This window comes from Pseudomonas macauensis (genome assembly GCF_047902425.1).
In the GTDB taxonomy this organism is placed as follows: Bacteria; Pseudomonadota; Gammaproteobacteria; order Pseudomonadales; family Pseudomonadaceae; genus Pseudomonas.
In genome coordinates, this window is sequence record NZ_CP138377.1 from 5,027,501 (window position 1) to 5,085,040 (window position 57,540).

Annotated in this window: 51 protein-coding genes, 2 tRNA genes and 1 rRNA gene (2 of these 54 only partly in view); 24 read left to right on the forward strand and 30 right to left on the reverse strand. The window is 63.7% G+C overall.

Annotated elements, in window-relative coordinates; genetic code table 11:
- From SD196_RS23075 to SD196_RS23105, 7 genes are all read right to left on the reverse strand, one after another.
- Window positions 1-723 (reverse strand): 16S ribosomal RNA (locus tag SD196_RS23075) (it extends 813 nt beyond the left edge of the window).
- 545 nt (window positions 724-1,268) lie between these two features.
- Window positions 1,269-1,877 (reverse strand): protein-methionine-sulfoxide reductase heme-binding subunit MsrQ, encoded by a 609-nt coding sequence (msrQ, locus tag SD196_RS23080; protein WP_275608673.1) that lies wholly within the window; start codon window positions 1,875-1,877, stop codon window positions 1,269-1,271.
- Window positions 1,877-2,887, reverse strand: coding sequence for a protein-methionine-sulfoxide reductase catalytic subunit MsrP (gene msrP, locus SD196_RS23085; RefSeq protein WP_275608674.1), 1,011 nt, complete (start codon window positions 2,885-2,887; stop codon window positions 1,877-1,879). Before msrP ends, msrQ begins: the two co-directional genes overlap by 1 nt.
- A gap of 57 nt (window positions 2,888-2,944) precedes the next feature.
- Window positions 2,945-3,769 carry a CDP-diacylglycerol--serine O-phosphatidyltransferase gene (gene pssA, locus SD196_RS23090; protein ID WP_015478888.1) on the reverse strand — a complete coding sequence of 275 codons (825 nt, stop codon included), beginning with the start codon at window positions 3,767-3,769 and terminating at the stop codon, window positions 2,945-2,947.
- 149 nt (window positions 3,770-3,918) lie between these two features.
- Window positions 3,919-4,935 carry a ketol-acid reductoisomerase gene (gene ilvC, locus SD196_RS23095; RefSeq protein ID WP_275608675.1) on the reverse strand — a complete coding sequence of 339 codons (1,017 nt, stop codon included), beginning with the start codon at window positions 4,933-4,935 and terminating at the stop codon, window positions 3,919-3,921.
- 44 nt (window positions 4,936-4,979) lie between these two features.
- On the reverse strand, window positions 4,980-5,471 hold the full coding sequence (ilvN, locus tag SD196_RS23100; protein WP_017516326.1) for an acetolactate synthase small subunit: 492 nt from the start codon (window positions 5,469-5,471) through the stop codon (window positions 4,980-4,982).
- A 2-nt stretch (window positions 5,472-5,473) separates the two neighbouring features.
- On the reverse strand, window positions 5,474-7,204 hold the full coding sequence (locus SD196_RS23105; RefSeq protein WP_275608676.1) for an acetolactate synthase 3 large subunit: 1,731 nt from the start codon (window positions 7,202-7,204) through the stop codon (window positions 5,474-5,476).
- A gap of 403 nt (window positions 7,205-7,607) precedes the next feature.
- Here SD196_RS23105 and SD196_RS23110 point away from each other — a divergent pair, with 403 nt between their 5' ends.
- The gene (locus tag SD196_RS23110; protein ID WP_331317377.1) at window positions 7,608-8,051 is read left to right on the forward strand and encodes a DUF4124 domain-containing protein; all 444 of its coding nucleotides are present in this window, start codon (window positions 7,608-7,610) and stop codon (window positions 8,049-8,051) included.
- A 16-nt stretch (window positions 8,052-8,067) separates the two neighbouring features.
- On the opposite strand, the gene SD196_RS23115 is transcribed toward SD196_RS23110, so the two are convergent.
- From SD196_RS23115 to mrcB, 3 genes are read right to left on the reverse strand one after another with little or no spacing between them, the layout of a single operon-like run.
- Window positions 8,068-8,397: a YqcC family protein gene (locus SD196_RS23115; protein ID WP_343577219.1), complete on the reverse strand. Its 330-nt coding sequence runs from the start codon at window positions 8,395-8,397 to the stop codon at window positions 8,068-8,070.
- Window positions 8,397-9,239: a tetratricopeptide repeat protein gene (locus tag SD196_RS23120; RefSeq protein WP_331317381.1), complete on the reverse strand. Its 843-nt coding sequence runs from the start codon at window positions 9,237-9,239 to the stop codon at window positions 8,397-8,399. Before SD196_RS23120 ends, SD196_RS23115 begins: the two co-directional genes overlap by 1 nt.
- Window positions 9,240-9,255: 16 nt before the next feature.
- Window positions 9,256-11,580: a penicillin-binding protein 1B gene (gene mrcB, locus SD196_RS23125; protein ID WP_275608680.1), complete on the reverse strand. Its 2,325-nt coding sequence runs from the start codon at window positions 11,578-11,580 to the stop codon at window positions 9,256-9,258.
- 206 nt (window positions 11,581-11,786) lie between these two features.
- Here mrcB and SD196_RS23130 point away from each other — a divergent pair, with 206 nt between their 5' ends.
- From SD196_RS23130 to SD196_RS23140, 3 genes are all read left to right on the forward strand, one after another.
- Complete coding sequence (locus tag SD196_RS23130) at window positions 11,787-13,349, forward strand: AAA family ATPase (protein ID WP_343577215.1); 1,563 nt, start codon at window positions 11,787-11,789, stop codon at window positions 13,347-13,349.
- A 189-nt stretch (window positions 13,350-13,538) separates the two neighbouring features.
- Window positions 13,539-13,811 (forward strand): TfoX/Sxy family protein, encoded by a 273-nt coding sequence (locus tag SD196_RS23135; protein ID WP_207882802.1) that lies wholly within the window; start codon window positions 13,539-13,541, stop codon window positions 13,809-13,811.
- Between the two features lie 104 nt (window positions 13,812-13,915).
- The gene (locus SD196_RS23140; protein WP_275608682.1) at window positions 13,916-14,716 is read left to right on the forward strand and encodes a Crp/Fnr family transcriptional regulator; all 801 of its coding nucleotides are present in this window, start codon (window positions 13,916-13,918) and stop codon (window positions 14,714-14,716) included.
- 525 nt (window positions 14,717-15,241) lie between these two features.
- Here the strand turns inward: SD196_RS23140 and SD196_RS23145 are convergent.
- Genes SD196_RS23145 through SD196_RS23160 form a run of 4 tightly spaced genes read right to left on the reverse strand, consistent with a single transcriptional unit; the run spans window position 15,242 to window position 18,163 of the window.
- Window positions 15,242-16,129, reverse strand: coding sequence for a ChaN family lipoprotein (locus SD196_RS23145; RefSeq protein WP_343577212.1), 888 nt, complete (start codon window positions 16,127-16,129; stop codon window positions 15,242-15,244).
- An 11-nt stretch (window positions 16,130-16,140) separates the two neighbouring features.
- Window positions 16,141-16,908 (reverse strand): heme ABC transporter ATP-binding protein, encoded by a 768-nt coding sequence (locus tag SD196_RS23150; RefSeq protein WP_343577210.1) that lies wholly within the window; start codon window positions 16,906-16,908, stop codon window positions 16,141-16,143.
- Entirely contained in the window at window positions 16,908-17,891 is a 984-nt protein-coding gene (locus tag SD196_RS23155; RefSeq protein WP_275612013.1) for a FecCD family ABC transporter permease, read from the reverse strand. The genes SD196_RS23150 and SD196_RS23155 overlap by 1 nt, the downstream gene beginning before the upstream one ends.
- A gap of 50 nt (window positions 17,892-17,941) precedes the next feature.
- Window positions 17,942-18,163 carry a hypothetical protein gene (locus tag SD196_RS23160; RefSeq protein WP_416310719.1) on the reverse strand — a complete coding sequence of 74 codons (222 nt, stop codon included), beginning with the start codon at window positions 18,161-18,163 and terminating at the stop codon, window positions 17,942-17,944.
- Window positions 18,164-18,666: 503 nt separating this feature from the next.
- Here SD196_RS23160 and SD196_RS23165 point away from each other — a divergent pair.
- Window positions 18,667-18,996: a Rieske (2Fe-2S) protein gene (locus tag SD196_RS23165; RefSeq protein ID WP_416310720.1), complete on the forward strand. Its 330-nt coding sequence runs from the start codon at window positions 18,667-18,669 to the stop codon at window positions 18,994-18,996.
- Between the two features lie 115 nt (window positions 18,997-19,111).
- Here the strand turns inward: SD196_RS23165 and sfsA are convergent, their stop codons facing one another.
- Together sfsA and SD196_RS23175 are read right to left on the reverse strand one after the other, a co-directional pair.
- Window positions 19,112-19,819 carry a DNA/RNA nuclease SfsA gene (gene sfsA, locus SD196_RS23170; RefSeq protein WP_275608686.1) on the reverse strand — a complete coding sequence of 236 codons (708 nt, stop codon included), beginning with the start codon at window positions 19,817-19,819 and terminating at the stop codon, window positions 19,112-19,114.
- Window positions 19,819-20,991: a pyridoxal phosphate-dependent aminotransferase gene (locus SD196_RS23175; protein WP_343577205.1), complete on the reverse strand. Its 1,173-nt coding sequence runs from the start codon at window positions 20,989-20,991 to the stop codon at window positions 19,819-19,821. Before SD196_RS23175 ends, sfsA begins: the two co-directional genes overlap by 1 nt.
- Before the next feature lie 333 nt (window positions 20,992-21,324).
- Here SD196_RS23175 and dksA point away from each other — a divergent pair, with 333 nt between their 5' ends.
- The 11 genes from dksA to pgi all read left to right on the forward strand — a co-directional run bounded on the left by dksA (window position 21,325) and on the right by pgi (window position 34,202).
- A complete protein-coding gene (gene dksA / locus SD196_RS23180; protein WP_015478905.1) occupies window positions 21,325-21,768 on the forward strand; it encodes an RNA polymerase-binding protein DksA in 444 nt (147 codons plus the stop codon).
- Window positions 21,769-21,839: 71 nt separating this feature from the next.
- Window positions 21,840-22,727, forward strand: a complete 888-nt coding sequence (gene gluQRS, locus SD196_RS23185; protein WP_343577198.1) for a tRNA glutamyl-Q(34) synthetase GluQRS — start codon at window positions 21,840-21,842, stop codon at window positions 22,725-22,727.
- A 231-nt stretch (window positions 22,728-22,958) separates the two neighbouring features.
- Entirely contained in the window at window positions 22,959-23,135 is a 177-nt protein-coding gene (locus SD196_RS23190) for a hypothetical protein (protein ID WP_275608689.1), read from the forward strand.
- Window positions 23,119-26,070, forward strand: coding sequence for a sensor histidine kinase (locus SD196_RS23195; RefSeq protein ID WP_331317399.1), 2,952 nt, complete (start codon window positions 23,119-23,121; stop codon window positions 26,068-26,070). The genes SD196_RS23190 and SD196_RS23195 overlap by 17 nt, the downstream gene beginning before the upstream one ends.
- Window positions 26,071-26,096: 26 nt before the next feature.
- Window positions 26,097-27,533, forward strand: a complete 1,437-nt coding sequence (locus tag SD196_RS23200; RefSeq protein WP_343577193.1) for a sigma-54 dependent transcriptional regulator — start codon at window positions 26,097-26,099, stop codon at window positions 27,531-27,533.
- Between the two features lie 740 nt (window positions 27,534-28,273).
- On the forward strand, window positions 28,274-29,680 hold the full coding sequence (locus SD196_RS23205) for a polynucleotide adenylyltransferase PcnB (RefSeq protein ID WP_331317401.1): 1,407 nt from the start codon (window positions 28,274-28,276) through the stop codon (window positions 29,678-29,680).
- Complete coding sequence (folK, locus tag SD196_RS23210; protein ID WP_343577187.1) at window positions 29,677-30,162, forward strand: 2-amino-4-hydroxy-6-hydroxymethyldihydropteridine diphosphokinase; 486 nt, start codon at window positions 29,677-29,679, stop codon at window positions 30,160-30,162. Before SD196_RS23205 ends, folK begins: the two co-directional genes overlap by 4 nt.
- A 139-nt stretch (window positions 30,163-30,301) precedes the next feature.
- Window positions 30,302-31,102 carry a 3-methyl-2-oxobutanoate hydroxymethyltransferase gene (gene panB / locus SD196_RS23215; protein ID WP_331317405.1) on the forward strand — a complete coding sequence of 267 codons (801 nt, stop codon included), beginning with the start codon at window positions 30,302-30,304 and terminating at the stop codon, window positions 31,100-31,102.
- Window positions 31,099-31,950, forward strand: a complete 852-nt coding sequence (gene panC / locus SD196_RS23220; RefSeq protein WP_275608695.1) for a pantoate--beta-alanine ligase — start codon at window positions 31,099-31,101, stop codon at window positions 31,948-31,950. The genes panB and panC overlap by 4 nt, the downstream gene beginning before the upstream one ends.
- Before the next feature lie 120 nt (window positions 31,951-32,070).
- Window positions 32,071-32,451 carry an aspartate 1-decarboxylase gene (panD, locus tag SD196_RS23225; protein ID WP_045216800.1) on the forward strand — a complete coding sequence of 127 codons (381 nt, stop codon included), beginning with the start codon at window positions 32,071-32,073 and terminating at the stop codon, window positions 32,449-32,451.
- A gap of 86 nt (window positions 32,452-32,537) precedes the next feature.
- Window positions 32,538-34,202, forward strand: coding sequence for a glucose-6-phosphate isomerase (pgi, locus tag SD196_RS23230; RefSeq protein WP_416310721.1), 1,665 nt, complete (start codon window positions 32,538-32,540; stop codon window positions 34,200-34,202).
- A 40-nt stretch (window positions 34,203-34,242) separates the two neighbouring features.
- On the opposite strand, the gene SD196_RS23235 is transcribed toward pgi, so the two are convergent.
- Entirely contained in the window at window positions 34,243-35,259 is a 1,017-nt protein-coding gene (locus SD196_RS23235) for a GlxA family transcriptional regulator (protein WP_416310722.1), read from the reverse strand.
- Window positions 35,260-35,319: 60 nt separating this feature from the next.
- Here SD196_RS23235 and SD196_RS23240 point away from each other — a divergent pair, with 60 nt between their 5' ends.
- The 8 genes from SD196_RS23240 to SD196_RS23275 all read left to right on the forward strand — a co-directional run bounded on the left by SD196_RS23240 (window position 35,320) and on the right by SD196_RS23275 (window position 45,492).
- On the forward strand, window positions 35,320-36,414 hold the full coding sequence (locus tag SD196_RS23240) for a DJ-1/PfpI family protein (protein ID WP_416310723.1): 1,095 nt from the start codon (window positions 35,320-35,322) through the stop codon (window positions 36,412-36,414).
- A 63-nt stretch (window positions 36,415-36,477) separates the two neighbouring features.
- Window positions 36,478-38,415, forward strand: coding sequence for an acetate--CoA ligase (gene acs / locus SD196_RS23245; RefSeq protein ID WP_275608699.1), 1,938 nt, complete (start codon window positions 36,478-36,480; stop codon window positions 38,413-38,415).
- An 81-nt stretch (window positions 38,416-38,496) separates the two neighbouring features.
- A complete protein-coding gene (locus SD196_RS23250; protein ID WP_343577172.1) occupies window positions 38,497-39,375 on the forward strand; it encodes an oxygenase MpaB family protein in 879 nt (292 codons plus the stop codon).
- A gap of 188 nt (window positions 39,376-39,563) precedes the next feature.
- The gene (locus SD196_RS23255) at window positions 39,564-40,178 is read left to right on the forward strand and encodes a response regulator transcription factor (RefSeq protein ID WP_275608701.1); all 615 of its coding nucleotides are present in this window, start codon (window positions 39,564-39,566) and stop codon (window positions 40,176-40,178) included.
- 99 nt (window positions 40,179-40,277) lie between these two features.
- Window positions 40,278-43,361: a DUF748 domain-containing protein gene (locus SD196_RS23260; RefSeq protein WP_370600066.1), complete on the forward strand. Its 3,084-nt coding sequence runs from the start codon at window positions 40,278-40,280 to the stop codon at window positions 43,359-43,361.
- A gap of 11 nt (window positions 43,362-43,372) precedes the next feature.
- Complete coding sequence (locus tag SD196_RS23265) at window positions 43,373-43,657, forward strand: DUF2845 domain-containing protein (RefSeq protein WP_275608703.1); 285 nt, start codon at window positions 43,373-43,375, stop codon at window positions 43,655-43,657.
- A gap of 8 nt (window positions 43,658-43,665) precedes the next feature.
- The gene (locus tag SD196_RS23270) at window positions 43,666-43,971 is read left to right on the forward strand and encodes a DUF2845 domain-containing protein (protein WP_331317419.1); all 306 of its coding nucleotides are present in this window, start codon (window positions 43,666-43,668) and stop codon (window positions 43,969-43,971) included.
- Between the two features lie 57 nt (window positions 43,972-44,028).
- Complete coding sequence (locus SD196_RS23275; RefSeq protein ID WP_343577165.1) at window positions 44,029-45,492, forward strand: rhomboid family intramembrane serine protease; 1,464 nt, start codon at window positions 44,029-44,031, stop codon at window positions 45,490-45,492.
- 49 nt (window positions 45,493-45,541) lie between these two features.
- On the opposite strand, the gene SD196_RS23280 is transcribed toward SD196_RS23275, so the two are convergent.
- The 13 genes from SD196_RS23280 to tpiA all read right to left on the reverse strand — a co-directional run.
- Window positions 45,542-45,892, reverse strand: a complete 351-nt coding sequence (locus tag SD196_RS23280; RefSeq protein WP_275608706.1) for a BON domain-containing protein — start codon at window positions 45,890-45,892, stop codon at window positions 45,542-45,544.
- Between the two features lie 186 nt (window positions 45,893-46,078).
- Window positions 46,079-47,494, reverse strand: a complete 1,416-nt coding sequence (locus tag SD196_RS23285; RefSeq protein WP_275608707.1) for a hypothetical protein — start codon at window positions 47,492-47,494, stop codon at window positions 46,079-46,081.
- A 93-nt stretch (window positions 47,495-47,587) separates the two neighbouring features.
- Window positions 47,588-49,693 (reverse strand): polyribonucleotide nucleotidyltransferase, encoded by a 2,106-nt coding sequence (gene pnp, locus SD196_RS23290; protein WP_275608708.1) that lies wholly within the window; start codon window positions 49,691-49,693, stop codon window positions 47,588-47,590.
- 168 nt (window positions 49,694-49,861) lie between these two features.
- Entirely contained in the window at window positions 49,862-50,131 is a 270-nt protein-coding gene (gene rpsO, locus SD196_RS23295) for a 30S ribosomal protein S15 (RefSeq protein ID WP_017518939.1), read from the reverse strand.
- Between the two features lie 98 nt (window positions 50,132-50,229).
- Window positions 50,230-51,144: a tRNA pseudouridine(55) synthase TruB gene (truB, locus tag SD196_RS23300; RefSeq protein ID WP_275608709.1), complete on the reverse strand. Its 915-nt coding sequence runs from the start codon at window positions 51,142-51,144 to the stop codon at window positions 50,230-50,232.
- A 3-nt stretch (window positions 51,145-51,147) separates the two neighbouring features.
- Window positions 51,148-51,537, reverse strand: coding sequence for a 30S ribosome-binding factor RbfA (rbfA, locus tag SD196_RS23305; protein ID WP_275608710.1), 390 nt, complete (start codon window positions 51,535-51,537; stop codon window positions 51,148-51,150).
- Window positions 51,538-51,643: 106 nt separating this feature from the next.
- On the reverse strand, window positions 51,644-54,187 hold the full coding sequence (infB, locus tag SD196_RS23310; protein ID WP_416310724.1) for a translation initiation factor IF-2: 2,544 nt from the start codon (window positions 54,185-54,187) through the stop codon (window positions 51,644-51,646).
- A 27-nt stretch (window positions 54,188-54,214) separates the two neighbouring features.
- Complete coding sequence (gene nusA, locus SD196_RS23315) at window positions 54,215-55,696, reverse strand: transcription termination factor NusA (protein WP_015478930.1); 1,482 nt, start codon at window positions 55,694-55,696, stop codon at window positions 54,215-54,217.
- A 45-nt stretch (window positions 55,697-55,741) separates the two neighbouring features.
- The gene (gene rimP, locus SD196_RS23320) at window positions 55,742-56,200 is read right to left on the reverse strand and encodes a ribosome maturation factor RimP (RefSeq protein WP_207882729.1); all 459 of its coding nucleotides are present in this window, start codon (window positions 56,198-56,200) and stop codon (window positions 55,742-55,744) included.
- A 127-nt stretch (window positions 56,201-56,327) separates the two neighbouring features.
- Window positions 56,328-56,404: transfer RNA gene (locus tag SD196_RS23325), tRNA-Met, on the reverse strand.
- A gap of 91 nt (window positions 56,405-56,495) precedes the next feature.
- Window positions 56,496-56,581, reverse strand: a tRNA-Leu gene (locus tag SD196_RS23330).
- A 16-nt stretch (window positions 56,582-56,597) separates the two neighbouring features.
- Window positions 56,598-56,990: a preprotein translocase subunit SecG gene (secG, locus tag SD196_RS23335; RefSeq protein ID WP_416310725.1), complete on the reverse strand. Its 393-nt coding sequence runs from the start codon at window positions 56,988-56,990 to the stop codon at window positions 56,598-56,600.
- A gap of 2 nt (window positions 56,991-56,992) precedes the next feature.
- Window positions 56,993-57,540 carry the 3' portion of a triose-phosphate isomerase gene (gene tpiA, locus SD196_RS23340; RefSeq protein WP_207882725.1) on the reverse strand. 208 nt of this gene lie beyond the right edge of the window, so 548 of the gene's 756 nt are visible here — the last part of the coding sequence; its start codon lies off the right edge, out of view — the gene reads right to left on this strand; it ends in the stop codon at window positions 56,993-56,995.

Sequence of the window (57,540 nt, forward strand, 5' to 3'; positions counted from 1 at the left end):
TTCGCCACTGGTGTTCCTTCCTATATCTACGCATTTCACCGCTACACAGGAAATTCCACCACCCTCTACCGTACTCTAGTCAGGCAGTTATGGATGCAGTTCCCAGGTTGAGCCCGGGGATTTCACATCCATCTTACCAAACCACCTACGCGCGCTTTACGCCCAGTAATTCCGATTAACGCTTGCACCCTTCGTATTACCGCGGCTGCTGGCACGAAGTTAGCCGGTGCTTATTCTGTTGGTAACGTCAAAACAGCAAGGTATTAACTTACTGCCCTTCCTCCCAACTTAAAGTGCTTTACAATCCGAAGACCTTCTTCACACACGCGGCATGGCTGGATCAGGCTTTCGCCCATTGTCCAATATTCCCCACTGCTGCCTCCCGTAGGAGTCTGGACCGTGTCTCAGTTCCAGTGTGACTGATCATCCTCTCAGACCAGTTACGGATCGTCGCCTTGGTAGGCCTTTACCCCACCAACTAGCTAATCCGACCTAGGCTCATCTGATAGCGCAAGGCCCGAAGGTCCCCTGCTTTCTCCCGTAGGACGTATGCGGTATTAGCGTTCCTTTCGAAACGTTGTCCCCCACTACCAGGCAGATTCCTAGGCATTACTCACCCGTCCGCCGCTGAATCATGGAGCAAGCTCCACTCATCCGCTCGACTTGCATGTGTTAGGCCTGCCGCCAGCGTTCAATCTGAGCCATGATCAAACTCTTCAGTTCAATACTGCTTGGGTTTTGCGAAAACCCTAAACTTGGCTCAGCAATCGCATGCTCAATTTAATGAGCTAAAACTCTCGAATTCACGAGTGTTACTTGCGTTGCTGATAATCAGTCGATCATCAGTCTTACATCACAAGCACCCACACGAATTGCTTGATTCGACTTGTTAAAGAGCAGTTGGTCAAGGCTTTCGTCTCAACCGAGGCGCGCATTCTACAGCAGCGCCTCATCTTGTCAAGCGTTGTTTTCGAAAATTTTCTTTTCTACTCAACCGCTTGCGCTTCGGAGAAGGAAACCTTCTCACCAGCGGGAGGCGCATTCTACAGCGATCAAACTCACTGTCAAGCACCTCGATGATCTTCTTTTCGACTCACTGCCGGAGCAGCGAATGAACAGCGGCAAGTGATTCACCTGCCGGACCACCACCCCCAACTTCAAATCTTTGTAAGTGCTTGATTTTCAAGCTCTTTCAGCGCTTCGTCGCTGGGAGTGGTGCGCATTATAGGGACTTAAAAAGACCCGTCAACACATTTCTGTAAGAATTTTCAGCTGGGCACGAATCGACTGCGTAACAAGGGCAATTGACGCGCCACTGGCGGCAACCGCAAAAGCATCAGGAAACACCCGATAGCCGCATATATGGCCCAGCGCTCCAGATCCGAACGCACGACCCACAGCATATGCAACAACCCCATGGCGAGGATGACATATATCAGGCGATGCAGTTTCTTCCAGCCAGTCCCCAACCTGCGCATGCTGTAACGGTTGGAGGTGATCGCCATGGCCAGCAAGCCCAGGAAGGCGGTGGCGCCGACGAAGATATAAGGACGCTTGCGTAGTTCGACGCCCAACTGCGCCCAGTCCAGCCCGAGGATGAAGACGGCATAGGCACTCAGGTGCAGCACTATATAGGTGAAGCACCACAAGCCCAGTTGCCGGCGCACCTGTATCCAGCCAGTCCAGCGAGTGAGCTTCTGCAGCGGCGTCATCGCCAAGGTGATCAACAGCAGGATCAATCCGCCCTGCCCCAGCCGGTCGACCAGAGCCTTTCCCGGGTCCGGCCCAAGGGCGAAGATCCACGCCTGGTACAGCCAATAGAGCGGCGGCAACAAGGCAGCGATGAACACACCGCCACGCCACAATGGATTGCGCATCAGTATTCCTTCCTCAGGTCCATGCCCGCATAGAGCGAGGCCACCTCATCGGCATAGCCGTTGAACATGAGAGTGGGACGAACATTGGGGCTGAATAGTCCGCTGGGCAGGCGACGCTCATGCGCCTGACTCCAGCGGGGGTGGTCGACAGTCGGATTGACGTTGGCATAGAAGCCATACTCGTCGGGCGCGAGGCTCTGCCAGGTGGTCTTCGGCTGCTCCTCGACGAAGCTGATGCGCACGATGGACTTGGCACCCTTGAAGCCGTATTTCCACGGCACGATCAACCGCAACGGCGCACCGTTCTGGTTAGCCAGCACCCGGCCATACATGCCGACCGCGAGAATGGCCAGGGGATGCATGGCCTCGTCCATGCGCAGCCCCTCGACGTAGGGCCAATCGATCAGAGCAAAGTTGGACTGCACACCGGGCATGTCCTGGCGGTCCACCAGCGTCTCGAAGCGCACGAACTTGGCTTTGCCGGTCGGCTCAACCCGCTTGATCAACTCGGAGATCGGGAAGCCGATCCAGGGAATGACCATCGACCAGGCTTCGACGCAGCGCAATCTATAGATGCGCTCTTCCAGCTGATACGGCTTGATGAAGTCTTCCAGGGCGTATTTGCCGGGCTTGTTCACCTCGCCGTCGATCACCACCGACCAGGGTTCGGTTTTCAGCGCTCCGGCATTGGCAGCAGGATCGCCTTTATCCGGGCCGAACTCATAGAAGTTGTTGTAGTTCGTCGCGTCCTTGAAAGGCGTGATCGCCTCATTCTTCACCGTGACGGCATCCCAGTGCGTGGCGGCGAACTTCTCGCTCAGCCAGGCGGGAGACTGCACTGCTTCGACATCGGCGTAACGCCCTCCCTCGGCAAAGCTCAAACGAGGCAATCCGGACAGCGCGGCAGCCGCTATCGCACCAGACATGAACTGGCGACGGGAGAAGTAGAGGGATTCAGGTGTGACTTCCGATTCGTGGCAATCGGAACGGCGGGAAGACTTGATCAGCATGGCGGGCTCCGCAACGACTGGCTGTATGCGCCAGTAGACTGCGGAGCCCGCTGGAAATTACACGGCAGGCGGCTGCTTGCGACGGCGCAACTGAAGCAAGTATTGCACCGGGCCGGAGGCGGCGTATGCAAGGAACAGCAGCAACAGGATGCGCGGCGGGTCGGTGAAGACCACGGCGAACGCCAGCACCACGACCAGGATCGCCACGAACGGCACGCGGCCGCGCAGGTCGAGGTCCTTGAAGCTGTAGTACTTGATGTTGCTGACCATCAGCATACCGGCCGCGGCGACCATCAGCGCAACCAGCAGGGACACCTTGGCGCCCTGAACGTCGAAGTCGGCGAAGGCCCATACGGTACCAGCGACCAGAGCCGCGGCAGCCGGGCTGGCCAGACCGATGAAGTAGCGCTTGTCGGCCTTGCCCACCTGGGTATTGAAGCGCGCCAGACGCAGCGCGGCGCCAGCCACATAGATGAAGGCGACCATCCAGCCAACCTTGCCCAGGCTGCTCAGCGCCCATTCGAACGCCACCAGTGCCGGCGCTACGCCGAAGGCGACCATGTCGGACAGCGAGTCGTACTCGGCGCCGAAGGCGCTTTGGGTGTTGGTCAGGCGCGCAACACGACCGTCGAGACCGTCGAGCACCATGGCGACGAAGATGGCAATGGCGGCATTTGAGAAATCGCCGCTCATGGCGTTGATGATGGCGTACAGGCCGGTGAACAGCGCCGCGGTGGTGAACAAGTTCGGCAGCAGGTAAATGCCGCGATGGCGGACCTTGCGGCCTTCGGCGTCGTGACCCTCTTCGATGTGCTCATCGATGGGCAACAGACTTTCTTCGGTGTCGGAAGCCTTGTTCGGCTCCTCGTGACCTTCACTCATGGACGATTCCTTGAGAACTCGTTGAGGCTGAGATTCGCCGGGGCACGCTACTGCGCTGACTTGCCCGGCGCCCCCGCTTTATACCAGAACACCGCCCCAGAACGAAAAAACGCGGCAAGCGCCGCGTTTCTTCGTTTGTCGAAAAGACCTTAGTTCTTGGTCTTGTCGACGATCTTGTTGGCAGCGATCCACGGCATCATGGCGCGCAGCTTCTCGCCAACAACTTCGATGCCGTGGGCAGCGTTGTTGCGACGGTAGGCGGTCATCGACGGGTAGTTGGTGGCGCCTTCGGAGATGAACATCTTGGCGTATTCGCCGTTCTGGATGCGCTTCAGGGCATTGCGCATGGCAGCACGGGATTCGGCGTTGATCACTTCCGGACCCGTCACGTACTCGCCGTATTCGGCGTTGTTGGAGATCGAGTAGTTCATGTTGGCGATGCCGCCTTCGAACATGAGGTCAACGATCAGCTTCAGTTCGTGCAGGCACTCGAAGTAGGCCATTTCCGGAGCGTAACCGGCTTCGACCAGGGTTTCGAAACCAGCTTTGACCAGCTCGACGCAACCGCCGCACAGAACGGCCTGCTCGCCGAACAGGTCGGTTTCGGTCTCGTCCTTGAAGGTGGTTTCGATGATGCCGGTACGGCCGCCGCCAACGCCGCAGGCGTAGGACAGGGCGACGTTCTTGGCATTGCCCGAAGCGTCCTGGTAGATGGCGATCAGGTCAGGGATGCCGCCGCCCTTGACGAACTCGGAGCGAACGGTGTGGCCCGGGGCCTTCGGCGCGATCATGATCACGTCGAGGTCAGCGCGCGGAACGACCTGGTTGTAGTGAATGGAGAAGCCGTGAGCGAAGGCCAGGGTAGCGCCCTTCTTCAGGTTCGGCTCGATCTCGTCCTTGTACAGGCGGCCCTGGAACTCGTCCGGGGTCAGGATCATGACCAGGTCAGCAGCGGCAACGGCTTCGGCCACTTCAGCGACTTTCAGGCCGTGGTTCTGAGCCTTGGCAACGGAGGAAGAACCCGCACGCAGGCCGACGGTAACGTCGACGCCGGAATCTTTCAGGTTGCAGGCATGGGCGTGGCCCTGGGAACCGTAACCGATGATGGCAACTTTCTTGCCCTGGATGATGGAGAGGTCACAGTCTTTATCGTAGAAAACGCGCATTTGGGAATTCCCCTGTCAGTTGGCCTCGTGGGCCGTATTTCAAATCAGATGCTGAGAGTCTTGTCGCCACGGGCAATGCCGGTGACGCCACTGCGGACGACTTCGAGGATCGACGCGGTGCCGATGGCCTGGATGAAGCTGTCCAGCTTGTCGCTGGTGCCGGCCAGCTGCACGGTGTACACGCTGCTGGTGACGTCGACGATCTGCCCGCGGAAGATGTCGGTGGTGCGCTTGACCTCGGCGCGCTGGGCGCCGGTAGCCTTCACTTTCACCAGCATCAGTTCGCGCTCGATGTGTGCGCTCTCCGAGAGATTCACCAGTTTTACCACCTCGATGAGCTTGTTGAGGTTCTTGGTGATCTGCTCGATGACCTCATCCTGACCAGCGGTGGTCAGGGTCAGGCGCGACAGCGTCGGGTCCTCGGTGGGGGCGACCGTCAGGCTTTCGATGTTGTAGTTGCGCTGGGAGAACAGGCCGACGACGCGGGAGAGCGCGCCGGGTTCGTTTTCCAGCAGCAGGGAAATGATGTGTCGCATGATCAGGTACGCTCCGTCTTGCTCAGCCACATGTCGCGCATCGCACCGCCGCGGATCTGCATCGGGTAGACGTGCTCGCTGGTATCAACCTGGATGTCGAGGAAGACCAGGCGATTCTTCATCGCGAAGGCTTCTTCCATCTTCGGCTTCAGGTCCTTCAGGTCGGTGATGCGCATGCCAACGTGGCCATACGCCTCAGCCAGCTTGACGAAGTCCGGCAGCGATTCCATGTAGGAGTGCGAGTAACGGCTGTTGTACTGCATGTCCTGCCATTGGCGGACCATGCCCAGCGCACCGTTGTTCAGGTTGATAATCTTCACCGGCAGGTCGTACTGCAGGCAGGTGGACAGCTCCTGGATGTTCATCTGGATGCTGCCTTCACCGGTCACGCAGGCGACGTCGGCGTCAGGGAAGTTCAGCTTCACGCCCATGGCGGCCGGGAAGCCGAAGCCCATGGTGCCCAGGCCGCCGGAGTTGATCCAGCGATTAGGCTTGTTGAAGCGGTAGTACTGGGCCGCGAACATCTGGTGCTGGCCCACGTCGGACGCCACGTAGGCATCGCCATGGGTGACTTCGCAGAGGGTCTCGATCACGGTCTGCGGCTTGATGATGCTGCCGTCGCCCATGTTGTACGGGAACAGGCCGCGGGTACCGCGCCACTCTTCGATCTGCTTCCACCAGGCAGCCTGGGCTTCCTTGTTCGGGGTCTCGCCGATTTCCTTGAGGATCGCGACCATTTCGGTCAGGACGCTGTCCACCGGGCCGACAATCGGGATGTCGGCCTTGACGGTCTTGGAGATCGAAGCCGGGTCGATGTCGACGTGGATGATCTTGGCGTTCGGGCAGAACTTGGCAGCGGTCTCGCCATTGATCACGCGGTCGTCGAAGCGCGCGCCGACGGCGAAGATCACGTCAGCGTGGTGCATCGCGAGGTTCGCAGTGTAGCTGCCGTGCATGCCGAGCATGCCGACGAACTGGCGATCGGTACCCGGATAGCCGCCCAGGCCCATCAGGGTGTTGGTCACCGGCACATTGAGCATGCGCGCCACTTCGGTCAGCGGCTCGGCGGCATTACCCATGATCACGCCACCACCGGAATAGATGATCGGGCGCTTGGCGGCCAGCAGCATCTCGGCAGCCTTGCGGATCTGGCCGGAGTGACCACGGACCGCAGGGCTGTAGGAGCGCAGCTTGACCTTCTTCGGGTAGTTGTATTCGAACTTCTGGGTCGGATCGCCCATGTCCTTCGGAATATCGATCACCACCGGGCCGGGACGACCGGACTGGGCGATGTAGAAGGCCTTCTTGATGACCTCCGGAATTTCCGACGGGTGCTTGATGATGAAGCTGTGCTTCACGATCGGACGGGAAATACCGACCATGTCGGTTTCCTGGAACGCGTCGGTACCGACCATGTTGCTCGACACCTGGCCGGAGATCACCACCATCGGGATGGAGTCCATGTAGGCGGTGGCGATGCCGGTGACGGCGTTGGTCGCGCCGGGACCGGAGGTCACCAGCACCACGCCGGGCTTGCCGGTGGCACGCGCATAGCCGTCGGCCATGTGAGTGGCGGCCTGCTCGTGGCGAACCAGGATGTGGGTTACTTCGTTCTCTTTGAAGAGAGCGTCGTAGATATGCAGGAGGGCACCGCCCGGGTACCCGTAGATGTACTTAACGCCTTCGTCACGCAGCGAGCGGACGACCATTTCAGCGCCGGATAAAAGTTCCACGTTGTCACCTCTAGAACGCTATATACGGAAACCCCCAACGTGGGGGACCGACTTGGATGGCTGCCCGGCAGACATGGGCGAATGTAATCGCCGGCTACGTCGACTGCCGATTGAGCAGAACCTGGAGACACTCCTGTTTGTGTTACGGAGAGCCTCCACCCAGCGCGAGGTAACGCGAAACAGGGTGAAACTTTGCGGCGCGGGTAGCACCTCTTGTCTGCCGAGTAAAACCAGCTTGCGGCCGGCCCACTGCAGCGAACCTTGGATTCTTCTGAAACGAAGCGGGCAAGTCAAGCCATATATAGTTTTTGGATGAAGCCGGGATGTGAACTTCTCCGGATGAATAAGCTGGCGTTTTGGTTATAGTTATCGACAGACTCCGCACCCCAAGGATCGACAACTCATGCGACGGACGATTTTCATGGGCAGCCTGCTGCTCGCTCTGGCCCCGACCGTGATGGCCGCGCAGGTCTATAAATGGGTTGACGCCCAGGGTGTCACGCACTTCGGTGCGCAGCCGCCGGAAGGCACCAATGCCTCGGCCGTCAACACCAACACTGCCCCGCCCAAGTCGAACTTCCCGCTGCCCCCACCCAAGCCGGTGGCAACTCCCCCCGTGGATGAAAAGCAGAAAGCCGTGGATGACAAGGTGAAGCAGGACGTCGCCCAGCAGGAAGCCGCGCGCGCGCAGAATTGCAGCCAGGCGCGGGAGAATGTGGCTCAGCTGAAGAACAATCCACGCGTCCGCGTGAAGGAAGAGAACGGCGAGTACCGCCGCATCACCGAAGAAGAACGGCAGGCGCGCATCGTCGAGAACGAAAAGGCCGTCCAGGAAAACTGCAATTGAGGCAGTGCGGGAGCGCTCAGCGCCCCGCAGTGATCAGCCGGTCGAACTCGCCGAGCGCTTCCAGTAGCCGCAGCACGCGAGCCCCCTCAGTGGCGTAGGCCTCCTCGGCAATCTCGCGGATGCCGGAGGCGGCAGGCAGATCAGCCCCGCTCTCGACGATCTGCTTCATCCGCGGCAGGAAGATCCACTGCAGCCACTCCTCCAGCGCCAGCGTATCCACGCAGAACGGCTCGTGACTGGAGAGCCGCTCGGGCGACGGAGTCTCACTTCCCCACAGGCCGATGCCACGCATCTCCTGCTCGATCAGCAGTAGCTGATCCGCTATGGCTGGCAGTCGATCATCCATCACAGGGTTACCTTGGCTTTCTGCCGGGCTTCGGCGGCGCCGGCGGCGTCACCCTGCCGCTCACGACACTTGGCGATCAGATCCCACAGGCTGGCTTGCAGGGTCGGGCGACCTCCGGCCAGCGTCAGGCCGCGGCGCGCGACCTGCTCGGCCTGCGCGGCATCGCCCTGGGCCAGGCGAACCTGGGCCAGCTTGTAGAGCACCTGCGGCTCGCGCGGAGCGATGCGCTGGGCGCGCTCCAGGCTGGCGGCGGCGCCATTGAGATCACCACCGCCCTGCTGTTGCGAGGCGGTAGTCAGCAGCGCCAGTACCGGGCCATCGAGCTGCTCGTCAGCAGCCAGGCCCGTGTTGCTCGACGGAATGCCCGACGGCGCCTTGTAGGCACCGCCCTGGTTGTAGGTGCTGCCCTGGCTGGACGGTGCCGCGGGCGGGGTCTGGTACGCCGGCTGCTGGTAGGTCTGCGACTGGAAGCCACCGTTGGAGGTGATGCCACCGCTGGTGGAGATCGGCTGCTGCGAATAGGGTGCGCTGGTATTGCCCGGCGCGGTCGTCATCGGCGAAGTGCTGATCGGCGCCGCGCCAGTCTGTGCCGGGAAGGTCTGGATCGGTGCGGCACCCGCATCCTTCGGGATCATCACGGTAACGCCGGAGTCACCCTGGGGAATGCTCTGGCCGGCGCTGGCGGAAACCGGCGCCTTATAGTTGCCACCGCTGCGTCCCACGCGCTCCGAGTTGGAAACGGAGGTACCGGAGTCCTGCACCGGGATCGCCCCGTGCTGCGGGGTCGCACAACCGGACAGAAGCGCCAGTGTCGCCGACGCCGCAAACCAAGCTTTTCTCACTTCCAAACCTCTCGCATCAATTCAGCCAGCCACGCACCCAGTCCATGACTTCGTTGGCCGGCGCCTGGATTCCGCAACCGGCGCCAGCGGCCGGTTCGCTTCCTCGAATATAAGGCATCTGCACCGCGCCGGGGCAGTTGGCATCGGTGCCCTGCCCGGTGTGCGGATCGACCCAGGCCTGCACCACATTATCCGGCATCGGCATGTCCAGCGGCAGCGGATCGGCCTTGCGCATGAAGCTGGTCCAGATCTGCAGTGCACCGGTGGCGCCGGTCAGCGGCGTCTTGCCGTTGTCGTCGCGGCCGATCCAGACCACCGCCAGCAGGTCCTGACCGAAGCCGGAGAACCAGCTGTCGCGGGAATCGTTGGTGGTACCGGTCTTGCCGGCCAGGGTCAGCGAGGACGGCAGCTGGTTGTAGACCGAGCGCGCGGTGCCCTCGCGCATCACGCGCTGCATGGCGTTCTGCACCAGATAGATGGCGCCCGGATCGAAGCGCTGCTGGACCTGGAACGGATAGCGCTTGAGCGGTTGACCATCGGACGCCAGCACACTGCGAATGCTCCGCAGCGGCGTGTTGAAGCCGCCGCTGGCGATGGTCTGGTACATGGTCGCCACCTGCATCGGGCTCAGCGCACCGGCGCCCAGCAACATCGATGGGAAGGCCGGCCAGTCCGTCGTGACGCCCAGACGCTCCAGAGTCTTCAGCACGTTCGGCACGCCCAGGTCCAGGCCGAGCTTGGCCGTGGACAGGTTCAGCGAGTTGGCCAGCCCCTGGTAGAGGAAGATGGTGCCGCGCGCCTGGTGGTCATAGTTCTGCGGCTTCCAGACCTGCCCATCCTTGCCCTTCACCTGGAACGGCTCGTCCTGGATGTAGCTGGTCAGGGTGTACTGGCTCGGCTGCTCCAGCGCGGTCAGGTAGACCGCCGGCTTGACCAGCGAACCGATCGGCCGCTTCGCGTCGATGGCACGGTTGAAGCCGGCGAAGCGCGGATCGCGGCTGCCGATCAGCGCCTGGATCTCACCGGTCTCCGGGTTGGTCACGACCATCGCGGTTTCGGTCTCGGCAACACCCTTGCGCCCGTCGAGGCGCTTGAAGGTCTCGCTGACGGCGGACTCGGCCTTCATCTGCAGGATGGGGTCGAAGCTGGTGAAGATGCGCAGACCTTCTTCGGTCAGGTCTTCATCCCGATAGTCTTCGCGCAGCTGACGCTTCACCAGGTCGAGGAAGGCCGGGTAGGAGCTGTTGGCCATGCTGCCCTGACGGGTCACGCCCAACGGCGCCTGCTTGGCGGTGGCGGCCTCTTCGGGAGTGATGACACCCTGCTCGGCGAGCACGTCGAGCACCACGTTGCGGCGCTCCAGCGCGCGCTCCGGATTGCGGCGCGGGTTGTAATAGGAAGGCCCCTTCACCATGCCGACCAGCAGCGCGACCTGCGGCAGTTTCAACTCCGACAGCGGCTGACTGAAGAAGTACTGGCTGGCGAGACCGAAGCCATTCACCGAGCGCTGGCCGTCCTGGCCGAGGAACACCTCGTTCAGGTAGCTCTCGAGGATTTCGCGCTTGTCGTAATGCAGCTCCAGCAGCACCGCCATCATGGCTTCGGTGAGCTTGCGCGACAGGCTGCGTTCGTTGGTCAGGAAGAAGTTCTTCACCAACTGCTGGGTCAGGGTACTGCCGCCCTGGCGCAACTGGCCGGCGCTGGCGTTGACCCAGACGGCACGGGCGATCGACTTGATCGAAACCCCGTGATGAGTCCAGAAGTCGCGGTCTTCCACCGCCACCAGCGTGTCGATCAGGTACGGCGGCACCTGATCGAGCTTGATCAGGATGCGGTCTTCGTTGTGTGCCGGGTAGAGGCCACCGATCAACAGCGGCTCCATGCGCGCCACCGCGAGGTCGGCGCCATTGGCGGCGCTCAACCCGGTGATGGAGTTGCCGGAGAAGCGCACGCGAATCCGCTGGGCGGGCTCGGCGCCTTCATAGAACTGGAAGCCGCGGGTGTTGAGCTCGACCGAATTGCCGGAGACCGAGGCGGCACCCGGACCGTTCACCGCGTTTTCGCGGCGATAGCCCAGCGCATCCAGCTCGCGCAGGAAGTCGTCCTTGCCAAGTTTCAGGCCGACGAACAGCTCCAGCGGACGGGCATACACCTTGGCGGGAATGGTCCAGCGCTTGCCGGAGAACTTCTCCTGGACAACCGCATCGAGATACACGGCAAAACCGGCGAGCAGCACAATGCCGACCAGGCCGAGCTTGAGAGCCCAGCCCAGCCACTTGCGCATGGCAGGCGACGATTTGCCGCTTTTTTTACGGGATTTGGAAGATCGGGGACGCGTCATGGCGGCGCATTATACGTACTTTATCCACAGGGGACAGACACCGTTCCAGACGGTATCCGGGTTCTTGCGAGGCACTGGTGCACGGTGGCGCCGGGACTGCCGTGCTTCGACATCGGCGCGACGGAATGGTTGCCTCGCGGGTTTGCACCACCAGACCCAGCGGCCATAATGCCTGCCTCTCGAAAATAGACAGACAAGGACATAACGTGAGCCAGACTCTGATCGCTGCGCTGCAGAACCCGGCGCTCTACCCTCATCCGGTCGAAAGCTTCCGGGTCATCGAAACCCACATTTCCTGGGTCCTGCTCACCGGCTCCTACGTCTACAAGATCAAGAAGCCCGTCAACTTCGGCTTCCTCGACTTCACCGACCTGGCCGCGCGCAAGCACTTCTGCGAGGAAGAGCTGCGCCTCAACCAGCGCCTCACCGAAGGCCTGTACCTCGACGTGCTGCCGATCACCGGCAGCGAGAGTGCTCCGCGCCTGGGCGGCGAGGGTCCGGCCATCGAGTACATGATCCAGTGCCGTGAATTCCCGCAATCCCAGCTGCTCAGCGAAGTGCAGGCCCGCGGCGAACTCGGCGCCCCGCATATCGACGGACTGGCCCTGCAGATCGCCGAGTTCCACCTGCGCACCCCGCAGGTTCCAGCCGAACACCCGCTGGGCACCCCGGACGCCTGCATGGCTCCCGTGCGCCAGAACTTCGAGCAGATCCGCCCGCTGCTCTCGGACAAGGCCGACCTGCTGCAGCTCGATGCCCTGGAAGCCTGGGCCGAGTCCAGCTTCGAGCGCCTGCACGGCGTGTTCGAGTCGCGCAAGGCCAACGGCTTCATCCGGGAGTGCCACGGCGATATCCACCTGGGCAACGCCGCCATCATCGACGACAAGGTGGTGCTGTTCGACTGCATCGAGTTCAACGAACCCTTCCGCTTCACCGACGTCACCGCCGACTACGCCTTCCTCGCCATGGACCTTGAAGACCGCGGCCTGAAGTGCCTGTCGCGGCGCTTCGTCAGCCAGTACCTGGAGTTCACCGGCGACTACCAGTCGCTGGAGCTGCTGAACTTCTACAAGGCCTATCGCGCCCTGGTGCGCGCCAAGATCGCTCTGTTCAGCCTGGCGCACCAGACCGACGCCGTGCAGAAGGCCGCGACCCTGCGCCAGTACCGCAACTACGCCAACCTGGCGGAAAGCTACAGTGCCATCCCGTCGCGCTTCCTGGCCGTGACCGTCGGCGTATCCGCCGTTGGCAAGAGCCAGGTGGCCTTGCGCTTGGTGGAAGCCCTGGGCGCCATCCGCTTGCGTTCCGACGTCGAGCGCAAGCGCCTGTTCGGCGAACAAAGCGCCGAGCAACGCGGCCAGCACCAGAGCGGCATCTACTCCGCCGACGCCACACTGGCGACCTACCAGCGCCTGAACGCCCTGGCCGCGGACATCCTGCGCGCCGGCTACCCGGTGGTGCTGGACGCCACCTTCCTCAAGCGCGACCAGCGTGCGGCCGCCTGGAAGATGGCCGAGGAAACCGGCGTGCCCTTCCTCATCCTCGACTGCCATGCGCCGGAAAGCGTCATCGCCGGCTGGCTCGCCCAACGCCAGAGCGAAGGCAACGACCCGTCGGACGCCACCCTGGCGACCGTCCAGGCCCAGCAGGCCGCCCGCGAGCCGCTCAGCGACGAAGAGCAGCAGCACAGCAAGCGCGTCGACACCCCGGATGCCGCCAGCCTGGACGCCCTGGTCGCCAGCATCCGCCAGCGCCTCCCGGGGCTCTGACTCCTGCACCGGCCGGAATCGCCAGGAAGGCAGCTCCGGCCCGCGTATCCCCGCCCTTTCCCGCCCTGCCGCTCGCGCAGGGCGATATCACAAAGCCACGCTACACTTGCCTTGTGTATACCCGGCCGCTATGAGCAGTTCACGGCCCTGAACCCCATGCCTGATCGTGCCGCATCGCAAGGACCGACGATGAACGACGAACTGCTGCACCTGAAGAATCTTGGCAAGACCTCCGCCCAGTGGCTGCATGCCGTAGGCATCCACAGTGCCTCCGACCTCCGCCGGCTGGGCGCCGTTGGCGCTTACCGGGCGGTCAGGGCCCGTGGTTTCCGTGCTTCGAAGGTGCTGCTGTATGCCATCGAAGGGGCCCTGCTCGACGTGCACTGGAATGACCTTCCACCGGCCCACAAGGCCGCGCTCCTGGGCGAGCTTGAGACTTTCCCCATGAGGAACAAGAGCTAGCTCACAAGCTCCGTGGGAAAATCTTTACGCAAAAGTACCTGTCCGCTTATGGTCTCAGGGCCCTTCGTGCGCCCTCGACTGCCGCCATTCAAGGAATTACGGCCATGTACCTACTCGGTGAACAACCTGCCTATGCCGATGAGCTGATCAACCGCCTGCAGGGAATTCCGGTGCAACTGCTTGCTGGCCTGGCCTCCAGCGGCGATCCGATTCGCCTCGAACGTTCCGACGATCTCGAGGCCGAGCTGCCCGACAAGCATCTGTTTCTCATCGAGAATGGCCTGGTCCATGCCCTGGTGGACGAACGCCCGCTGTTCTATCTGCAGGAGGGCGACCTGGTCGGCCTGCGCCAGGGCATCGATCTGCCGCCCTGCCGATACGTCACCGAAGAGCCGCTGTGCCTGATCCCGTATTTGCGCAGCGACGTGCTCCGCCATATCCATGCCGACGAGCACCGCCAGGAGCTGTTCCTGCACTACCTGATCGGCCATACCGCCCTGCTCTCCGACGCCCTGGCGCACCTGAAGCAGCCAGAGATCCGCCCGGCCACCGGCTTCCAGCATTTCGCCGCCGGCGCTCAGTTGATCGAGCAGGGCGACGACGCCGAGCACGTGTTCATCATCATCGAAGGCCACGCGGAAGCCTTCGTCGACGGGCAGAAGGTCGGTGACGTGCAGAAGGACGAGATCTTCGGCGCCATGGCGGTGTTCACCCGCGAGAAACGCAGCGCCTCGGTCATCGCCAGCGAGCCCTGCACGGTGATGGTCATCCCCAAGGACCAGTTCCTCGGCCTGATGCAGAGCAACCCGCGCATCGCCCACAGCCTGATCGAAGGCATGGCCCGGCGCATCGACCTGCTGAACAAGGAAGTCACCCAGTTGCGCGTGCAACGACAGGCCAGCTGAGGCGCATCCCCAGCGGAAGCCCGGCCCAGTGCCGGGCTTTTCGTTTTTCGGCGGAACGTTTTCGCGGGCGCGAAAAACTTTGCGAAAGGAGGTTGACTCTTAAATGATAATGATTATTATTGACTCATCTGGTCGCGAGGCCAGACGGTAAGCTCAAGAGACCACGCAGTCGGACTCTTCAGATTATCTCCTCATCAGGCTAATCACGGTTTCGACCCGGCACTTTGCCGGGTCTTTTTTTGCCTGCGTTTTTTCATCGAGGGCGGCGATCCCCCCAATCCCGCCATCGATCACGGGCAGAAAAAAGCATTGACTCTCAATTGATAATGGTTATTATTAACCAACTGGTTGCGAAGCCAGTTGGATAAGCTCGAGAGACCACGTAGTCGGACTCTTCAGATTATCTCCTCATCAGGCTAATCACGGTTTCGACCCGGCACCTTGCCGGGTCTTTTTTTGCCCGCGCCAAATACAACGCCAACGAAAACGGGGCCTTCAGGCCCCGTCCATGATTGGCTGCCTGAGCTACTGGCGCAGCGCCGCGCAATAGTCCGTCGGTGGCAGCGCCGGCGTGTACCAGACGTAATCCGCCTGCGCCGGCGCAACCGTCTTGCCCACCTCGGCCAGCATCAGCACCTGCATGCCCTGCGTCGCCCCCAGGTCTTCCAGGTGCAGCGGCACGCCCAGATCGCGCCGCGCGTGGAAGCCACCAGCGATCATGAGCGCAGGCTCCGGCGCCGCCTTCAGGCGCTCCGCCATGCGCCGGTCGCGCTGTTGCTGCACCGCCAGCATTGCTGGCAACTGGTTTTCCGGCAGCAGGCCGCAGTGGGATTCGCGAATGTCCTCCAACAGGCTGTTGCGCACGGCATCCGTCGTGGAACGCACGCCCTTCAACTGTGGCTGCTCGGCATAGATGCGCATGATCTCGCCGCGATCCAGGTTGGCCGAGAGCAGCGCCGCCGGCTGCTTCACCAACCAGGTCACCAATGGGCCGTAGAGCGACCAGTCCCACCCCGGTTGCCACGCCAATGCGCCGAGCAGATCCGTCGGCATCTCGTCCCTGGCCGCTGCCACCTGGGCGGCGGCAACACGTGACTGCTGGTTCGGATTGATCATCTCCATCAACACGCTGCCGCTCGGGCGGCGCGCAGCCAAGGCGCGCGCCAGCCAGAGTTCCAGGGCGTGATGGTCCGGATTGTCGTGCTGCTCGCCCACGAGCACGCGCGGCGCCGAGGCCAGCCGGTCGAGCAACTGTTGCGGCGTGAGTTGCTCGCCGCTGTGCAGGTCGCGAATGACGCCCAGCTCGACATTGTCACGCCCCTCCGGACTCTGCCAGGTCGGCAGCGGCGGCGCGGAAATGTGGCTCTGGCAAGCGGCCAACAGCGCCAGCACAGGAATCAGCAGGTACTTCACGTGAACTCCATTCAGCGCGCGATGATCAGTGGATGATCGCGCTCGGGATGCCGCTGGACCAGCACGTCCAGCCCGAACACGGTGCGCAGCGGCTCGGCGCGCAGCACCTCCTCCGGTGTGCCTTGCAGATGCGACCGCCCCTGGTGCAGTAACAGCAGGCGATCACAGTAACGTGCCGCCAGATTCAGGTCATGCAGGATCACCAGCACCGCCGCGCCGCGCTTGGCGAACTCGCTCACCGCCTGCAGCGTGGTGTGCTGGTGCAGCGGATCGAGCGCCGAAGTCGGCTCATCCAGCAGCAACACCTGCTCCGCACCGCCCGGCCACAGCTGTGCCAGTACACGCGCCAGATGCACACGCTGACGCTCCCCTCCGGAAAGCGCCAGGTAGCTGCGTCCGGTCAGATGGGCGGCATCCGCGGCCTCCAGCGCCGCCGCGACGATATCGCGGTCATGCTGGCGGCCGCTGTCGTGGGGCAGGCGACCGAAGCCAACCACCGCTTCGACCGTGAACGCGAAATTCAGCGTCGACGACTGCGGCAGCACCGCCAGGCGGCGCGCCCGGTCGGTGCCCTGCCAATCCGCCAGCGGACGATCATCAAGGCGCACGGCACCGCCGGACAGCGGCAGCTCGCCATTGAGAGCGCCCAGCAAGGTACTTTTGCCAGCACCGTTCGGCCCCAGAACGCCAAGCACTTCGCCCGGCTGCAAGGCCAGGCTCACGTCCTGCAGGACTGTCTGCGTGCCGCGCTTCACCAGCAGGTTCTCCGCCGTCAGCATCAGGAGCGCCCCCGTATCAGCAGGTAAAGGAAGAACGGCGCGCCGATCAGCGCGGTGACGATGCCGATCGGCAGTTCCGCCGGCGCCAGCGCCAGCCGTGCCACCAGGTCGGCGAGCAGCAGCAGGATGGCGCCGCCGAACATGGACGCCGGTAGCAGTATCCGGTGATCGGGGCCGACGATCAGGCGCAGCAGATGCGGCACCACCAGGCCGATGAAGCCGATCATGCCGGCCGCCGCCACCGCCGCACCGACGCCCAGCGCGGTGCACAGGATCAGCTCGACCTTCAGGCGTTCGACGTCGAAGCCCAGATGACGCGCTTCGGACTCGCCCAGCAGCAGCGCATTCAGCGCATCCACCCGACGCGGCAACCAGCAGGCCACCAGCAGAGTGATCAGCAGCAACGGCCATAACCGGTGATAGCTGGCGCCGTTCAGGCTGCCCAGGTTCCAGAAGGTCAGCGTACGCAGCGTGGCGTCGTCAGCCAGGTAGGTGAACAGCCCGATCAGCGCCCCGGCCAGCGCCGTGAGCGCAATGCCCGCCAGCAACATGGTGGCCACGCTGGTCTGCCCGTTGTGCCGGCCCAGGCGATAGACCAGCGCCGTCACCAGCAGGCCACCGGCGAAAGCGCAGGCGGACAGCAGATAAGGTGCGAGTGCTTCCGGCAGCCCGCCGATGGAGGCACCGAAGACGATGGCGATCGCCGCCCCCAGGGCCGCGCCGCTGGAAACACCGATCAGGCCGGGGTCGGCCAGCGGATTGCGGAACAACCCCTGCATGGCCACGCCAGCCAGCGCCAGCACGCCGCCGGTGGCGACACCCAGCAGGGTACGCGGCAGGCGGATCTGGCCGACGATCAGTTCAGCCTGCCCCAGGGCGTCGGCGGACACCGGCAAGCCGATCAGGCGCGCCAGTGCCCGCAAGGTGTCGCCCAACGGCAGGCTCACCGGGCCAAGGGCCAGCGACAGCCAGACAACCAGCAGCAGAAGAAAACCGAGTAGCAGGAGCAGCGGTCGAGCAACAACGATCCGAGTCAAGGACGACCTTCCGAGTTCAGGGCCTGCGCGGAAGGATAAAAGGCTCGGGAGAGACTGGCCAATCCATCCGGAATGCTCGGCCCCAGACCGCCCTCCAGGAACGTCGGATGGAGTATCACCACTTGCGGGTCGGGCGCGACCAGCGCCTCGATGGACAGTGCCTTGTAGCCCGCGAGCGTGGCCAGGTTGTGGCCGCCGGCATGCCCGAGCAGCAGCACGGTGCTTGGGCATCGCAGAAATCCTCGTTCATGGGAAACCCGTCGCGCCGTGCAACAGAGAAGCCGTGCCACAGCAAATCATCCACTGATAACAATTTGCATTTAGATTTGTCTGCCGCTATGGTCTGTGCCGAGTTTTCACCCACCCATCTTCGATCCGCCGCTACACAGCGCCCCCAATCCATGGAGCCCCCTGCCTAGGGTATGATGTGGCCCTGCAATCGCTTCGACAGCGGCCCGCTCTGGCCACTGGCACAGCCCCGGCACGACATCGACGAAACCGACCCCGTACACGCCTGGCGGCGATGACTGCCGGGCACAAGCGGCTGGCTGAACATCCCCTGGCGTCCCCCTCTTCGAGAACAGCCGTCACCGGATCGCTGCACTCTGCGCGACCGTCATGCCACGGCCAGCCGGCTCACCCTCTTCAGCACAAGGATGTGCACCCTCTTCCGGTGCCGCCATCCGTGCGCGGATAATGCCCGCCCCGGATGGAGAACCTGATGATCCTGCTCTGCGCCCCGCACGAACTGGCCGAAGGCCAGAGTCGGGGCTTCAAGGCCGGCGGCCTGAACCTCTTCGTAGTGCGCCGCCAAGGCCGCCTTTACGCCTACCGCAACCGCTGCCCACACCGGGAAATCCCGCTGGGCTATGACGCGGAGAACTTTCTCGATAGCAGTGGCCGCCTGTTGCAGTGCGGCCACCATGGGGCGTTGTTCCTGATCGAAACCGGGGAGTGCATCCAGGGGCCGTGCCTGAGGGATGGGCTGGAGGCCCTGCCCTGTCATGAGGATGAGCAGGGAATCTGGCTGGATGAGCAGGAAGAGGACTAGGTTGGGAACTCTACCTGGGCCGGTTCGCGAGCAAGCTCGCTCCTACAAAGAGCAGCGCGACGCAGATCTGTAGGAGCGAGCTTGCTCGCGAACGATCCTCGCAGCGGAATCCGGACTACAACAATACCTTCAACGGCTGGCCAAGACGGATTTCCTGCGTATCGATCTGCGCACCATAGGCCAGCACTTCCACCCCGGCGTTATGCGCCTCCGCCAGCGCTGCGGCATAGGCCGCGTCGATCTCCGCCGCCGGGCGCACCGCGTCGATGTCCGAGAGGTTCACCGCATACAGCAGCACGGCCCGCATGCCCTCGCGGGCCAGCGCCGCCAGCTCGCGCAGGTGTTTGGCGCCGCGCTGGGTCACGGCGTCCGGGAAGGCGGCGACCCTGGTGTCGTCGAAACCCAGGGTCACGCTCTTCACCTCGACGTACACCGGCTTGCCGGCAAACATCAGGCGGAAATCGGCGCGGCTGTTCTCCTGTCCATAAGCCACCTCGCGGCGAAGCTCGTCGAAGCCCGTCAGCTCAGCCACGCGGCCGGCCAGCAGCGCTTCCTCCACCAGCCGGTTGGCGCGCCCGGTGTTCACGCAGGCCAGGCGCCCTTGCGGCGTTTCCACCAGCTCCCAGGTGCCCGGCAGCTTGCGCTTGGGGTCACTGGAGCGGCTGAACCAGACCCGGCAGCCCTCGCTCATGCAGTTGAGCATCGAGCCCGTGTTCGGGCAGTGAATGGTCAGACGCTCGCCACGGGCGGTCTCGATGTCTGCCAGGAAGCGCTTGTAGCGTTTGATCAGGCGCGCCTCCTCCAGCGCCGGCTCGAAACGCATCAGGGACGCCAGCTCTTCAAGCCACGGGCGATGCGCTCCACCGCCTGCTGCAGGCGCTCGACGCTCTGGGTGTAGGCGAAGCGCACATGGTGCGAGGCCTGGTAGCGGCCGAAGTCCACCCCCGGGGTGAAGGCGACGTGCTCGGTTTCGATGAAGTGCTGGCAGAACGCATAGGCATCGCCGCCAAAGGCGCTGATATCCGCGTACAGATAGAAGGCACCCTCCGGCTCCACCGCGATGCTGAAGCCCAGTTCCCGCAGCGCCGGCAGAAGGTAGTCGCGGCGACGGGCGAACTCGGCACGGCGCTCCTCGAAGATCGCCAGGGTTTCCGGCTCGAAGCAGGCCAGCGCGGCATGCTGGGCCATGCTCGGCGCGCTGATGTAGAGGTTCTGCGCCAGCTTCTCCAGCTCACCCACCGCGTCGGTCGGCGCCACCAGCCAGCCCAGGCGCCAGCCGGTCATGCCGAAATACTTGGAGAAGCTGTTGAGCACGAAGGCATCATTATCCACTTCCAGCACACTGGTGGCGTCCATGCCGTAGGTCAGGCCGTGGTAGATCTCATCGACCACCAGATGGCCGCCGCGCGCCTTCAACGCGGAGGACAACGCGGCCAGTTCATCCCGGTGCAACACGGTGCCCGTAGGATTCGCCGGCGATGCCGCCAGAGCGCCTACACTGTCATGATCCCAGTGCCGCTCGATGAGGTCGGGCGTGAGCTGGTAGCGGCTCTCCGGCCCCACCGGCACCAGCTGTGCGGCGCCTTCGACCAGGCGCAGGAAGTGGCGATTGCACGGATAGCCCGGATCGGCCAGCAGCCAGTGCTTGCCCGGGTCCACCAGCAGGCTGCTGGCGAGCAGCAGCGCGCCGGAGCCACCGGGCGTAATCAGAATGCGTTGCGGGTCGATCGACAGGCGATAACGATCGGCGTAGAAGCCGGCGATGGCCTCGCGCAGCGCCGGTATGCCCCGGGCGGCGGTGTAGCGGGTATGTCCTGCGGCGAGCGCGGCCTGGCCTGCGGCGATGATCGGCGCGGCGGTGGTGAAATCCGGCTCGCCGATTTCCAGGTGTATGACGTCATGGCCCGCGGCCTGCAACTCGTTGGCGCGCGCCAGCAGCGCCATGACGTGGAAGGGCTCGATGGCGCGGCTGCGTGCACTGAAGGAAGTAGCCATAGGTTTTCCGAACTTTGCGACAAGGTAGGGATTCTAACAGGCCACCGAGTGACACAGGGGCACCACCGAAACCCGGTCATTACTGGTTGAAAATGCACGTTTCGTTCATGAAAAACAGGCGATCGTGCAAGTGTTTATAGAAAATTCGATAGCGATGGCCATCGAATCGGCGACCAGGTCGCCAGGTCATGTGCGGGAGACGGCAGGCTCGACAACCGGGAGTAGCATCGCGGTTATCGTTCTGGTAAGTTCGCCCGCTTGCGAGCGCGGGGCCGGCAGTGCCGGAGAAGGACCATCCGCGAGAGGATTAGCGAGAGTGAGAGGCGGTCATCCATGCCCACCAAAGCAAAACAACAGAGCAGCCAACTGATTCGTGGCTTCGAGCCCTACCAGGAAACCAAGGGCGAGGAGTACATGAGCGATCGCATGCGCGCGCACTTCACCTCCATCCTCAACAAATGGAAAGTTGAGCTGATGGAAGAAGTGGACCGCACCGTGCACCACATGCAGGACGAAGCGGCGAACTTCCCGGACCCGGCCGACCGTGCCAGCCAGGAAGAAGAGTTCAGCCTCGAGCTGCGCGCCCGCGACCGCGAGCGCAAGCTGATCAAGAAGATCGACGAGACCCTGCAACTGATCGAAGACAACGATTATGGCTGGTGCGACTCCTGCGGCGTCGAGATCGGCATCCGCCGTCTGGAAGCCCGCCCCACCGCCACCCTGTGCATCGACTGCAAGACCCTGGCGGAAATCAAGGAAAAGCAGCTGGGCTCCTGAGCCTGGTTGATCCCGAACGGGGCGCTGCGGCGCCCCGTTTCGTTTATGCCTTTTCTTTCCAGAGAGCTTTCATGCCCGCCTCCCGCTACGTCGGACGTTTCGCCCCCACGCCCAGCGGCTACCTGCATTTCGGTTCGCTGGTGGCCGCCGTCGCGTCCTACCTGGACGCGCGCGCAGTGGGCGGCAAATGGCTGGTGCGCATGGAAGACCTCGACCCGCCGCGAGAGATGCCCGGCGCCCAGGCAGCGATCCTGGAGACCCTCGAACGCTACGGCTTCGAATGGGACGGCCCGGTGGAACGCCAGAGCGAGCGCGGCGATGCCTACGCCGCGCAGGTCGAGCAATGGCTGCGCAGCGGCCTGGCCTACGCCTGCACCTGCTCGCGCAAGCAGCTCGAAGGCACCGGCGGCATCTATCCAGGTACCTGCCGCGACGCCCAGCACGACTGGCACGGCGACGTCGCCATTCGCATCCGCGTGCCGGAACTGGAATACCGCTTCACCGATCGCCTGCAGGGCGAGTTCCGCCAGCACCTGGGCCGCGAAGTGGGCGACTTCATCATCCGCCGCCGCGACGGGCTGTTCGCCTATCAGCTGGCCGTGGTGCTGGACGATGCCTGGCAAGGCGTGACCGATATCGTTCGCGGCGCCGACCTGCTGGACAACACCCCGCGCCAGCTCTACCTGCAGGAACTGCTCGGCATCGCCGTGCCGTGTTACCTGCACGTACCGCTGATCATCCAGCCCGATGGCCACAAGCTGGGCAAGTCCTACCGCTCGCCGCCGCTGGAAGCCGACCAGGCCGCTCCGTTGCTGGTACGCGCGCTGAAAGCGCTGGGCCAGAACCCGCCCGCCGAGCTGTTGCAGGCCACGCCACGCGACGTGCTCGCCTGGGGCATCGCAAACTGGGACGCGACCGCCATCCCCCGCAGCCTGACGCTGGAAGACGCGCGCCTCTAGACTTGTATAAGGCTGCACAATTGACCGTGGCGCACATCGCGCCACGCTGAGTTTCGCGGACTGCTTTTCGTAGGAGCGAGGGGGACGCCGAGTCCTTGCTCGCGAACCCGGTCCCCACCGCGGGGTTCGTTCGCGAGCAAGCTCGCTCCTACAAGATCTGCCAAGCGCTGGCCGGCTTGCCGGCGACTGTGCGCACAGGTAGCCTGCCCGCCGAACAACGAGAGAGACGACATGTACATCTATCGACTGGTGTTGCTCCTGGTCGTGGGCATCTACCTGTTCTCACCGGCCATCATGGACTGGTGGATCGAGCCCCACGGCGCCTGGTACCGACCCTACCTGCTGTGGCTGATCCTGATCGTCGTCACCTTCATCCTGCAGAGCCAGCGCGATGCTGACGAGCTTTAGCCTTACCCAGCTGATCCTGATCAGCGCCTCCTACCTGATGGTTCTCTTCGGTGTCGCCTGGATCACCGAGCGTGGCTTCGTGCCCCGCTGGCTGGTGCGCCATCCGTTGATCTACACCCTGTCGCTGGGTGTGTACGCCAGCGCCTGGGCCTTCTACGGCACGGTCGGCCTCGCCTACCAGTACGGCTACGGCTTCCTGGCGATCTACCTGGGCGTCTCCGGCGCCTTCCTTCTGGCGCCGGTGCTGCTCTACCCGATCCTGCGCATCACCCGCGCCTACCAGCTGTCTTCGCTGGCCGACCTGTTCGCCTTCCGCTTCCGCAGCACCTGGGCCGGCGCTCTGACCACGGTGTTCATGCTGATCGGCGTGCTGCCGATGCTGGCATTGCAGATCCAGGCGGTGACCGACTCGATCAGCATCCTCACCCGCGAGTCCGAGCCCAACCGCGCGGCACTGGCCTTCTGTGCGCTGATCACCCTGTTCGCCATCCTCTTCGGTGCGCGCCACATCGCCACCCGTGAGCGCCATGAAGGGCTGGTAATGGCGATCGCCTTCGAGTCGCTGGTCAAGCTGGTGGCGCTGGGCGCCATCGGCCTGTTCGCCCTCTACGGCGTGTTCGGCGGGCCGGATGGCCTGGAAGTCTGGCTGCTGCAGAACCAGGAAGCCCTGAGCACCCTGCACACGCCGCTGGCCGAGGGACCGTGGCGCACGCTGCTGCTGGTGTTCTTCGCCTCGGCCATCGTGATGCCGCACATGTTCCACATGACCTTCACCGAGAACCTCAACCCGCGCGCGCTGCTCAGCGCCAGCTGGGGACTGCCGCTGTTCCTGCTGCCGATGAGCCTGGCAGTGCCGCCAATCCTCTGGGCCGGCCTGCACCTGGGCGCCTCGACCAACCCGGAATACTTCACCCTCGGCCTGGGTATCTCGGTGGACAGCCCGGCCCTGGCGCTCACCGCCTTCATCGGCGGCATCTCCGCCGCCAGCGGCCTGATCATCGTGATGACCCTGGCGCTCTCGGGCATGGTGCTCAACCACCTGGTGCTGCCGCTCTACCAGCCGCCAGCCGAAGGCAACATCTACCGCTGGCTGAAGTGGACCCGCCGCGCACTGATCGCCGCGATCATCATGGCCGGCTATGCCTTCTACCTGCTGCTGGGCGCCGAGCAGGACCTGTCGAACTTAGGGATAGTCTCCTTCGTCGCCACCCTGCAGTTCCTCCCCGGCGCGCTGGCCGTGCTCTACTGGCCGACCGCCAACCGTCGCGGCTTCATCGCCGGCCTGGTGGCCGGCATGCTGGTGTGGGGCATGACCATGCTCACCCCGCTGATGGCGAACCTGCAGAGCATCTACGTGCCGCTGTTCGATTCGCTCTACGTGCTCGACGACACCACCTGGCACCTCGCGGCGCTGGCCTCGCTGGCCGCCAACGTGCTGGTGTTCACCCTGGTCTCGCTGTTCACCGAGGCCAGCGACGAGGAAAAGGGCGCCGCCGAAGCCTGTGCCGTGGACAATGTCCGCCGCCCGCAACGCCGCGAGCTGATCGCCGTCTCCCCGCAGGAGTTCGCCAGCCAGTTGTCCAAGCCACTGGGCGCCAAAACCGCCCAGCGCGAGGTGGAGCAAGCCCTGCGCGACCTGCACCTGCCCTTCGACGAGCGCCGTCCCTATGCCCTGCGCCGCCTGCGCGATCGCATCGAAGCCAACCTCTCCGGCCTGATGGGCCCGAGCGTGGCGCAGGACATGGTGGAAACCTTCCTGCCCTATAAAGCCAGCAGCGAAAGCTACGTTACCGAGGACATCCACTTCATCGAGAGCCGCCTGGAGGACTATCACTCCCGGCTCACCGGCCTGGCCGCCGAACTGGACACCCTGCGTCGCTACCATCGGCAGACCCTGCAGGATCTGCCAATGGGCGTGTGTTCGCTGGCCAAGGACCAGGAAATCCTCATGTGGAACCGCGCCATCGAAGACCTCACCGGGGTCAGCGCGCAACGCGTGGTCGGCTCGCGCCTGGCCGCCCTGCCGGATCCCTGGAAGGGGCTTCTGGAAGGCTTCATCGAAGCGCCGGACGAACACCTGCACAAACAACGCCTGTCCATCGAGGGCCAGACCCGCTGGCTGAACCTGCACAAGGCGGCGATCGAGGAGCCCCTCGCGCCCGGTAACAGTGGCCTGGTGCTGCTGGTGGAAGACCTCACCGAGACCCAGTCCCTGGAAGACAAGCTGATCCACTCCGAGCGCCTGGCCTCCATCGGCCGCCTGGCCGCCGGCGTCGCCCACGAGATCGGCAACCCGATCACCGGCATCGCCTGCCTCGCGCAGAACCTGCGCGAAGAACGCGAGGGCGACAGCGAGCTGACCGAGATCAGCGGACAGATCCTCGAACAGACCAAGCGCGTGTCGCGCATCGTGCAGTCGCTGATGAGCTTCGCTCATGCCGGCGGCAAGCAGGTGGCGGCCGAGCCGGTGTGCCTGGCCGACGTCGCCCAGGAAGCCATCGGCCTGCTGTCGCTGAACAAGCGCAGCGTCGACGTGCAGTTCTTCAACCTGTGCGATCCGGCGCACTGGGTCGAAGGCGATTCCCAGCGCCTGGCCCAGGTCCTGATCAACCTGCTCTCCAACGCCCGCGACGCCTCGCCGCCCAATGGCGCGATCCGCGTACGCACCGAGGCTCAGGAGCAAACCGTCGACCTGATCGTCGAGGACGAAGGCAGCGGGATTCCCAAGTCGATCATCGAGCGCCTGTTCGAGCCCTTCTTCACGACCAAGGACCCCGGCAAGGGGACCGGCCTGGGCCTCGCACTGGTCTATTCGATCGTGGAAGAGCATTATGGGCAAATCACCATAGACAGCCCGGCTGACCCCGAACGCGAATGCGGCACCCGCATCAGCGTCACTTTGCCGCGGCATCCTGGCCCGACGGCCGAGCAGTAAACGAGCACGTCGAGAGAGCTGAATACATGGCACATATCCTCATCGTCGAAGACGAAACCATCATCCGTTCCGCCCTGCGACGGCTGCTCGAGCGGAACCAGTACCAGGTCAGCGAAGCTGGCTCGGTGCAGGAGGCCCAGGAGCGTTACAGCATCCCGACCTTCGACATGATCGTCAGCGACCTGCGCCTGCCCGGCGCACCCGGCACCGAACTGATCAAGCTGGCCCAGGGCACCCCGGTGCTGATCATGACCAGCTACGCCAGCCTGCGTTCGGCAGTGGACTCGATGAAGATGGGCGCGGTGGACTACATCGCCAAGCCTTTCGACCACGACGAAATGCTCCAGGCCGTGGCGCGCATCCTCAAGGATCGCCAGGAAGCCCGTAACGCCCCGGCGGAAGCCCGCGGTAACGCCAAGGCGGCCGAGCGTAGCAGCGGTAACACCGCCCCGGCGGACGGCGAAATCGGCATCATCGGCTCCTGCCCGCCGATGCAGGAGCTGTACACCAAGATTCGCAAGGTCGCTCCCACCGATTCCAACGTACTGATCCAGGGCGAGTCCGGTACCGGCAAGGAACTGGTCGCCCGCGCCCTGCACAACCTGTCCAAGCGCACCAAGGCACCGTTGATTTCGGTGAACTGCGCGGCGATCCCGGAAACCCTGATCGAATCCGAACTGTTCGGCCACGAGAAGGGGGCATTTACCGGCGCCAGCGCCGGCCGCGCGGGCCTGGTGGAAGCCGCCGACGGTGGCACCCTGTTCCTCGACGAGATCGGCGAACTGCCGCTGGAAGCCCAGGCGCGCCTGCTGCGCGTGCTGCAGGAAGGCGAAATCCGCCGCGTGGGCTCGGTGCAGTCGCAGAAGGTCGACGTGCGTCTGATCGCCGCCACCCACCGCGACCTGAAGATGCTGGCCAAGACCGGCCAGTTCCGCGAAGACCTCTATTACCGCCTGCACGTCATCTCGCTGAAGCTGCCGCCCCTGCGCGAGCGTGGCGCGGACGTCATGGAGATCGCACGCGCCTTCCTGGCGCGCCAGTGCTCCCAGATGGGGCGCCCGGTGCTGAGCTTCTCCCACGAAGCCGAACAGGCCATCCGCCACTACCCGTGGCCGGGTAACGTGCGCGAACTGGAGAACGCCATCGAGCGCGCGGTGATCCTCAGCGAAGGCCTGGAGATTCCGGCCGACCTGCTGGGCATCGACATCGAACTGGACGATCTGGAAGACGACTTCGCGGAGGAGCTCGACGCCCGCCCCGCCAACGGCAACGCCAGCAACCACGAGCCCACCGAGGACCTGTCGCTGGAAGACTACTTCCAGCACTTCGTCCTCGAACACCAGGATCACATGACCGAAACCGAGCTGGCCCGCAAGCTGGGGATCAGCCGCAAATGCCTGTGGGAACGTCGCCAGCGCCTGGGTATCCCGCGCCGCAAATCGGGTGCGTCGGCGGACTCGTAACAGGTCCCCACACTGTTACCGGGGACATGCTCCGTAACAAAAGCCGGGTTCATCGGTAACGAAAACCCGGCTTTTTTGTGCCCGCCCCTCAGGGATGAATCCTCGCAAACCCTTGAAAAATAAGGATTTGCAAAAGTTGGCACGGCATCTGCTTTGTTATTGGCACAACAACAATAACAAGCACGACAACTCAAAATAAGAACAAGACGAAACGACTCCAGCACAACAAAAACAAAATCGCGGAGGCGCAGCTAACTGATTCTTTTGGAGAAGAGTAGCCGTCGGGATCAGTCCCGCAACCAGTCAGAGAAGAATAAAACTGCTTGAAGGCAGCACGAGGACTGGTTGGATCGCAAGATCATCGCTTACTCAGCGACCAAAGCAATCCGTTTGCTATTGGATCCCCTCATGGGGAGCATCCCCGAAGCAACTGGCTTCGAGGGACGGGTCAACAAACAAAAACAACAAGCCCGGCATCATAATAAAAACAAAGCACGCACCTATTTGGGGGGGAGCCTCGGCTCCCCCAGTAGCTTTCGCTACACCCTCTCCCCTTCTCCCCGCAAGTCCTTTTTTCCTCTTTTCTTCATCATCCCACCCCACGATGCTAGAATCGCCGCGGCGCAGACGGCACCGGAATTGCTGCCATTTGTTTCCAGGCAGCAGACATCCCCTCGAAAGCCCCAGGCTACAGGGTTCTGCGCTGGCTACCCCTACATTCATTCCCCGATAGTGCACACATGCTGAAAAAGCTGATCCAGTCCATCCGATCCCCACTGCGCCGTCCGCGCGCCGTCCGCACTACCCCGGAAGTCATTGGCAACCATCAGCATTCGCTGCGGCGGGATCAGTTCAGCAGGAACGCGGTGAATGTCGTGGAACGCCTGCAGAAGGCCGGCTACCAGGCCTACATCGTCGGCGGCGGCGTACGCGATCCGCTGCTGGGCATTGCGCCGAAGGACTTCGACGTCGCCACCAGCGCAACCCCCGAGCAGGTTCGCGCGGAATTCCGCAATGCACGGGTGATCGGTCGCCGCTTCAAGCTGGTCCACGTCCACTTCGGCCGCGAGATCATCGAAGTCGCCACCTTCCGTGCCAATCATCCGCAGACCGATGACGATGCCGACAGCGCCCACGCCTCGCGCAACGAAGCCGGGCGCATCCTGCGCGACAACGTCTACGGCACGCTGGAAGATGACGCGCAACGCCGCGACTTCACCATCAATGCCCTGTATTTCGACGTCACCGGCGAGCGCATCCTCGACTACGCTCACGGCGTGCATGACATCCGCAACCGCCTGGTGCGCCTGATCGGCGATCCGGAGCAGCGTTACCTGGAAGACCCGGTGCGCATGCTGCGCGCCGTACGCTTCGCCGCCAAGCTGGACTTCGAGATCGAGAAGCACAGCGCCGCGCCGATCCGCCGCCTGGCGCACCTGCTCAACGAAATCCCTTCGGCGCGCCTGTTCGACGAAGTGCTCAAGCTGTTCCTGAGCGGCAAGGCCGAGCGCACCTTCGAGCTGCTCAACGAGTACGACCTGTTCGCACCACTGTTCCCGGCCAGTGCCAAGGCGCTGAAAGCAGACCCCGAATACGCCGGCAAACTGATGCGTCAGGCGCTGGCCAACACCGACGAACGCATCCGCATGGGCAAGCCGGTTACGCCGGCCTTCCTGTTCGCCGCGCTACTCTGGCCCGCCCTGCCCGCTCGCGCGCTGAAGCTGCAGGAGCGCGGCATGCCGCCGATCCCTGCGATGCAGGAAGCCGCCCACGAGCTGATCATCGAGCAGTGCAAGCGCACGGCGGTGCCCAAGCGCTTCACCATCCCGATCCGCGAGATCTGGGACATGCAGGAACGCCTGCCGCGCCGCCAGGGCAAGAAAGCCGACCTGCTGCTGGAAAACCCGCGCTTCCGCGCCGGCTACGACTTCCTCCTGCTGCGCGAGAGCGCCGGCGAGGAAACCGGCGGCCTGGGCGACTGGTGGACCGACTACCAGGAAGCCAGCGATGGCGAGCGTCGCGGCATGATCCGCAACCTCTCCAGCCAGGAAGAAAGCAGCGGCGCGCCGCGCAAGCGCCGTCGTGGCGGTGCCAATCGCCGTCGTCGCGGTCCGCGTAACAGCGGTGAAGGCGTCGGTAACGAATGAGCGAGCGCGTCTACCTCGGACTCGGCAGCAACCTCGCCGAGCCGCGCCAGCAACTCGAGGCGGCGCTGAAGGCCCTTCAGCAACTGCCGGCGACCACGCTGGCGGGGGTCTCCCCTCTCTATGCGAGCGACCCGCTGGGTCCGCCGGATCAGCCGCGCTACGTCAATGCCGTGGCGGCGCTGGATACCGAACTGGAACCGCTGGCGCTGCTCGACGCCCTGCAAGCCATCGAACTGGAACAGGGCCGGGTGCGCAAGGACGAACGCTGGGGTCCGCGCACGCTGGACCTCGACATCCTGCTGTTCGGCGACCGCCTGATCGACGAACCGCGCCTGTGCGTGCCGCACTACCACATGCACGCCCGCGCCTTCGTGCTCTACCCGCTGGCAGACCTCGCCCCAAATCTGCAACTGCCCAACGGCAAGACGCTGCCCGACCTGCTGGCCGCCTGTCCGTTCTCCGGCCTGGAGCGGCTGTCCTGAGGCATCCTGCGCCCCATGTGGGGCGCAGTGGCAGTAACGCCGTAACAGTCCGGTAACACCCGCAATTGACTTCGGTCCGCCCCATCCGGACTATAGGTGCCCGTTTGCCCCTGCCCGGCGCAGAACTGAGGACACTTTCATGCCTGATGTCACCCTGACCACCCTGCAAGGTCTCAAGCAAAGCGGCGAGAAGATCGCAATGCTGACCGCCTACGACGCCACGTTCGCGCACGTTGCCAGCCAGGCCGGCGCCGACGTGCTGCTGATCGGTGACTCCCTGGGCATGGTGCTGCAAGGACACGACAGCACGCTCCCGGTCACCATCCAGGACATGGCCTACCACACCGCCGCCGTTAAGCGCGGCAACAAGGGTTCGCTGATCCTCACCGATCTGCCGTTCGAATCGGGTACGTCCCTGGAACGTCTGCTGCGCGATTCGGTAACGGTCATGCAGGCCGGCGCCCACATGGTCAAGCTGGAAGGCGGCGCCTGGCTCGCCGAGCCGATCGTGCGCCTGGCGCAGCTCGGCATTCCGGTATGCGCGCACCTGGGCCTGACCCCGCAGTCAGTCAACCTGTTCGGAGGCTTCAAGGTCCAGGGCCGCCAGGAAAACCAGGCCCGCCAGCTGCGCGCCGACGCCATCGCCCTGGAACAGGCCGGTGCCGCCATGCTGCTGCTGGAGTGCGTTCCGTCGGCGCTGGCCCAGGAAATCAGCGAAGCGGTGAAAATCCCGGTGATCGGCATCGGTGCCGGTGCCGGCACCGACGGCCAGGTCCTGGTGATGCACGACATGCTCGGCCTGTCGCTGACCGGCCGCGCGCCGAAGTTCGTGAAGAACTTCATGGAGGGCCAGCCGGATATCGCTTCGGCCATGGTCGCCTACGTCAAGGCCGTGAAAGACGGCTCCTTCCCCGGCCCGGAGCACGGATTCGCCTCATGAACACGGTAAAAACAGTCCGCGAGCTGCGTGCCGCGGTGGCCCGCGCACGCAGCGAAGGCAAGCGCATCGCGCTGGTCCCGACCATGGGCAACCTCCACGCCGGCCACGCCGCGCTGGTGACCAAGGCCAGCCAGCGCGCCGATTTCGTCGTTGCCAGCATCTTCGTCAATCCGCTGCAGTTCGGCCCCAGCGAAGACCTGGACAAGTACCCGCGCACCCTCGCCGCCGACCAGGAGAAATTGCTCAACGCCGGCTGCCACCTGCTGTTCGCGCCGACCGTCGAGGAGATGTACCCCGACGGCATGGACGGCCAGACCCGCCTGCACGTGACCGGCGTCTCCGAAGGCCTGTGCGGCGGCAGCCGTCCTGGGCACTTCGATGGCGTCGCCACCGTGGTGTGCAAGCTGTTCAACATGGTCCAGCCGGACATGGCGTTGTTCGGCGAGAAAGACTTCCAGCAGTTGGCGGTGATTCGCAAGCTGGTGCGCGACCTGAACCTGCCGGTGCAGATCTTCGGCGAGCCGACCGTGCGCGCCGAGGACGGCCTGGCGCTGTCCTCGCGCAATGGCTACCTGAACGATGACCAACGCGCTACCGCGCCGGTGCTCTACCGCACCCTGAAACAGCTCGCCGAGCAGGTTCGTGGCGGTGCGCGTGATTACGCAGCGCTGCTCGCCGAAGGGCGCCAGCAGATCGAACAGGCCGGCCTGCGCATCGACTACCTGGAAATCCGCGAATCGGCCGGGCTGCGTCCGGCAACGGCAGAAGATCGTCAGTTGGTGATCCTGGTGGCGGCCTTCCTCGGCACCACTCGCCTGATCGACAATCTCGCCTTCCACATCGACTAAACCCCCGCACGACTACCGGAATCTCGCCTCAAGGCCGCGCCAGCCGCGGCCTTGAGGGGTCTCCGGTGCTCGGGCATACTCGCACCGCACTCCCGTATCCAGAAAAAGAGGAGCCACGCCATGCAGAGCATCATGCTCAAAGCCAAACTGCACCGCGCCGAAGTCACCCACGCCGTGCTCGATTACGAAGGCTCCTGCGCCATCGATGGCGAATGGCTCGATCTCGCGGGGATCCGCGAGTACGAACAGATCCAGATCTACAACGTCGACAACGGCGAACGCTTCACCACCTACGCCATCCGTGGCGAGGAAGGCTCGCGAATGATTTCGGTCAACGGCGCCGCTGCCCACAAGGCCAAGGTGGGTGACCGGGTGATCATCTGCGCGTACGCTCAGTTCAGCGACGCCGAGCTGGAAGGCTACAAGCCGCGCATGCTGTACATGGCGCCCGGCAACGAACTCAGCCACACCAGCAACGCCATCCCGGTTCAGCTCGCCTGACCCAGAAAAAGCCCGGAACCACCGGGCTTCTTTCAAGGTCGAGAGCAAACGTTCAAACACGCACGCCACACCCCCGAAGGTACGTCATGGAACACCACCTCACTCCGCTGGATGCCACGCAATTGAAGAGCTGGCAGGCGCTGGCCGTCCATCGCCAGGAGCTACAGAACTTCTCGATGCGCGAGGCGTTTGCCAAGGACCCTGAGCGCTTCAAGCGCTTCTCCCTCAGCGCCTGCGGCCTGTTCCTCGACTTCTCGAAGAACCTGATCCGCCAGGACACCCTCGAGCTACTGGTCAAGCTCGCGGAAGAGGCCAGGCTGGGCGAGGCCATCGAATCGATGTTCCGTGGTGACGTGATCAACGCCTCCGAGCGCCGCCCGGTACTGCACACCGCGCTGCGCCGCCCCATCGGCGACAAGGTGCTGGTGGATGGCAAGGACGTGATGCCCGAGGTGCACCGCGTACTGCACCAGATGACCGAGCTGGTATCCGCCGTGCACAACGGCCTGTGGCGCGGTTACACTGAGAAGCCGATCACCGACGTGGTGAACATCGGCATCGGCGGCTCCTTCCTCGGCCCGCAGCTGGTGTCCGAGGCGCTGCTGCCGTTCGCCCAGAAAGGCGTGCGTTGCCATTACCTGGCGAACATCGACGGCAGTGAGTTCCGTGAGATGACCGCCAAGCTCAACGCCGAGACCACGTTGTTCATCGTCTCGTCGAAGTCCTTCGGCACCTTGGAAACCCTGAAGAACGCCCAGGCCGCCCGCGCCTGGTACCTGGCCCAGGGCGGTAACGAAGCAGAGCTCTACCGCCACTTCATCGCGGTTTCCAGCAACAAGGAGGCGGCTGCCGCCTTCGGCATCCGCCCGGAAAATGTCTTCCCCATGTGGGACTGGGTCGGCGGTCGCTACTCGCTGTGGTCGGCCATCGGCCTGCCGATCGCCATGTCGGTGGGGATCAACAACTTCAAGGAACTGCTGTCCGGCGCCTACAACATGGACCAGCATTTCCTCACCGCGCCTTTCGAGCGCAACATTCCGGTCCTGCTGGGCCTGCTCGGCGTCTGGTACGGCGACTTCTGGGGCGCTCGCAGCCACGCGATCCTGCCCTACGACTACTACCTGCGGAACATCACCGACCACCTGCAGCAGCTGGACATGGAGTCCAACGGCAAGAGCGTGCGCCAGGACGGCACCCCGGTCTCCGCCGGCACCGGCCCGGTGATCTGGGGCGGCGTGGGCTGCAACGGCCAGCACGCCTACCACCAGTTGCTGCACCAGGGCACCCACCTGATTCCGGCGGACTTCATCGTCCCGGTGTCCAGCTACAACCCAGTGGCCGACCATCACCAATGGCTGTACGCCAACTGCCTGTCGCAGAGCCAGGCCCTGATGACCGGCAAGAGCCGCGCCGAAGCCGAGGCCGAACTGCGCGCCAAGGGCCTGGACGAGGCGGAGGTGCAGCGTCTGGCGCCGCACAAGGTGATCCCGGGCAACCGCCCGAGCAACACCCTGGTGATGGAGCGCATCAGTGCCCGCCGCCTGGGCGCGCTGATCGCCATGTACGAGCACAAGGTCTACGTGCAGAGCATCCTCTGGGGCATTAACGCCTTCGACCAGTGGGGCGTGGAATTGGGTAAGGAGCTGGGCAAGGCGATCTACGGCCGTCTGGTGGGCAGCGAGGAAAGCGCCGCCGAGGACGCCTCCACCCAAGGCCTGATCGACTTCTTCCGCGGCCGCCACCGCGGTTGAGGCCAGAGTGGACGGATGCGCACCGCGCATCCGTCCCTGCTCATCGGCAAAAGCGCTGCCGGTACTCCCCGGGCGTTACACCCAGAGCCTGCACGAAGGCGCGCCGCAGGTTGTACTCGCTGCCGAACCCCGTGTGCTGCGCCACACGCTTGAGCGAAGACTCTCCACCCTCCAGCAATTTGCTGGCCTTTTCCAGACGTAACTGCAGCAGCAGCTTGGCCGGCGTCATGCCCATCTCCGCCTGGCAATGCCGGTGCAGGGTCCGCGTCGACATCGCCATTTGCGCGGCCATCGCGTCCACGTCCAGCGTCTGATCAAGCCTCTTCCGCAGCCATGCCACCAGTTGCTCCATCTGCCCGTTCGGCGGAGCCTGCTGGGCCAGCAATTCCGCACTGAACTGTCGTTGCCCGCCGGGACGGCGCAGATACATCACCAGTCCTCGCGCAACGTTCAGTGACAGCTCGCGACCGTGATCCTCCTCCACCAGACTCAGGCACAGGTCCATGCCGGCGGTAACCCCGGCGGAGCTGTAGAGCTGCGCGTCACGTACGAACAGGGCGTCCGGCATCACCTGCACGCGAGGAAACAGCCGCTGCAACAACTCGGTGTAGCGCCAGTGGGTCACCACCGGACGGCCGTCCAGCAGCCCGGCCTGGGCCAGCAGGAAGGCGCCCGTGCACACCGAGCCGCAACGTGCGGCCAGGGGCGCCGCCTGTGCCAGCCAGCGGGCGATTTCCCCTTGCTGCATGGCCGACTGAACGCCGTAACCGCCGGCGACCAGCAGCGTGCACCCCGACGCTTCCGCCGGCTCAGGCAGTGGCGAAGTGGACAGTTCCAGGCCGGTGCTGGAGCGCACCAACCCGCCGACAGGTGAAAGGGCCTGCAGACGATAAGCCGGTCGCGCGACCGGCAGAAGGTGTTCATCCACCGCGGCGAACACGTCCGCCGGTCCCGTGGCGTCCAGCAACTGGAAGTCGGGGAAGACCAGTAACAGCACAGGGTGAGGAGTACTCATCCGGGCAATCTCCAGGAAGGCCATTGGCAGATATTCACTCATTGCTGTCATAAGTGACAGATTCGCTCCGGGCAAGCTGAAAGTCCCGCCCTGGAGATCGCCATGCGCCCCCACACTTTCCTGCTCATCGTCCTGTTGATCGTCGCGGCCCAGACAGAGGCCGGCGAAGCATCGTTACCGCCGTATCAACCGCGTTTCGGCCGAGAGCGGCCGGTGATCGCCGTGGTAGCCCAGAACCGCATGACCGAACTGGCCGATTATGTGGTACCGCTCGGCGTGCTGCGCCGCTCCGCTGTGGCGGAGGTCCAGGCGCTGGCGACCGAATCCGGCCCGGTACAACTGCTGCCGGCGCTGAAAATACAGCCGCAGGCCACCCTCGACGAGTTCAGGCAACGTTTTCCCCAAGGCGCGGACTATGTGGTAGTACCAGCCGTGCATGACAGCGAAGCCCCTGCCCTGGTCGGCTTCATCCGCGAGCAGGCAACGAAGGGCGCGATCGTGATCGGCGTCTGCGATGGCGTGCTGGTGCTGGGCCACGCCGGTCTGCTGCACCAGCGGCGCGCCACCGGCCACTGGTATTCGCGCGGCCAGCGTCTGGCCGACTTTCCCGATGCGCTCTGGCTGGAGAACCGCCGCTACGTGGTCGACGGCAATCTCATGACCACCGCCGGCGTCACCGCCGCCCTGCCCGCCTCCCTGGCGCTGGTGGACGCCATCGCTGGAACGGCGAGGGCCATGGAGCTGGCACAGGAACTGGGGGTGCCGGAGTGGTCGTCACGGCATGACAGCCAGCACTTCGCCCTGGGCGCCAGCGGCTACCTGACCGCCGCGGGCAACTACCTCGCGTTCTGGCGCCGCGACACCTTCGCCGTGGTGCTGCAACCGGGTTTCGATGAAGTCAGCCTGGCGCTGAACGTGGATGCCTGGACGCGTACCTTCCGCACCGAGGTGAAAGCGAAGGCCCGGCAGCCGGTCACCAGCGCTGGTGGCCTGCTGTTCCTCCCTGACGAGGGTGCAGGCCAGCCGGAGCTGCCGCAGCCGTCCGGCAGCGCCATGCTCGGCCTGGAGCAGACCCTCTCCGCCATCGCCAGCCGCTATGGCGAGCCGACCCGGCAACTGGTCGCCGCCCAGCTCGAATACGTCTCGCCTGAACGATCCGCCCGGCAGGCGCGTCGAAACAGCATGGACAACCCTTGAACCCGCCAGGCCTTGGATGCACCCTTGTGGGCATCTCGCCTCACACAACAATAAGGATTCCCCATGTACGAGATCAGCCTTCACCCCGTCCCGGAGGCCGTACGCCAGCGTGCCTACCTCGACAACGACGCCTACCAGCGCCTGTACCGGCAGTCGGTGGACCACCCGGAAGCCTTCTGGGGCGAACAGGCCAAGGCCTTCCTCGACTGGTTCAAACCCTGGACCTCGGTCCACCACGGCGACCTCACCCGCGGCCAGGCCAGTTGGTTCAAGGGCGGCCAGCTCAACGTGACCTACAACTGCATCGACCGCCACCTGGAAACCCGTGGCGAACAGGTCGCGATCATCTGGGAAGGCGATAACCCGGCCGAATCGGCGCAGATCACCTATCGCAAGCTGCACAGCCATGTCTGCCGCTTGGCCAACGTGCTCAAGAGCCGTGGGGTGGAGAAAGGCGACCGGGTTTGCATCTACATGCCGATGATTCCCGAGGCGGCCTACGCGATGCTGGCCTGCGCGCGGATCGGCGCCATCCACTCGGTGGTCTTCGGCGGATTCTCCCCCGATGCCCTGCGCGACCGCATCCTGGACGCCGATTGCCGCGTCGTGATCACCGCCGACGAAGGCGTACGCGGCGGCAAGTACATCCCGCTCAAGCAGAACGTGGAAAAAGCCCTGAAGGACTGCCCGAAGGTCTCCAGCGTGGTGGTGGTCGAGCGCACCCAGGGCGAGATCCCGTGGGTCGAAGGCCGCGACATCTGGTACCACGAGGCCCTGCGCGGCGCCAGCGAAGACTGCGCGCCGGAACCGATGGACGCCGAGGACCCGCTGTTCATCCTCTACACCTCCGGCTCCACCGGCAAACCCAAAGGCGTGCTGCACACCACCGGTGGCTATCTGCTGGGCGCGGCGATGACCCACAAGTACGTGTTCGACTACCACGACGGCGACATCTACTGGTGCACCGCGGACGTCGGCTGGGTCACCGGGCACAGTTACATTGTCTACGGTCCGCTGGCCAACGGTGCCACCACCCTGATGTTCGAGGGCGTGCCCAACTACCCGGACGCCTCGCGCTTCTGGCAGGTGATCGACAAGCACCAGGTGAACATCTTCTACACCGCCCCCACCGCCATCCGCGCCCTGATGCGCGAAGGCGAGGATCCGGTCAGGAAGACCTCACGCAGCAGCCTGCGCCTGCTCGGCTCGGTGGGCGAGCCGATCAACCCGGAAGCCTGGGAGTGGTACTACCACGTGGTCGGCGACGCGCGTTGCCCTATCGTCGATACCTGGTGGCAGACCGAAACCGGCAGCATCCTGATCAGCCCGCTGCCCGGGGCCACTGCGCTCAAGCCCGGTTCGGCGACCCGCCCGTTCTTCGGCGTACAGCCGGTTCTGCTCGATGAGCAGGGCAAGGAAATCGACGGTCCCGGCTCCGGTGTACTGGCCATCAAGGCCAGCTGGCCGAGTCAGATCCGCAGCGTCTATGGCGACCACCAGCGGATGATCGATACCTACTTCAAGCCCTACCCCGGCTACTACTTCACCGGCGACGGCGCGCGCCGCGACGAGGACGGCTACTACTGGATCACCGGCCGCGTGGACGACGTGATCAACGTCTCCGGCCACCGTATCGGCACCGCCGAGGTGGAAAGCGCACTGGTGCTGCACGATTCGGTGGCGGAGGCCGCGGTGGTCGGCTATCCGCATGACCTCAAGGGACAGGGCATCTACGCCTTCGTCACACCGATGAACGGCATCCAGCCCAGCGACGCGCTCAAGCAGGAGCTGCTGGCGCTGGTAAGCAAGGAAATCGGCAGCTTCGCCAAGCCGGAGATGATCCAGTGGGCGCCGGGCCTGCCCAAGACCCGCTCGGGCAAGATCATGCGACGCATCCTGCGCAAGATCGCCTGCAACGAACTGGAGAACCTCGGCGACACCTCAACGCTGGCCGATCCCAGCGTGGTGCAAGGGCTGATCGACAACCGCCTGAATCGTTGATCCTGCTTCAGGCCCCGGGCGCAAAGATGTTAGGTTAAAAGTACAGACCTGCCGTCCTTGCCCCGAGGCCTGTTCGCCGCAATGGAAACTGTTCGCCGCCATATCGAAAGCCAGGTGCTGAGCCTGACCGGCCTCGCTCTGGGCGGGGTCGACTTCGAATCGCCCAAGGGTGATCCGGGTCTGTTCGGCCCGGACTCGATCTGCTGGAAAGTCCACGGCGACTTCAGTTCGATGCTGATCGGCGGCATCACCGCCCTGCTCCTGCAGATGCTGCATCCCGGCGCGCTGGGTGGCGTCTGGGATCACTCCAACTTCCGTGCCGACATGCTCGGCCGCCTGCGCCGCACCGGGCAGTTCATCTCCGCCACCACCTATGGCTCGCGGGCGGACGCGGACAAACTCATCGAGCGCGTGCGACGCATCCACGACAGCGTCCAGGGCACGCTCCCCGACGGCACCCGCTACTCGGCCAATGACCCGGACCTGCTCACCTGGGTCCACGTGGCCGAGGTCAGCAGCTTCCTCGCGTCGCACCTGCGCTACCTTAACCCCAACCTGTCCGGCGAAGACCAGGACCGCTATTACGACGAGATCGCCCTGATCGCCGAGCGTCTGGGTGCGCGCGACGTGCCGCGCTCCCGTGCAGAAGTGGCGGCCTACCTGCAGCGCATGCGTCCGCAACTGCGTTACGACGAGCGCACCCGCGAGGTGGTCAGCGTGCTGTTCAACGCCCCGGCACCCAGCTTCCTGGCCAAACCCTTCGGCATGCTGATGATGCGCGCCGGCGTCGACCTGCTGCCGGAATGGGCCGCCGACCAGCTCGACCTGAGCCTGGGCAACCTGCAGCGCCAACTGATCCGCTCCAGCGTCAGGCGCAGCGTGCCGCTGCTGCGCTGGGCCGTACGCAATGGCTCGCTGCACCGGGCGCGGCGGCGCATGGGATTGCCTCCGCTGCGCTGAGCTGGCTCTTCAGAGGCAGAGTTCCCTCTGCCCGGCAAGTCTTTATTCCCGCGCTCGGTGGCAGGGGATCGATCCTTGACCCCGAGCAAGCTTTTCTCCGCAAGCCTAGGATTTTTCCGTGAGACGCTGAACATTTGGGCTATTTTCAAGCTCAATTCGCCGACATAGCCACACTCAGGGAGTGAAACATGAAGAAGCGAGTCGTGTTGATCGAAGATCACCCCGCGATGCGTCTGGCGATCCGCTCACTACTCGGGCAGGACTCGCAGTTCGAAGTCGTCCGTGAAGCCGCCGATGGTCATGGAGGCCTGGATGCCGTTCGCAAGGAGCGTCCGGACCTGGTGATCCTCGATCTCAACCTGCCGGGCATGGACGGCCTGGATCTGCTCGCGCGCATCCACATCTTCGACGAGAACATCCGCCTGCTGGTGCTCAGCTCCCAGGACGAGCGGCTGTATTCGAGCAAGGTGGAGGCCGCCGGTGCGCACGGTTTCGTCAGCAAGAACAATGACACCAGCGCTATCCTCAACGCAGCGCGCATGCTGGTCTCCGGCTACCGTTGCTTCCCGGAAAAGTCACTCAACATCGCCAGCCATACGGACCCCGTCGCCAGTCTCACCCCGCGGGAGCTGGTCGTCCTGCGCAGTCTGGTGCGCGGCATGAGCAACAAGGACATCGCCGAGGAGCTTTTTCTCAGCCAGAAGACTGTCAGCACCTACAAGACCCGAATCCTGGAGAAGCTCAACCTGGAGAGCGTGGTGGATCTGGTGGAGTTCGCCCGCACCCATCACCTCAATGACTGATCCACGCGCGAACAACGCCCGAAAGGGCATTCGTGTGATCGCAAACGCTCAGCCGTGCCATACTTCACCGGCACGTCACGACGGAAAACGACACCCGCCATGCCCAAAGGATTGATACGCGCAATCGGCGCACTGTTGCTGCTGTTCCTCTTCTACTGCCTGTTGGGCTTCTTGATCCTTCCCGGGGTCGCCCTGCGCGTGGTCAACCAGCAACTGGCCCAGTATGCGAACGTCCCGGCGCGCCTTGAGCGCATCGAACTCAACCCGTTCAGCCTCGAACTGACCCTGTGGGGACTGCATCTGGGCAAGGACGGCGAAGAGCAGGTGCGCTTCGAGCGCCTGTACGCCAACCTTGAGGCCGACAGCCTGTGGAAGCGCCATGTGCATCTCGCCGACATCGAGCTGGATGCGCCTCACACGGAGCTGCTGTTCGCCGAGAACGGCACGTTGAACCTGACCCAGCTGTTCAAGCTGCCGCCAAGTCAGCCCGCCCCTCAGCAGGAGGAGCCCAGCCGGCCCTTCCCCTTACGCATTGATCGTATCCGCCTGGCCGAAGGCAGCCTGCACTTCCTGGACCGCCGCCCGAGCGAACCGGTGGAGTTCCTCTTCAACCCGATGGGTTTCGAGCTGAGCAACCTCAGTACCCTGCCTGAAGATGGCGCCAGGATGACCCTTGTGGCCACTGGACCGCACGGCGGCAAGCTCGACTGGCAAGGCGACCTGAGCCTGGTGCCGCTGACCTCCAAGGGCACCCTGTCGCTTCAGGGCGTCCCGCTCAAAGCCTGGTGGCCCTATGTACGGGACAACGCCCCGCTGAATCTGGAGAGCGGCATTCTCGGCGTCTCCTCCGACTACCATCTGGACCTCTCCCAGGGCACCCAGTTGCTGCTCGACAAGGCGGCGGTGAGCGTGCGCGAACTCAGCCTGAAATCGCCCGACGGCAAGCCGCTGGCCAAACTGGCCAGCCTGGACGTCGGCGAAACCACTCTGGACCTGGCCAAGCGCGAGGTCATGGTGGGCCAGATCCGCAGCCAGGGCCTGGAAGCCTGGGCCGCGCGGGAAAAGGACGGGCAACTGGACTGGCAAAAACTGTTCGCCAGCTTCAAGCCCTACAAGCGCCCGCAGGAACCGGCTCCCCAGACCGAAACGGCGCCGCCGCAGAACACCGAGCAGCCCACCGCTGCCAAGGCGGCGACTCCCAGCACAGACAAACCGGTAGAAACTGCCGCCCAGGCACCTGAGAAGACCTCGCCGCCCACCGCCCAAAGCACGCAGCCCCCGGCACCTGCGGCTACCACGCCTGACAAGCCGGCTCCAGCCGCGGAAGCGGAAAAGGCCTGGCATGTGGTGCTGCGCGATACCCAGCTGCGTGGCTACAAGGCCCACCTGGCCGATCGTGCGCCGGCCAAACCGGTCGCGCTGGAAGTCGGCCCGCTGGACCTGGACCTGCAGAACCTCGACAGCCAGCTCACCTCCCCCCTGCAGCTCAAACTCAAGACCGGCCTGGGCCAGCGCGGGCAGATCGAGGCCAGCGGCCAGGTCAACCTCAGCCCGGTCAATGCCAAGCTGAAAGTCGCCACCCGCGACATCGACCTGCGCGTCGCCCAGGCCTACATCGATCCGTTCATTCGCCTGGAGCTACGCAGCGGCTTCCTCGCCAGCGACCTCAACGTCGACCTGAAGAGCACCGAACCACTCGCCTTCGGCATCGACGGCAGCGCCCAGGTCACCCAGCTGCATACCCTGGACACCATCAAGAACCGCGACTTCATCAAATGGACCACGCTCACGCTGGACGGCCTGGCCTACCGCCACGGCGACAGCCTGGCGATCCAGAGCGTTTCGCTCGAAGAACCCTACGCTCGCTTCATCATCAACGAAGACCGCACCACCAACGTCAGCGAGCTGATCATCCCGCAACCCGCCTCGGCCCCCGCCGCAGCCGGCAAGTCCGGTAGCGCAAGCTCCGCAGGCGGCAAGCCGATGGGCATCCACATCGGCGGCGTGAAGGTGAACAACGGCTCGGCCAACTTCGCCGACCTGACCCTGCGCCCGGACTTCGCCACCGCCATCCAGCAACTGAGCGGGGAAATCGGCACCCTCGACAACCGCAATCCGCAACCGGCTTCGGTGGACATCAAGGGCAAGGTCGACAAGTACGCGCCGGTCACCATCAAGGGCAGCCTGAACCCCTTCTCGCCGCTGGAGAAGCTGGACATCGCCACCAGCTTCAAGCGCGTCGAGCTGACTACCCTGACGCCCTACTCCGGCAAGTTCGCCGGCTACCGCATCCGCAAGGGACGGCTGAACCTGGACCTGCACTACCAGATCACCCAGGGCAAGCTCAAAGCCGACAACAAGGTACTGGTGGAACACCTGCAACTGGGCGAGAAAGTCGACAGCCCCGACGCCGTGGACCTGCCGGTGAAGCTGGCGGTAGCCCTGCTCAAGGACGCCAACGGCAACATCGATATCCAGCTGCCGGTGGAGGGCGATCTGAACAACCCGCAGTTCAGCGTCATGCCCATCGTCTGGCAAACCCTGCGCAACCTGGTGCTGCGCGCGGTCCAGGCGCCCTTCAAATTCATCGCAGGCCTCGCCGCTGGCGAGGGGCCCGACCTGGGCAGCGTGACGTTCGCCCCCGGCTCCAGCGAGCTGGAGCCCGACGCACAGGCCAATCTGGACAAGCTGGCCGATGCCCTCAAGCAGCGCCCGGCGCTCAAGCTGGAGGTCGAAGGTGTCAGCGCGGCCAGCAGCGACGGCCCGCTGCTGGCCCGCAAGCGTCTGCAGGAGGAGTACCGCAAGAACTACTACAGCATGCTGCAACGTCGCGGCGACAAGGTGCCCAGCGATGCCAGCAAGCTGGAAGTACCGGAGGACCTGCAGCCGGCCCTGTTGGAAGGGATCTACCGCACGCGCCTGAAGAAGCAGCCGCCGGACGAGTGGAAGGACCTGAGCCGGGCCGACCGCACGGTGAAGCTGGAGCAGGCGGTGCTGGCCTCCTGGAGTGACAGCCAACTGCTGCTGCGTAAGCTCGGCCAGGAGCGCGCCACGCAGATCAAGGACTATCTGGTGTCCAAGGGCGGCCTCAGTGACGACCGTGTCTATCTGATCGACGTAAGCCTCGGCGAGGCGGAGAATGGTGGCAACGTGGCCACTCAGCTCCACCTGGACAGCGAATGAGGTTCCGCACCATGAAAGCGCTTGCGGTCTGCACACTGCTGTTCTGCGCGGCTACCGCGCAGGCCGAGAGCATGCGGTGCGGCAGTACCCTGGTCAACGCGGGCGACCGCGCCTGGGAGGTCGAACAGAAGTGCGGCCCGCCTGAGCACCGCGATGAGGTCGGCTATTCCCTCGGCAGTTACGACAATCGCGAGTACCGCATTGAGGAGTGGGTCTACGGCCCGCGCAACGGCACGATCTACATCCTCACCTTCGAAGCCAACCGGCTCAAGAGCATCGAGTTCAAACGCAATTGACCCTATCCATGAGCCTACGCCCGGCGCTGCTGATACTCCTGCTGCTCGCCGGGCAGTCCGAAGCCGCCAGCCTGCGCTGCAACAGCAAGCTGATCAGCACCGGCAACCTCACCAGCGAGGTGCTCGATCGCTGCGGCCCGCCCGTCGACCGCTCGTTCCTCGGTTACAAGGAAGTCGTCGGCGACTGGGGCCAGCGCAACGAGGTGGCCGTGGAGGAATGGATTTACGGCCCCTGGAACGGCATGCTGTATTTCGTGCGCTTCGAGGGTAACCGCCTGACCACCATCCAGAGCAAACGCAGCGGCGGCAACTGACACCCTGGCCCCGCCAGTGCTAGCCTGCGGCATCTTTGCGCCAAGGATCGGTCGCCCATGGTCATCGTACCCGCTGAACACCCGCTGGACTGGAAGAAGCCTCCAGTCGTCACGCTGCTGCTCATCCTGCTCAACGTCCTGATCTTCTTCGGCTACCAGAGTGGCGATGGCGAGCGGCGTGAGCAGGCAGTCCGGGTTTATCTCGAAGAGGACCTGCTGAGCCGCGAGCGCCCCCTGTTCAGCGCCGCCCTGGAGCGCCGCGAGCGGATCAAGGCGGATCAACGCCAGACGGTGGAGGCCCTGCCCCGCCAGCAACTGGCCTGGCTCATCCTTAGCGACCTGGAGTTCGGCCATGACCTGCGCAGCCTGCCGGCCTACGACCAGGATGCCGCCTGGCAAACCGCCCGCGCCAAGGCGGAAAGCGCACGGGATCGCCTGAGCAGCCTGCGTTTCGGCTTCGTTCCGGCGCGCTTCACCGTCGAAGGCCTGTTCGGCTCGATGTTCCTGCACGGCGACTTCTGGCACCTGGCCGGCAACATGGTGTTCCTGTTCATCTTCGGCTTTGCCCTGGAGATCGCCCTGGGCCGCTGGACGTACCTAGGCCTGTACCTGCTTTCCGGGCTGTGTTCGGGGCTGCTCTGGTGGGCACTGGACCCGGCCTGGGTGCCGGGAGTCGGCGCCTCCGGCGCGATATCCGGGTTGATGGGCATGTACATCGGCGCCTACGGGCTGCGACGCATCCGCTTCTTCTACTGGCTGGGGCCCCTGATCGGCTACTTCAGCGCCCCGGCACTGTGGATATTGCCGCTATGGCTGGGCAAGGAGCTCTTTGGCCTGCTGCGTGCAGCGGATCACGTCAATTACTACGCGCACATCGGTGGCCTGGTATCGGGATTCATCGCCGTCTGGCTGCCCCGCCAGCTGGGTGGATTGAAAGTCGATCACGCCTATCTCGCCAAGGAAGATCCCGACGCGCCGTTCAAGCGTGCCTTGAACAGCCTCGACGAACAGATCGGCCGCTTCGCCCTCGACCAGGCGGCGGCACGCGGGAACGAACTGCTCGAACGCTATCCGGGCCGTCTTCCATTGATCGAGCGCCTGTACGGAGTCGCCAAGGCACGCCAGGACCGCGCCCTGATGAGCACAGTGCTCAAGCAACTGTTCGCCCTGCCTCGCAGCCAGGCGACCGACGCTCTGGTTCGCCGGCTGGCCGACGAGAGCGGCGCGAACGACCCGCAGCTGTTGAACCATCCGGCCATCCAGCTTCACCTGCTGCGCAAACTGCTGCTACTCGACGAACCGGTGCGTGCGCTGGGCTGCTGGCGTCGTCTGGCCACGTCCGGGCAACGGCCCGAACAGCTGCCGTCACTGACCCTGCAGTTGGCCAAGCGCCTTAATCCACGCCAGGACGGCCGGACCATCGCCGAGATGACGCACTTCCTTCACCAGCACTTCCCGGACGCCGACCCGACCCGGCAGATCCTCATCTACCAGCAGCACCTGGCCCCCCGGACGCCCTGAACGAAAAAGCCCCGCCAGATCGAGCCTGGCGGGGCTGCGGCCGGCACACTCAGTCGGTCGACTTCAGTCCGTCGGCGGAAACGGCCTTCACGCCCTTGGTGTCCTGGGCAGTCTTGATGGCCAGCTGCCGTTCAGCGTCAGTTTTGACGTTACCGGAAAGGGAAACCACACCCTGGTTGGTTTCGACCTTGATGCCCGTAGCGCCGATGTCCTTGTTGGCGATCAGCATGGATTTCACCTTGCTGGTGATCCAGGTGTCGGAAACCGCCTGCTCGGTCTTCTGAACCGTATCGTTCGCGGCCAGCGTCGTCGGCTGGGCGAACACCGAGTTGGCGAACGAGAAGCTGAGGGCGGTTGCGGTGGCGGCGGCAAGGGCCAGTTTGCTGAAGCGATGTTTCATGGCGGTCTCTCCTGATGGGTGAAGACTGCTGCCTCCTCCTGGCGGCAGTTGCATCAGTAGTCTCGCAAGCCCTGTGCCAGCCTTGCTTAGCCATGAAAATACAAATAAATCAGGCAGTTATAAAATTAAACGCTATGCAGATTGCACAGTCGCTCCGGCGTCACCATGCAATTTGCATCGCCGCGCTCAAGCGCTTTTGCCGAGATTGGCCAGAACGGCCTCCAACTGCACGACCTCGCTCATTTGCTCGAATGCCGGGTAGCGCTGGCGAATGAAAGCGAGCAACTGGCGAGCCGGCTCGACCTGTCCAAGCTCCTCGGAAAAACCCCGCGCCGCCAGCAGATAGGCCCGGGGGACTCCCGGGTAATCCGGGAAGCGCTTGTGCAGATTGCGCAGCAGGCTCAGTGCTTCTCGCGCCTTGTGCCGCTCCAGCAGCACCTCGGCGATGCGCTCGCACACCAGGGGATCATCCGGCAGGTAGTCCGCCTGCAATTGGCGAGCATTGAGGAATGCCGTCACCGCCAAGGGCGTATTGAGACGAACCGCCAGCGGCAGGTAGTGGGGCAGATGCTTCAGGCACTCACTGCGGGCATTCACCGAGAACAGCAACTGGTGATAGCGCTCATTGAGCTTGAGGTCCTGCGCCCCTTCACGCAACGCCTCCAGCAGTATCTCCAGCGCGGCGCCACTCTGCCCTTCCTTGACCCGTATCTCGGCCTCGGCCAACGCCTTGCGGCGACGCCATTCCGGCGCGGCGAATCCCGCCGGGGCCTCGTCGCCGGCCGCCACATAACCCAGTTCGCCCTGATACTGGAACACCGCATACCCCATCATGGCGCACATCACCACGCCGAAGTAGCCGCTGAGCAGGGCCACCACCGGCACCATCACCACCCGGGGCAAGCCCTGAGACAGGAACCAGCCGACATAGCTGGGCGACTGCCAGAGGATGAACAGGAACACGCAGAGGATCAGGTAACGCCAACCCATGGCGCTCATGACCTGGCCGATATCGGCCGGACTCAGCGCCGCGCCGAGGCTCTTGTCCAGCGACAGGCGGATGATGCTCGCCGGCAATGCCAGCATGATTGCGACATTGACGCCCCAGTAGATCGCCTCGCTGTGGAAGTCCGCCGCCAACCAGAGCAGCACCAGCACAATGACGAATACCGCCAACTGCTGGAAGAACGCCCGCAGGCTGTCCAGGCGGAACGCCTCGACCAGGCCCGGAGCCTCCTGGCTGCCGAAACTGGCGGCCTCAATCACGCTGTGCAGGTACTTGGTCGCTACCGCGAACAGCAGCAGCCAGAGCAGCAGAACGCTGGGCATGAACACGCACGCCAACGCCAGCAGTGCGGCAAAGGCCAGGGGACCAGTTTGCAGGCCATAGGCGAAGAAGCGCGGCAGGCGCTCCCAGAACGGCTGGGCGGTGTTGGCAGCGCCGAGAAAGCGCAGCGCACCCCGGCAGAGCGGACAAGCCGGCGCATACTCCGGGGCATCGGAGTTCAGCGGTACGCAACAATCCCCGTAATGTCGCTCGCACGGCAGGCACTGCCAGGTGGCAGGCTGGGCGCTGTGATAGTGGCAATACTGCTTGTCCATCCCGGGGCATCCTTGGAGCGAGATCGGGGAATAGCACATTCCAAGGCAAAAAAAGAGGGCCCGCAAGGGGCCCTCTCTTCATTTCGCTACTGCTTAGACGCCGGAGGCTTCGGCAGCGGCAACGTCCTTGATGGACAGCTTGATGCGGCCACGGTTGTCCACATCCAGAACCAGGACTTTGACTTCCTGGCCTTCCTGCAGAACGTCGGTGACCTTGTCGATGCGCTTGTCGCTGATCTGCGAGATGTGCACCAGACCATCCTTGCCCGGCAGGATGTTGACGAAGGCACCGAAGTCCACGATGCGCTCGACCTTGCCGACGTAGATCTTGCCGATCTCGGCTTCCGCGGTAATACCCAGGACGCGCTGCTTGGCGGCCTCGGCAGCTTCCTTGGTTTCGCCGTAGATCTTCACGCTGCCATCGTCCTCGATGTCGATCGAGGCCTTGGTCTCTTCGCAGATGCTGCGAATGGTGGCGCCGCCCTTGCCGATGACGTCGCGGATCTTGTCGGTGTCGATCTTCATCTGGATCATGGTCGGAGCGTTTTCCGACAGCTCGGCGCGCGGAGCAGCAATGACCTGGTTCATCTGGCCGAGGATGTTCAGGCGAGCTTCCAGGGCCTGGCCCAGGGCGATCTCCATGATCTCTTCGGTGATGCCGTTGATCTTGATGTCCATCTGCAGGGCGGTAACGCCCTTGTCGGTACCGGCGACCTTGAAGTCCATGTCGCCCAGGTGGTCTTCGTCACCCAGGATGTCGGTCAGGACGGCGAACTTGTCACCTTCCTTCACCAGGCCCATGGCGATACCGGCAACCGGAGCGCGAACCGGCACACCAGCGTCCATCAGCGCGAGGGATGCGCCGCACACGGAAGCCATGGAGCTGGAACCGTTGGATTCGGTGATCTCGGAGACTACACGGATGGTGTAGGGGAACTCGTCCTGGGTCGGCAGCATGGCAGCGACGCCACGACGGGCCAGACGGCCGTGACCGATTTCACGACGGCCCGGGCTGCCCATACGGCCGCACTCGCCCACCGAGAAGGGCGGGAAGTTGTAGTGCAGCATGAAGGCGTCCTTGCGCTCGCCTTCCAGGGTGTCCAGCAGCTGCGCATCACGGGCGGTGCCGAGGGTGGCAACGACCAGGGCCTGGGTTTCACCACGGGTGAACAGGGCGGAACCGTGGGTCTTGCCCAGTACGCCGACTTCGATCTTCAGCGGACGGACGGTGCGGGTGTCGCGGCCATCGATACGCGGCTTGCCGGTAACGATGTTCTCGCGAACGATGCGGTATTCCAGCAGACCGAAGACATCCTTGACCTCGGAGGCCGGGAACTTACCTTCTTCTTCGCCAGCGAACAGGGCAACGGCCTGGTCGCGCAGTTCGCCCAGACGGTTGTAGCGATCCTGCTTGATGGTAATGGTGTAAGCCTGGGAGATGGCATCGCCCAGCTCGGCCTTGATGGCGTTGACCAGCACGGTGTTCTCGGCCGGGGCTTTCCAGTCCCAGGACGGCTTGCCGGCTTCGGCAGCGAGTTCGTTGACGGCGCGAATAACGGCCTGGAACTCTTCGTGGGCGTACAGCACGGCGCCCAGCATTTGGTCTTCGGTCAGCTCGTCGGCTTCGGATTCAACCATCAGTACGGCGTCGGAGGTACCGGCCACGACCATGTCGAGGCTGGAGCTCTGCAGCTGCTCGTAGGTCGGGTTGAGGATGTAGCCGATTTCCGGGTGGAAGCCGACGCGGGCGGCGCCGATCGGGCCGGCGAACGGAATGCCGGAGATCGCCAGGGCGGCGGAGGTGCCGATCATGGCCGCGATGTCCGGATCGGACTTCTTGTTGGTGGAAACGACGGTGCAGACAACCTGCACTTCGTTCATGAAACCTTCGGGGAACAGCGGACGGATCGGACGGTCGATCAGGCGCGAGGTCAGGGTTTCCTTCTCGGAAGGACGGCCTTCACGCTTGAAGAAGCCACCCGGGATACGGCCGGCAGCGTAGGTCTTCTCCTGGTAGTGCACGGACAGCGGGAAGAAGTCGCGGCCTTCGGCCGGGGACTTGGCGCCGACCACGGTGACCAGTACGGTGACGTCGTCCATGGTGACCAGAACGGCACCGGTGGCCTGGCGTGCAATACGGCCAGTCTCGAGGGTTACGGTCGACTGACCGAATTGGAATTTCTTGATTACCGGGTTCACGGTTTCTCTACCTTCTCTTTGTTGCCTTGGGGGAAATCGTGGAAATGCCGGGAGTCGGACCCGAATTCATTCCCTATAAAAGCGAGAAAGCCGGGAGCCAGAGCCGATGAGCGGTATGAACCGCTCATCGACCCCGGACTCCCAGCTTCCCACTTCAGGCTTGCCGTCTTAGCGACGCAGGCCCAGGCGACCGATCAGGGCGCTGTAACGAGAGGTGTCCTTGCTCTTCAGGTAGTCCAGCAGCTTACGACGCTGGTTAACCATACGGATCAGGCCACGACGGGAGTGGTGGTCTTTGCCGTTGGCCTTGAAGTGGTCCTGCAGCTTGTTGATGTTGGCGGACAGCAGTGCAACCTGCACTTCCGGGGAACCGGTGTCGCCTTCAGCTTGCTTGTACTCGTTAACGATCTGGGCTTTTTCTTGGACGCTCAGTGCCATGATGGGGCTTCCTCTGAGGTAACAGGCCAGGGACTTCTCCCTGTGTTCATAGTAAGAGGAGTGACCGTGCCTGCTGACAGCCACCCTCGGTTTCGGCCTTAAGACCGAATCAGTCGACGCGGCGCCAGGCGCCCGTCATCAGTCACTTCACCGATACCGATGAAACGACCTTCGTGATCCTGCACCCGCAGCATGCCGAACTTCGGCATCTCGGGAGCGCGTACCGGCTGCCCGTGCAACCAGTAATAGGCGCTGTGCTCGGAAAGCTGCAGCAGCGGCCAGTGCTCCAGGCCGGCATCCACCGGCAACAGGAAGCGGTCGAGGGCTTCGTTGCCACCCTCGGCATGGACTTTCTCGAGCTCCTCCAGCGTCACCGACTGGTTCAGCTGGAACGGCCCGGCCTGGGTCCGGCGCAGGGCGGCGACGTGGGCGCCACACCCGAGTTCGCGGCCGATGTCTTCGACCAGGGTGCGAACATAGGTGCCCTTGCTGCAGGAAACGGCCAGCGTCGCACAGGGCGACTCGAAGGCGAGCAAATCCAAGCGCGCAATAGTAACAGAACGCGCCTCGCGCTCCACTACCTCTCCTGCACGCGCCAGCTTGTACAGCGGCTGGCCGTCCTTCTTCAATGCCGAATACATCGGCGGCACCTGCTCTATGTCGCCACGGAAGCGCGGCAACATGGCCTCCACCGCTTCCCGACCGACGGTCACTTCGCGCTGTTCGAGCACCTCACCCTCGGCATCGCCGGTGGTAGTGGTGACGCCCAACTGAGCGACGGTCTCATAGGCCTTGTCGGCATCCAGCAGGTACTGGGAGAACTTGGTCGCCTCGCCGAAGCACAGCGGCAGCACACCGGTGGCCAGCGGATCGAGGCTGCCGGTGTGGCCGGCCTTTTCGGCATTGAGCAGCCAGCGCACCTTCTGCAGGGCCTGGTTGGAACTCATGCCGCGCGGCTTGTCGAGCACCAGCACGCCGTTGACCGCACGGCGAATGCGTTTCACCTGGGCCACGCCTTACTCCTCGGAGTCGCCGCCGTGGCGGCGATCTTCCGCCACCGCCCGCTCGATCAGCGCCGACAGCTCCGCGCCGCGACGAATGCTGGCGTCATAGCTGAAGTGCAATTGCGGAACGGTACGCAGCTTCATCGCCTTGCCCAACTGCATACGCAGGAAGCCTGCGGCATCGTTGAGGATGTCGGTGTTCTGCTTCACCACCGCGGCATTGTCATCCTGTCCCATCACGGTGACGAACACCTTGGCATGGGACAGATCACGGGCCACGTCGACGCCGGTGATGGTCACCAGGCCCAGACGCGGGTCCTTGATTTCACGCTGGATCAGCAGCGCCAGTTCACGCTGCATCTGGTCGCCGATACGCTGGGTACGGCTGTACTCTTTGGCCATTTTCCTAACCTGCTTACCCGAGCCCTGAGACTGCGGGTCTGAAAGCGGCAAACGCCCGGGACGACTGGAAAGCCGGCCCGGGCGCTGCGTTCACGCTCGAATACCCTTACAGAGTACGAGCGACTTCGACCTTCTCGAACACTTCGATCTTGTCGCCGACGCGAACGTCGTTGTAGCTCTTCACGCCGATACCGCACTCCATGCCGGCACGGACTTCGGCGACGTCGTCCTTGAAGCGACGCAGGGATTCCAGTTCGCCTTCGAAGATCACCACGTCGTCGCGCAGCACGCGGATCGGACGGTTGCGGTGCACCAGCCCCTCGGTGACCATGCAGCCAGCGACCGCGCCGAACTTCGGCGAACGGAACACGTCACGCACTTCGGCGATACCCAGGATGTTCTCGCGAACATCGCTGCCGAGCATGCCGGTCAGGGCTTTCTTGACGTCTTCGATGATGTCGTAGATCACGTTGTAGTAACGCATGTCGAGGCCTTCGGACTCGACGATCTTGCGCGCACCAGCGTCGGCACGGACGTTGAAGCCGAACAGCACCGCGTTGGAGGCCAGCGCCAGGTTGGCATCGGACTCGGTGATACCACCGACGCCGCCGCCGACCACGCGAACCTGCACTTCGTCGTTGCCCAAACCAACCAGCGAGCCCTGCAAGGCCTCCAGAGAACCACGAACGTCGGCCTTGAGGACGATGTTGAGGGTCTTCTTCTCGTCCTGGCCCATGCTCTCGAAGATGTTCTCGAGCTTGGCGGACTGCTGGCGAGCCAGTTTGACTTCGCGGAACTTGCCCTGACGGAACAGAGCGACTTCGCGGGCCTTCTTCTCGTCGGCCACCACGGTCATCTCGTCACCGGCATCCGGGGTGCCATCCAGGCCGAGGATCTCGACCGGAATGGACGGACCGGCTTCCTTGATCGGCTTGCCGTTCTCGTCGAGCATCGCACGGACGCGGCCGTAGTTGACGCCGACCAGGACCATGTCGCCCTGACGCAGGGTACCGTCCTGGACCAGCACGGTGGCTACCGGGCCACGGCCCTTGTCCAGGCGGGACTCGACCACCACGCCACGGCCCGGGGCCGACGGAGTGGCTTTGAGTTCCAGTACTTCGGCTTGCAGCAGTACCGCTTCGAGCAGTTCGTCGACGCCGGTACCCATCTTGGCGGATACGTGGACGAAGGGAGCATCGCCACCCCACTCTTCCGGAATCACATCCAGAGCGGCCAGGCCGTTCTTGATGTTGTCCGGGTTCGCGTCCGGCTTGTCGATCTTGTTCACCGCGACCACGATCGGCACGCCAGCGGCTTTCGCGTGCTGCACGGCTTCCTGGGTCTGCGGCATCACGCCGTCGTCCGCCGCCACCACCAGGATGACGATGTCGGTCGCCTGGGCACCACGGGCACGCATCGCGGTGAACGCGGCGTGGCCAGGGGTGTCGAGGAAGGTGACCATGCCGCGGTCGGTTTCCACGTGGTAGGCGCCGATGTGCTGGGTGATGCCGCCGGCTTCGCCCGCCGCCACCTTGGCACGACGGATGTAGTCGAGCAGCGAGGTCTTGCCGTGGTCGACGTGACCCATCACGGTCACCACCGGCGCACGCGGTACGGCCTCGCCTTCGAACTTCAGCGACTCGGCCAGCTGTTCTTCCAGCGCGTTCTCGCTGACCAGCTTGACCTTGTGGCCGAACTCTTCGGCTACCAGTTGGGCAGTTTCCTGATCGAGCACCTGGTTGATGGTGACCGGGCTGCCCATCTTGAACATGAACTTGACGACATCGGCACCCTTGACCGCCATCTGCTGAGCGAGCTCAGCCACGGTAATGGTCTCGCCGATACTGACTTCGCGCACAATCGGTCCTGTCGGGCTCTGGAACCCGTGCTGGTTACGCTTCTTGAGCTTGGCCTTGCCACGACCACCGCCGCGACGACCGAAACTGTCTTCGTCGTCTACGCCTGCACGGACGACACGCGGAGCGCTGGTCTTTTCCTTTTCCTTGATCGACGGGCGATGCTGGGCATGCTTGCGATCACGGCGCTCGTCCTCGTCTTCGCGCTTGGGCGCACGACGCGGCTCTTCCTTCTTGCGGTCATCCGCGGCCGGAGCCGGGGCTGCTGCAGCGACGGCAGCCGGAGCAGCTGCCGGTGCGGCGGCGCGCGGAGCATCCGCGGCAGCGGGCTGAGCGGCAACCGCTGCAGTAGTTTCAGCGGCCTGACGGGCAGCCTCGACCTGACGGCGAGCTTCCTCTTCGGCGGCACGCTGACGGGCATCTTCCTCAGCCTTCAGACGCACCGCTTCTTCCGCGGCGCGCTGCTCTTCCAGCTCACGCTGACGCTCGGCCTCGAGCTCTGCGGGGTCACGCTTGACGTAGGTTTTCTTCTTGCGGACCTCGACGCTGACGGTCTTGCTGCCAGCGACTTTCAAGGTCGAAGTGGTCTTGCGTTGCAGGGTGATCTTGCGCGGCTCTTCCGCGCGCTCACCATGGCTGCCCTTCAGGTGGGCCAACAGCGCTTGCTTCTCGCTGTCGGTCACCACCTGCTCGGCGTTGTTATGCGGCAGACCCGCTTCGCGCATCTGCTGCAGCAGGCGCTCTACCGGCGTATCGACCGTCTTGGCCAGTTCTTTCACCGTGACTTGCGTCATGCACTTCTCTCCTCAGGCCGCGAATGCTTACTCGAACCAATGGGCCCGGGCGGCCATGATCAACTTGCCGGCACGCTCTTCGTCCATGCCGTCGATGTCGAGCAGATCGTCAATGGATTGCTCGGCAAGATCTTCACGGGTGGTTACGCCACGCAGCGCCAGGTCAACGGCCAGCTCTTTGGTCATGCCATCGAGGCTGAGCAGGTCTTCGGCAGGTTGTGCGTCGGCAAGTTTTTCTTCAGTGGCGATGGCTTTGGTCAGCAGGCGGTCCTTGGCACGCGAGCGCAGCTCGTTGACGATGTCCTCGTCGAAGCCGTCGATGCTGAGCATCTCTTCCATCGGTACGTAGGCGATTTCTTCCAGGGTGGTGAAGCCTTCTTCCACCAGCACCTGGGCCAGTTCCTCGTCGACATCCAGCTCGTCGACGAAACGTTGCAGGATGTCGCCAGTCTCAGCCTGCTGCTTGGCCTGGATATCGGCCTCGGTCATCACGTTCAGGGTCCAGCCGGTGAGCTGGCTGGCCAGACGTACGTTCTGGCCACTGCGGCCAATGGCCTGGGCCAGGTTGTCCTCGGCGACGGCGATATCCATGGTGTGGGTATCTTCGTCGACGATGATCGCGGCCACTTCGGCCGGAGCCATGGCGTTGATAACGAACTGCGCGGGGTTGTCGTCCCACAGGACGATGTCCACACGCTCGCCGCCCAATTCGCCGGAAACGGCCTGGACACGGGAACCACGCATACCGATGCAGGCGCCCTGCGGGTCGATACGCTTGTCCTTGGAGCGGACGGCAATCTTGGCGCGCGAGCCCGGATCACGGGCGGCGGCCATCACGTCGATCAGCTGTTCGGCGATTTCCGGTACTTCGATGCGGAACAGCTCGATCAGCATTTCCGGCGCGGTACGCGACAGGACCAGTTGCGGACCACGGTTCTCGCTGCGGATTTCCTTGAGCAGGGCACGCACACGGGTACCGACGCGGAAGGTTTCACGCGGGATGATCTGGTCGCGGGCCAGCAGCGCTTCGGCGTTGTTGCCCAGGTCGACGATCACGTTGTCGCGGGTGACCTTCTTGACGGTGCCGGAAATGATCTCGTTGACCTTCTCGCGGTAGGCATCGACCACCTGAGCGCGCTCGGCTTCGCGAACCTTCTGCACGATGACCTGCTTGGCAGTCTGCGCAGCGATACGGCCGAACTCGATGGATTCGATCTTCTCTTCAATGACCTCGCCGGCCTTCATGCCGGGGTGCTCTTCCTGCACGTCTTCGACGGTCAGTTCCGATGCCGGATTGGAGTAGTCCTCGTCCTCGACGATGGTCCAGCGACGGAAGGTCTCGTAGTTGCCATTGGCGCGGTTGATTTCCACGCGCAGGTCAACCTCGTCCTCGAAACGCTTTTTGGTCGCGGTCGCCAGGGCCAGTTCCAGCGCTTCGAAAATCACGCCAGGCGGTACACCCTTTTCGTTGGATACCGACTCAACAACCAGCAGTACTTCTTTGCTCATCGTACGCCTCGCCTTTCAATCCATTGGAATCCGCGCTGTGGCGGCTCACTCAAATCGGGGAATGATGTTGGCCTTGTCGATCGAGTCGACCGGCAGCAGGTATTCATGGTCGTCCACCAGGACCACCACATCCTGCTCCTCCACACCACGGAGAATGCCCTGGAAATTGCGCCGCCGTTCGAAGGGCGTGCGCAGCTTGATCTTTACCTGTTCGCCGACGTAGCGGGCGAACTGGTCAAGCGTAAAGAGAGGCCGATCCATGCCGGGCGACGACACTTCCAAGGTGTACTCGCCACTGATCGGATCTTCCACGTCCAGGATGCCGCTGACCTGACGACTGACGATCTCGCAGTCATCGATCAGGATGCCTTCCGGACGGTCGATATAGACCCGAAGCAGGGAATGGCGACCTTGGGAAATGAACTCCAGGCCCCAGCACTCATAGCCGAGCGCTTCTACTACAGGGGCCAACAAGGCCTGCAACTGTTCTAGCTTGCTCGACACCTGATCGCCTCGCGTATGCTGTAGAAATAAAAAATGGGCGAAACGCCCATCCCTTAAGGACCGCCCTGACCTGGCGGCACGGACTGTCCAGCTAGCAAAAAGCCCCTGAAAAGGGGCTCTGCCAAACTGGTTGCGGGAGCAGGATTTGAACCTACGACCTTCGGGTTATGAGCCCGACGAGCTACCAGACTGCTCCATCCCGCGTCAAAGCTGGTGCGAAATTATACGGTTGAGCCCCTTGAAGGTCAACCGAAACTCCGGAACGAAAAGGCCCGCACAGCGGGCCTTTCGTATATGGTACCGAGGAGGGGACTCGAACCCCTACAGCCTATGGCCACTACCACCTCAAGGTAGCGTGTCTACCAATTCCACCACCTCGGCAAAAACTCTTGCCTGCTTACTTCTGCTCAGGAGCTGCCGGAACATCGCTATTACCGGCCGCAGGAGCTTGCTGCTGCTCTTGCGAACCCGGCACATCGTTAGCTGCCGGAGCCTTTTCCTGCTTTTGCTCCATCACTACCGGATCAGGAAGGCCGGCATGACGAATCATATCAGCTTTTTCTTTAGCAAAATACGCTAAACCCAGGCTAGTAATGAAAAAAACTGCAGCAAGTATAGCAGTAAAACGACTCAGGAAGGTAGCAGAACCTTGGCTACCGAAAACGGTGGCCGAAGCACCTGCACCAAACGACGCACCAGCGTCGGCACCCTTGCCATGCTGAAGCAGGACCAGCACAACCAGACCCAGCGCCATCAGCAGGTGAATCACGATTACAACTGTTTCCAGCATCTTCAGTTTCCTGCGGCGCGACAGATCGCACCGAACTCATCCGCATTCAGGGAAGCCCCACCAATGAGCCCCCCATCGATATCCGGCATTCCGAACAGCTCGACAGCATTGGCTGCCTTGACGCTGCCGCCGTACAGGAGACGAAGACCGCGGGCCACTTCAGCGTTTTCCGCCGAAAGCTGCGCACGGATCGCCGCGTGCACTTCCTGGGCTTCCTCGGGAGAAGCTGTCAGCCCCGTCCCAATCGCCCACACCGGCTCGTAAGCCACAACGGCGCGGGAAAACGCCCCGACGCCCAAATCTTCGATCACCGAGCCCAACTGGCGCCCGACGACTTCCAAAGTCTTGCCCGCCTCGCGCTGCTCGCGGGTCTCACCCACGCACAACACCGGAACCAGGCCGCACGACTGAACCGCTGCAAACTTGCGACTGATCACGCCATCGCTTTCACCCAGAATCAGGCGACGCTCGGAGTGGCCAACCAGCACCAGGGAGCAGCTCGCATCCGCCAGCTGACTGGCTGCGACCTCGCCCGTAAGAGCACCCTGCA

Bases quoted from the DNA above. Each gene is read 5' to 3' on its own strand.
- msrQ (WP_275608673.1), bottom strand. From the start codon at position 1,877: ATGCGCAATCCATTGTGGCGTGGCGGTGTGTTCATCGCTGCCTTGTTG.
- msrP (WP_275608674.1), bottom strand. From the start codon at position 2,887: ATGCTGATCAAGTCTTCCCGCCGTTCCGATTGCCACGAATCGGAAGTC.
- pssA (WP_015478888.1), bottom strand. From the start codon at position 3,769: ATGAGTGAAGGTCACGAGGAGCCGAACAAGGCTTCCGACACCGAAGAA.
- ilvC (WP_275608675.1), bottom strand. From the start codon at position 4,935: ATGCGCGTTTTCTACGATAAAGACTGTGACCTCTCCATCATCCAGGGC.
- ilvN (WP_017516326.1), bottom strand. From the start codon at position 5,471: ATGCGACACATCATTTCCCTGCTGCTGGAAAACGAACCCGGCGCGCTC.
- SD196_RS23110 (WP_331317377.1), top strand. From the start codon at position 7,608: ATGCGACGGACGATTTTCATGGGCAGCCTGCTGCTCGCTCTGGCCCCG.
- SD196_RS23115 (WP_343577219.1), bottom strand. From the start codon at position 8,397: ATGGATGATCGACTGCCAGCCATAGCGGATCAGCTACTGCTGATCGAG.
- mrcB (WP_275608680.1), bottom strand. From the start codon at position 11,580: ATGACGCGTCCCCGATCTTCCAAATCCCGTAAAAAAAGCGGCAAATCG.
- SD196_RS23135 (WP_207882802.1), top strand. From the start codon at position 13,539: ATGAACGACGAACTGCTGCACCTGAAGAATCTTGGCAAGACCTCCGCC.
- SD196_RS23140 (WP_275608682.1), top strand. From the start codon at position 13,916: ATGTACCTACTCGGTGAACAACCTGCCTATGCCGATGAGCTGATCAAC.
- SD196_RS23150 (WP_343577210.1), bottom strand. From the start codon at position 16,908: ATGCTGACGGCGGAGAACCTGCTGGTGAAGCGCGGCACGCAGACAGTC.
- SD196_RS23165 (WP_416310720.1), top strand. From the start codon at position 18,667: ATGATCCTGCTCTGCGCCCCGCACGAACTGGCCGAAGGCCAGAGTCGG.
- sfsA (WP_275608686.1), bottom strand. From the start codon at position 19,819: ATGCGTTTCGAGCCGGCGCTGGAGGAGGCGCGCCTGATCAAACGCTAC.
- SD196_RS23175 (WP_343577205.1), bottom strand. From the start codon at position 20,991: ATGGCTACTTCCTTCAGTGCACGCAGCCGCGCCATCGAGCCCTTCCAC.
- dksA (WP_015478905.1), top strand. From the start codon at position 21,325: ATGCCCACCAAAGCAAAACAACAGAGCAGCCAACTGATTCGTGGCTTC.
- gluQRS (WP_343577198.1), top strand. From the start codon at position 21,840: ATGCCCGCCTCCCGCTACGTCGGACGTTTCGCCCCCACGCCCAGCGGC.
- SD196_RS23190 (WP_275608689.1), top strand. From the start codon at position 22,959: ATGTACATCTATCGACTGGTGTTGCTCCTGGTCGTGGGCATCTACCTG.
- SD196_RS23195 (WP_331317399.1), top strand. From the start codon at position 23,119: ATGCTGACGAGCTTTAGCCTTACCCAGCTGATCCTGATCAGCGCCTCC.
- SD196_RS23200 (WP_343577193.1), top strand. From the start codon at position 26,097: ATGGCACATATCCTCATCGTCGAAGACGAAACCATCATCCGTTCCGCC.
- SD196_RS23205 (WP_331317401.1), top strand. From the start codon at position 28,274: ATGCTGAAAAAGCTGATCCAGTCCATCCGATCCCCACTGCGCCGTCCG.
- folK (WP_343577187.1), top strand. From the start codon at position 29,677: ATGAGCGAGCGCGTCTACCTCGGACTCGGCAGCAACCTCGCCGAGCCG.
- panB (WP_331317405.1), top strand. From the start codon at position 30,302: ATGCCTGATGTCACCCTGACCACCCTGCAAGGTCTCAAGCAAAGCGGC.
- panC (WP_275608695.1), top strand. From the start codon at position 31,099: ATGAACACGGTAAAAACAGTCCGCGAGCTGCGTGCCGCGGTGGCCCGC.
- panD (WP_045216800.1), top strand. From the start codon at position 32,071: ATGCAGAGCATCATGCTCAAAGCCAAACTGCACCGCGCCGAAGTCACC.
- pgi (WP_416310721.1), top strand. From the start codon at position 32,538: ATGGAACACCACCTCACTCCGCTGGATGCCACGCAATTGAAGAGCTGG.
- SD196_RS23235 (WP_416310722.1), bottom strand. From the start codon at position 35,259: ATGAGTGAATATCTGCCAATGGCCTTCCTGGAGATTGCCCGGATGAGT.
- SD196_RS23240 (WP_416310723.1), top strand. From the start codon at position 35,320: ATGCGCCCCCACACTTTCCTGCTCATCGTCCTGTTGATCGTCGCGGCC.
- acs (WP_275608699.1), top strand. From the start codon at position 36,478: ATGTACGAGATCAGCCTTCACCCCGTCCCGGAGGCCGTACGCCAGCGT.
- SD196_RS23250 (WP_343577172.1), top strand. From the start codon at position 38,497: ATGGAAACTGTTCGCCGCCATATCGAAAGCCAGGTGCTGAGCCTGACC.
- SD196_RS23255 (WP_275608701.1), top strand. From the start codon at position 39,564: ATGAAGAAGCGAGTCGTGTTGATCGAAGATCACCCCGCGATGCGTCTG.
- SD196_RS23260 (WP_370600066.1), top strand. From the start codon at position 40,278: ATGCCCAAAGGATTGATACGCGCAATCGGCGCACTGTTGCTGCTGTTC.
- SD196_RS23265 (WP_275608703.1), top strand. From the start codon at position 43,373: ATGAAAGCGCTTGCGGTCTGCACACTGCTGTTCTGCGCGGCTACCGCG.
- SD196_RS23270 (WP_331317419.1), top strand. From the start codon at position 43,666: ATGAGCCTACGCCCGGCGCTGCTGATACTCCTGCTGCTCGCCGGGCAG.
- SD196_RS23275 (WP_343577165.1), top strand. From the start codon at position 44,029: ATGGTCATCGTACCCGCTGAACACCCGCTGGACTGGAAGAAGCCTCCA.
- SD196_RS23280 (WP_275608706.1), bottom strand. From the start codon at position 45,892: ATGAAACATCGCTTCAGCAAACTGGCCCTTGCCGCCGCCACCGCAACC.
- SD196_RS23285 (WP_275608707.1), bottom strand. From the start codon at position 47,494: ATGGACAAGCAGTATTGCCACTATCACAGCGCCCAGCCTGCCACCTGG.
- rpsO (WP_017518939.1), bottom strand. From the start codon at position 50,131: ATGGCACTGAGCGTCCAAGAAAAAGCCCAGATCGTTAACGAGTACAAG.
- rbfA (WP_275608710.1), bottom strand. From the start codon at position 51,537: ATGGCCAAAGAGTACAGCCGTACCCAGCGTATCGGCGACCAGATGCAG.
- infB (WP_416310724.1), bottom strand. From the start codon at position 54,187: ATGACGCAAGTCACGGTGAAAGAACTGGCCAAGACGGTCGATACGCCG.
- nusA (WP_015478930.1), bottom strand. From the start codon at position 55,696: ATGAGCAAAGAAGTACTGCTGGTTGTTGAGTCGGTATCCAACGAAAAG.
- secG (WP_416310725.1), bottom strand. From the start codon at position 56,990: ATGCTGGAAACAGTTGTAATCGTGATTCACCTGCTGATGGCGCTGGGT.